The sequence below is a fragment of the Paenibacillus sp. FSL K6-3182 genome, from assembly GCF_037976325.1.
Lineage (GTDB): Bacteria > Bacillota > Bacilli > Paenibacillales > Paenibacillaceae > Pristimantibacillus.
On sequence record NZ_CP150265.1, the window covers coordinates 6,790,343 to 6,848,013 of the forward strand.

The following is a 57,671-nucleotide window of genomic DNA, read 5'->3' on the forward strand; positions in this document are numbered from 1 at the left end:
TTGCGATACCTTGATTTCATTACCACTAGCTTCGATAATGCCGCCTACGGCAACGACCTTCACCTTGCCCTCGCAAAACACACCACATTTTCCGTTGCTGTGCACATCTTCCGTCGCTTGGCCGCGGAACCCAATTGTATCGTTATCCGCAGCTGTCGTTGCAAAATCTCCGGTTCTACCTTGAATGCTCAGCGAGAAGGATATTGCCCCTTTTAGCTCACTCTTTATGCGCGATACAACAATGCCATCGGCATGCGTTGCGAACGTCTCACGTGTTATTTTGCCGCCAGAGCTTGTATAGGAAGTTTGTACGATTGCCTTTTCCAAGCTTAACTCACGAACCAGATCTTCCCCTTGCTGCTCGAAGCACAGATTGATATCGCACACAGAAAGGTTTGTGCCAAAGTTTTGCTTCTTCGGCTGCAGCCCTTGCTTAGCAAGCCGGTCTCCCTCGCTATAATTGCCCTTGAAAAACTGCTCTCTCATCTGCTCCAGATTGGCTTTCGGGTTTCCGTTTCCTTGAATGCGCTCCACCTGACCCGACCAGTAAGTAATTTCTGTCATGCTCCACGTTTCGCTTTCTATTCCACCGTGAATGACCGCGCCTATTCTTCCATTCCCTATCGGCAGTCCTTGCTTCCAATCGACTGCTGGCCCTGAATACCAAAGCTTTGAATGATTCATGCAGTCCCCATCCTTTAGTTATAAGATTCGTGTAACAAATGATTTGTCAATTTCCCTGCTATCTATCGAATACGGAATTCATTAAAATATTTAGGAATGATTTCAGTGGAAGCGCCCGGCAGCTCCGGCAGCACATATTGTCCATTCTTGACGGTTGCCGGTTCAACAAAGATCGTTCTGATCCAAGGGATATACTCAAGCATCATTGCCCCCGGCGTAGCCGCCACCAAATGCTGGTGAATTTGTCCCATATCGCCGACATGCGGGCATATTGGTATGTCGTACGAAGCGGCCAGCCCCGCGACCTGCAGCCACTCCGTAATACCCGCTACCCGCGTAACATCAACCTGACAATATTCGATAGCGCCTTGATGAATATAATCACGGAACGCATATTTCGAGTACACATGCTCACCGAGTGCAATCGGAACATTTAGTGCATCAGCCAGCTTCTTGTGACCTAAAATATCATCAGGATTAAGCGGCTCCTCCAGCCAAAATAAATCAAATTCCTCCAGCTTCTTGCCCCAAGTCATCGCCGTATTAATATTCCATTGCTGATTGACGTCGATCATAAAGATCACCTGATCGCCAATCGCTTTGCGCACCGCCTTCACTCGGTCATAATCTTCATGTGGATCGGACTTGCCAACTTTAATTTTCACCCCTGTAAACCCCTGCTCGATAATGTCCGTGACATCCTTCAGCAAACGCTCCTTCGACCAGTTCAACCAGCCGCCGTTCGTGTTATAGGCTTTAATGCCTTTTGATTTATGTCCGCCAAGGTACTGCCATAACGGCTTATTGGACGCCTTCGACATAATGTCCCATAACGCAATATCCACAGCAGCAAGCGCCATATGCGTAATGCCTGCCCGTCCGATCCAGTGCATTTTGCCATACCGCAGCGTTTCCCAAATCTCCTTTACCATAAAAGGGTCCTTGCCGATCAACTCCGGAGCGTAATAACGTTCAATCGTGTCGACGATCATATCATCGCCATGGGCGCAGGTTCCTGTGTAGCCGTATCCGACGTAACCTTCATCTGTAAAGATCCGAACGCCTGACAGTCCCCAGTGCGTCGCCACATTAATCGCATCCGTTATTGGCGGGTCGATGGGGACATGAAGAACGAATGTTTCCACTTTTGTGATTTTCATCATTTGTACTCCCTTCCTTTTGTTTAATAGCCTAGCGAAGCTCCACCCTCAACCGGAAGAGCTACACCCGTTATGAAAGCCGCTTGCTGGGAAGCCAAATACAGTACCGACTGCGCGATCTCCTCCGAGGTTGCTGATCGGCCAAGCGGATGCATCGCATTCAGCGCATCCAGCGCTGCTGCTTGATCAGGCTGCTGTCTCAGCCAATCTTCCAGTAAAGGCGTCATCACACCCGCCGGACACACACAGTTGACTCTTACACCATCCGCTGCAAAATCGAGCGCCAATGACTTCGTCAGCGCAATAACGGCACCTTTGGAAGCAGCATAAATCGGATTATTCCGCTGCCCGATAAGACCGTTCAGCGAAGCCATATTCACAATCGCGCCTTTGGTCTGCCGCAATAGCGGAATCGCGTGCTTGATCATCAAATACACGCCCTTCACATTTACCGCAAGAACATGGTCAAATGACTGCTCATCGATTTCCTCAAGCGGCTTTGGCAGTATAACCGCTGCATTGTTATACAGAACATCGAGCTTGCCGAATGTCTGAACCGTTTCTTTCATAAGCGCTTCAACCGCACTCTCACGCGATACATCCGTCTGCATTGCCCGCGCACTTCTATATGGAAGCCCTTTCAAGATTCCTTGTTGTTTATTGATTTCATCAGCCACGCGCTGCCCTTCATGCTCATTCCAATCCGCTATTACGACTTGTGCGCCCTCTGCCGCGAACAACCGTGCGCTTTCCTCGCCGATACCAGAACCGCCGCCGGTTATAAGCACAACCTTATCTTTAAATCTCAAAGGCATTCCTCCATGTACACGCAATCGTTAATGAAGCTAAAGAAAAGATTTATGTTGTTAATTGATCCACATCAGCTATTGCTGTTCATTCCCCAATATTTTTGTTATTGTATCATCTATACAGGAACGTGTATTTGATCAGACATCCATTAAGTTGACAATTCATCCGCTAAATTTTATATGAATATACCAAAGAAAAGGGTGTTCGCTTGAAGAAGCTGAACGAGATCACGCCTCATGTCGGAGATTCCATGTATTACCTTTACGATGGCAGCTCCAATGAGAAGCTGCGTATTTGCAGCGTTTATGCCTTTCATTTATTTACTGATGGTCCCGGAGAAATGGAGATTGACGGCAAGAAATACCCTATCAACAATCGAACGCTAATCTTTCTTAGGCCAGAGCAGCCTCACGCCTTCCATATTTCATCCGACCATCCGCTGTCCTCCTACAATTTGTATTGTGATCTCTGGAATCAGAGTGATCCCGTCTCTGCCAATCGAACGTTCATCTACGCCCCGGAGCCGTTCGAGCTGAATACCGTCGCCCCTTCCATGGCATGTGATGAACTCGACAGCCTGCCATGCGTATTTTCCTTGCAGCCTTATCCAGAGCTGTACGATTCCTTCTTAATGCTCGCTAAGCTGTATAATGATTCGCAATTTTACCGAACAGAGATGATGAACAGCTTGCTCTATGCTTGGATTCTGAACTGGTACAATACGATTCATACGCACCAGCCTACCGATTATCGCATCGTCCGCTTGCTCACGCATCTAAATGCTCATCCTGAGAAACGCGAGTCCGTCGAGACATGGTGGGAATTTTGCGGGCTGAAGCGAACCTACTTTCATGCTTTGTTTCTAAGAGAAACCGGACTCACGCCTAAAGCCTACCATCACAAGCTGCTCATGAGACGCGCTTCCCATCTCTTGCTCGAAAGCGAGTTGAGCGTTACCGCCATTGCCGAGAAGCTTGGTTATGCCTCTATCCATCCTTTTACTCGTCATTTCAGCGCCTTCTATGGCACCAGTCCAAAACATTACCGCATGCAGCCTCAGTCAGAGAAATGACCAGACCAGTAACGAAAAAGCTGGAAGCACACATATGTGCTTCCAGCCACAAAACAGTATATGTTGATCGTCCTTGAGCACACATTTGCGCTTACAGCCTCAATATAGCCTAGGTAGCTCGTCCGTAAGCACACATATGTGCTTATTACGCCAATTCGAAGTGTGCGCAACAATGAAAAATGGCTGTAAGCACACATTTGCGCTTACAGCCTCAATATAGCCTATATAGCTCGTCCGTAAGCACATATACGTGCTTATTACGCCAATTCGACGTGTGCGCAACAATGAAAAATGGCTGTAAGCACACATTTGCGCTTACAGCCTCAATATAGCCTAGGTAGCTCGTCCGTAAGCACACATACGTGCTTATTACGCCAATTCGACGTGTGCGCAACAACGAAAAATGGCTGTAAGCACACATTTGCGCTTACAGCCTCAAAATAGCCTATGTGGCTCGTCCGTAAGCACACATATGTGCTTATTACGCCAATTCGACGTGCGAGGAACATTGAAAAAGGCTGCTCCTCCTATTGATGGCAGTCAACAACGACTTTGCTTCCTCATGTTCTGGCTCCATCGCCAAAACTTGATGCGCATATTGCAATGCTTCTGGCTCTTCGCCCTCTTCATAGCAGCAAATCGCCAGCTTGTAGAGTGCATCCGCATTAGTCTTGCCAGCCTCCATCGAACGCTCCAAATATAGCCTCGCATCCGCATACAACTCCAGCTCATAAAGCAGACTTCCGCATGCCAAAGCCAAATGGTGCTGTTCATTCATCGGATAATAGCTCGCCCACATCATTTGCATGCCCCGCCGAAGATCATCGGCTTCTTCGTCGCTGCTATCTGGCAGCAGCGACTGTATGCGCTCAGCGCTTTGAATGAACAATTGCGCATCGTAGCGGCTGAGTCGCCAGAAAGGTAAAATAGAATAAAGCTCTAGCGACTCCAAATGCTCATCAAACCATAACTTCAAGCTAAAGAAATCATCCGGTCCAAAACGTTCAACAAAACGACGATAAGCTAAGCGTGTGTTCGCATAGGTCGCTGGCTTCTCCAGCATGATGATGCAGCCGACATTCAAATTTTTATAATGATGGTTAGTAAAATAGGACAATGCGCCTTTTTGTTCAAAAACATGCTGTATAGCATGATAATTGGCCGTGAGCGAAAAGCTGCCGTGATGAATCAGCTCGGGCGGCTCAGCAAATGCCCAGTTCTCCATTCGGTGATCGCCTTTATCGGCTGTAAGCAGCACAAATCCCGCTTGTGATAACCGTCCAAGCCGTTCAAGACAATCCATCCCAATCTCCGGGAAGAGGATATGCGAATCCTCAAGCTGCTGCTTATACAGCTCAATCACATTCCGATAAGGATACGATTGCTCTTCATACTCGGCTGCTCTTCGGTAATGATACTCGGGTTCTATGCTCACCAGCATGTCCGATACATCTCTGCCATCCTCCTCAGCAGCAGGTACCGCGAAGGACACTTTACATTCAAAAGTATGACCTTCATCCACATAAATGAGCTCCTGCGGAATGCTGTCAAAAAAATAATTGGCAACAAGCAGCAGCGGCTCCTTCAGGTCTGCCTGCTTTATCGTGACGCTCGATTCCGTCAATCGAAGCTCTGTATCACGTACCGCGTCAAACTTAGCGAAATCGAGTATTCCTTGCTGGACAAATGGCTGTAAGCGTTCATGCTGCTGCCAATAGGCAATATTTTTGACTGGCAAATCACTCATGATGTAACGAAACGGCGGAAGCTCCATACCTGCAAAATCTATCAACTCACATAATGCCGTCAACACTTGAAAGGCTAGTCTACCCGAGCCTGCTCCAAGCTCAAGGATCGTAATCGGTTCCTCCGATATGCCGCCTAACCTTGCTCTATCCTGTAAAAACCCAAATATGATCTCCGCATAAGCAGACGCGATCACAGGATTGTTCGTAATGTACTGCGGCACTTCATCATTTTGCCACGCCTCGATGCCCTGCTCTTCAAAATAAGCGCGCTGCAGCTCCCAAATCGGCGCTTCGCTAAATCGGTAAATCGGCTGATCGCTATTATTCATTCTTTTAAACCTACTTTGCTTAATATAATAAAAGAATTAATCTGGCCTTATCCAAATATCCTAGGTCAAATCCATCCGCTTTAAACCTAGCATCTGTATGCAGCCTTGTCTACTCTCGCCTTAATGAACCAGCGAAATGGTTTCACCTGCCCTACGCAAAAGAGGAGACGAGCCTGCAGGCTCGTCTCCTCTTTTTGGCTATATTAGACGAATTAAAATACCTTCGTCGTCCATGATTCACAGTTCCATGTATCGGTTACAACATCGCGGTAAAATTCTGGTTCGTGAGAGATAAGCAAAATGCTGCCTTTGTACGCCTTAAGCGCACGTTTCAGCTCATCCTTCGCATCGACATCCAAGTGATTGGTCGGCTCATCCAGGACTAACAGGTTTGTTTCGCTGTTGATCAGCTTGCAAAGGCGAACCTTCGCCTTCTCGCCGCCGCTAAGCACCGCAATTTTGCTTTCAATATGCTTGGTCGTCAGCCCGCATTTCGCGAGTGCCGCCCGTACTTCGAATTGGGAGAGTGAAGGGAACTCCTTCCACACTTCCTCAATACACGTATTGTAGTTTGCATCCTTAATTTCCTGTTGGAAATATCCGATTTGCTGATGCTCCCCGCGCTGTACCGTACCCGATATAGCTGGAATTTCGCCTAAAATACTGCGAAGCAGCGTCGTTTTACCAATACCGTTCGCCCCTACGAGAGCAATCTTCTGACCGCGTTCCATACGAAGATCAAGCGGTCTCGACAACGGACTGTCATATCCGATAACAAGCTCCTTCGTCTCAAATATGAGCTTGCCCGAGGTTCTTCCGTCCTTGAAGTTGAACTGCGGCTTCGGCTTTTCCTTCGCAATTTCAATGACTTCCATCTTATCGAGCTTCTTCTGTCTCGACATCGCCATGTTCCGCGTCGCTACGCTCGCTTTGTTGCGTGCTACGAAGTCCTTCAAATCAGCTATTTCCTGCTGCTGACGCTTATATGCCGATTCAAGCTGCTGCTTTTTCATTTCATGAACCTGTTGGAAGTATTCATAATCGCCCACATAGCGGTTCAGCTCTTGATTCTCCATATGATAAATGAGGTTAATTACACTGTTAAGGAACGGAATATCATGTGAAATGAGAATGAATGCATTCTCGTACTCTTGCAAGTAACGCTTCAGCCATTCGATATGCTGCTCATCGAGATAGTTCGTCGGCTCATCGAGAAGCAAAATGTCCGGCTTCTCCAGCAGCAGCTTCGCTAGAAGCACCTTCGTCCGCTGCCCTCCGCTCAAATCATTAACGTCCTTATCGAGACCAATATCCGTAAGGCCAAGACCACGAGCCGTTTCGTCAATTTTCGCGTCAATCAAATAGAAATCCTGATTCGTCAGCGTATCCTGAATCGTTCCAACATCCTCAAGCATTTGCTCGAGTTCCTCTGGCGTCACATCGCCCATTCTGCCGTACATATCGTTCATTTCTTGTTCCATATCGAGCAGGTACTGAAAAGCTCCCTTCAGCACGTCCCGCATCGTCATTCCTTTGCTGAGAACCGCATGCTGATCGAGATAACCTACGCGCATGCGCTTCGACCATTCAACCTTGCCGTCGTCAGGCTGCAGCTTGCCTGTAATAATGTTCATAAAAGTGGACTTGCCCTCGCCGTTAGCGCCGATCAGTCCAATATGCTCGCCTTTAAGCAGGCGGAAGGATACGTCGTTGAAGATCGCGCGATCTCCAAAGCCGTGGCTTAGTCGTTCTACGTTTAATATGCTCATGAATGACACCTTTTCTTTTGGAATATTATCGTTTTATTATAAACGTTATAGGCCCTACAACTCAATGTGGGATTAAATTGTTCATGAACTTCGACACGATTCGATAATTTTGATATAATTAACATGAAATTTTTAACATATTTCGGGTTAGGCGGTGCCATCATGAGTTGTCAAAATTGTGAGCTTGTCCCCCCTATTCAAGACCAAGGTAAGATAAAACTCGTTACCCCGCAGAAATCCGAACAGATACAATACACATCCAAAGAACAGCTTTTGGAGTATTTGAATAAGCTGTTGCAGCAATTGAGTCCGGAAGAGCAATCATCTGTTCAAATCGAATTTGGGAACGTAGGAGAGACAAGCTCTGCTTTGACTCCCTATCGTCTCCCTCTCAACCTATTTGCCGCACGCATTCATCACCATCACCTCGTCCATATGATAGCTGATAATCATTTTACAAGTTTTATGCAGCCCATTATGGATATCGATAGCCAAAACATTTTCGCCTATGAGTTTCTCATGCGCCCTGCCGAAGGGCAACCTGCCTTCCAACCTTATGAACTATTTCAGGTTGCACAGCAAACTGGCCTGCATTCTTTTCTTGATCGCTCTGCCCGTATTTCAGCGATTCAAGTCAGTGCTATGCACCTCAAAAAGGGAACAAAACGGTTCATAAACTTTTTACCTTCATCCATTTATAATCCTAATTATTGCTTAAGTCATACCTTTGAGGCGATTGAGCAATATGAGCAGGACCCGCAGGATTTTGTTTTTGAAGTCGTAGAAACGGAAAAGATTTCGGATGTGTTGCATTTAAAAAACATTTTTAATGTATACAAAGAGCACGGTATTCAAGTTGCACTGGATGATGTTGGATCTGGATTTTCTACGTTAGACGTTTTGGAAGAGCTCAAGCCCCATTTTGTAAAAATAGATCGTGAATTGGTAAGCCACTGCGATAGCAACGATAAGAAACAGAAGCTCATTGCAGACATCGTGCGAAGTGCGAGATCGTTTGGCGCTACGGTTTTAGCAGAAGGAGTGGAACGGAAAGAAGAGCTCGATTTCTGTAAAACGCAGCAGATCACTCTTGCTCAGGGTTATTTAATAGGCAAACCTGCCCCGCTGCCATTATCAAATAAACCAATTTTGATTTAATTAACTTCATCTGAACCCATCGTTGCCACGGTATCCTCCATGTGATTATCGTGGCCTTTTTTTATACATGTTCAACCCATTCCCTCTTTCTCTTAAACTCCAATAATCAAATGCAGCTCTCCAAAGCGCAGTTCGCGATTGACAATAGCAAGGCAAGTGGTTAATATTATCATATAAAACTATTCTAGTTTTTTTAGTTTTCTCAAGTCTAAAGTTTTCTCTCAGGGGGTCTGTTCTTGATAGATCGAATTATGAAAGCATTTATCGAAGAGATTCATGATAAAGGAATCAAATTTACAATGGACGATTTGGCCTCTCGGCTAGGGATTAGCAAACGGACATTGTACGAGCATTTCCCTTCTAAAGTAAGTATTTTGGAAGCACTCATTGCGCAAACTTTAGGTGAATTCGATGAGAAAACAGCTCTGATCACACAAGATGCAAGCTTATCGATTATTGAGAAAATCAGAGGTATTGTAACCCTTCTAACAAAACATTATGAATTATATGATATACGGATACTGGAGCAAATGAAGCGTTACTACCCAGAGCAATGGAAAAAAATTGATGATGCGCTGACCGATGACTGGGATGCATTGCGCAGCGTCATTGAACAAGGCATTCACGAAGGCATTATAGTTAACAAAAATATATCTGTCATTATGAAGCTAATGATCGACGCAGCAAACTCAACACTCGATCAACGCTTTTATCAAAAAAATGATATTACGCTTTCCGAAGCTTTATCCACCATTGTCGATATTATTCTATTTGGACTAGTACCTAGAGCTTCAAAGGGAGAATAAAAGCCAACGCTTTTATTCTTTTTTTAAACAGCTAGAAAACTACAAAAACAAAAATAGTTTCATGAGTATTGAAATTTACTGCAAAAGAAAGCGAGTGAACAGAATGAGTCTTCATTTTTGTAAAGTAACAACAGAAAACTGGCGCGCTGTAGCCGCATTATCGGTGTCCAAGGAGCAGCAACCATTTATCGAAAGCAACGCCTTTTCTTTAGCCGAATGTTTATTTGAGAAAAACGCAGCATCGCTTGCATTATATGATGGGGAAACCTTAGTCGGCTATGCGATGTACGGCTGGCAAAACAACGTGAACAAGAGTGTGTGGCTGGACCGCTTTATGATTGATCACCGCTTCCAAGGAAACGGATATGCCAAACGTTTTATCCCCATACTACTCGAATATTTACAGCACTTATATGAAAGCCGAACCATTTATTTGAGCCTCCATCAACATAATTCGCGTGCTCAACAGCTTTATGAACATTTTGGATTCCGCTTAAACGGTGAGATTGATGCAGACGGGCCGGTTGTCGGAATGGTCATGGAATTAAATTTATAGAAACATAATAGGTGAAACCATATGAAAACATTATTTAGTAATCGCGTTTATTTATTAGTTACCGCTTCTGATTTATTGCAAAATATAGGTACATGGATACGGAACATTGCTTTGCTCTTTTTTGTATTGGAAAAATCAAATAATGACCCGGTCGCTGTGTCGATGCTGACGGTTATCGAATATTTTCCTATCTTTGCTGTTGCCCTTGTAGGCGGGGCACTCGTTGATCGGTGGAATCCCAAAAAAACGATGATTATAGCTGACTTATTAAGTATCGTATCTATTTTGCTCATCATTGGCGTTTTGGATCTAGGCTTCTGGCCAGCTATTTATATAGCCACTTTCGTATCAACTATTATTACACAGTTCTCTCAGCCATCATCCATTAAGCTTATTAAACGTTATGTCGAACCGCAGCATGTTGGAGCAGCTGTTGGTTTAACGCAAAGCATGAACTCGATTTTCATGATTGTTGGGCCTGTCATCGGTACCGCTATTTACGTTAATTTTGGACTTAAGGTGTCCTTATACAGCTTATTGATCCTATTCGCCCTTTCTGCCTCCTTTCTTTCGTTTCTTCCTAAACAGACCCGTGAAGAGAAAAAAGAAAACAGCTCTGTTCTGAAAGAAATTAAAGAGGGCATGATCTACCTCCGTCAAAATAGAATATTGGTTGTTATAGCCGTATGGTTTGCTATTGATGGCCTGTCTTGGGGACTTATTCAACCACTTGATGTATTTATATTGACGGAAAGACTGCAATTGCCGAAAGAGAATTTGCAATGGTTCAGTATGTTATACGGAGTCGGGATGCTAGCTGGGGGATTAATAGCTGCTTCTATTGGCAATCGTTTCGAAACTCGGAAAATATTTACCGTTGTTATTATTGTAACGGCGACGGGAGTGCTCGTTCAGGCGCTTTCCACTTACGTTTGGTTAACCGCATCATTCCATCTGCTGGTCGGTTTATTTTATACCGTGCTGCAAGTACTGCTTAATATGCTATTTATCAAATCCGTACAGGATGAATACGTTGGCCGAGTTAACGGAGTAATGGTTCCTGTATTTATCGGATTTATGTTAATTGGTACGTTTTGCTCAGGGTTTCTGAAAGAAGCGACCTCTTTAATTTTCGTGTACGGGACTTCCAGCTTCGTATTGCTGCTGACGCTGCCTATCATCGCTAGATTAAAGCCAAAGCATTTGAGCAAAATGAAGCAATAGCAGTGAGCTAGGGATTAAATCAAAGAAAACACCCAACTATTCTCGCGAAAAAGCGAACTCGCAAGTTAGATGGGAGATTAAATTAAATCGCTATGATTAACCTTTTTTTATGGCTTTTAATAAAAGGATTGCTCTACGTTACTCTATCTGTTTTTTGTCGTGCGACGCGAAGTTGCGGCTGTCCGTGATTTTGCGTCGTATTTTTTATTTTTTATTCTTGCTGGTTTTCTGGATAGATTGCTGACGGTTGCCTTTGGTCCAAAAAATGAACCAACTACTTTGAAAGTAGGAGGGATCTGTTGAACGAAGCCAAACAACTGCTGCATTCTTCCCATCATGGACATGATTCCATCAATACCGCCGATTCGACTAAACATAGACCCTGCTCTTTCAAAACCAGGCTCAAAAGTAGAATCAACCGGTTGACTAAAGTCATTAAATGGTTCATCTACAGTAGGAAGAATTGCGCTTATACGAGCTCTTTTTCTTCTTTCCACTTCGAATCACATTCCTTTTCTTAGTAATGTTGATATAGGTCTACTTCAAACTATGCAAGTACACCTCTATCGGTATAGTTAGTCATCTATAAAGCTCAAATTTGTACCTTATCTTTTTAAAATATGTTCCCAGTTTGGCGGTAAATCACCCTTCTGCGGGCCTTTTATATGCTTCCAGCCTACTAGCCTTACATTATCAGGATTCATCGGAGATATATCAAACGTCAATCGCTCCTCTCCGACTGAAATGAGCGGACCAACTACAGGAATGGCTACCTCTCAACTTAAACGTGAACAAAACAGAATTATCATGAATAAAAATGATTGACAAAACCGAATAAAACCGAATAACATGGAATTGTAACTGGTTATAAAATCCAGAGGAGGCGATTCGATTTGTTTACCGATGAGCGTCGTGACAAGATTATTGAGCTGCTGCAAAAAAACGGCAGAGTACTCGCCAAGGAACTCGCGGATAGGTTTGAATTGTCGATTGATTCCATCCGAAGAGATCTATCGATTATGGAGGAGAAAGGGCTGCTCAAACGTACGCATGGCGGCGCAATACCAGCTTCTAAAGTCCGCAGCGCCCCGCTCCCGCCAGACCTTCGTTATAAAGAGGCTTCCCCGCATCAAGATGCCATATCGAAATTAGCAGCTTCTTTTATACAAGAAAAGGATACTGTATTTATAGGCAGTGCAGGCATCCATTACGGCATGTTAAAGTTTCTTCCTGAGGTACCTTTTACGGTGGTTACGAATGCAATCAGAGTTGCTGATGCGTTGAAGGATCGTGAAGCTATTGATGTTTATTTGATAGGCGGCAAAGTGAAGAGCTCCGGAAACATTTCCGATACACTCGCTAATCAGTTTCTTAGACAATTCACTTTAGATCTGTGCTTCGCTGCTGGGGGCGGAATTTCCAAAAACGGGGTAAGCACCTCCTCACCGGAAGTGGCTTCATTAGGACGAACGGCGGTCGAAATTTCTAGAAAACGAATTTGTCTAGCTCCTCATGAGAAGCTAGGGGTCGATTTTTTTGCCAAAGAAGGCCCCATTACCGATATGGATCTATTAATTACCGATAGTGAAGCCAGCATAACGGCTATTGAGGATATTGAGAACAAAGGTGTCAAAGTGTTAATTGCTCAGATTCCAGAGGTATCTTAATCATTCTTAAATCGGGGCTGCGGCTGCAGCTCCGTCTTGCTATATCGCGGTTGCTTGTATCCGAGCGTTAGCGGAAAACCGCGAATGCTTGCGCCTATACTAGGAGCTAAGACATCAATTAATCGTGATTACCACACTTTTGTTTCGCTTCCCGCTTGTCTCTCTTGACGGTAACGCTGCACCCACTGCTCTGCCACATCATCTGCTAACTTATCAAAAGCTGGCGGAGCAACCTCCACCGATTCGGACTGAATGTTCAGAAAATCCAGCACCCTCAGCACTGTTCCTTCATAATCGAGAATAAAATCTTCATAAACGATCGTAAGTGGAACGATCCCTTCTTCCGAGAAAAAATCCTCCATCGCCGCTTCCCGAAGCGAGCTTTCGATGAACAAATGGTTGATTGCATCAAAATTATACTTATCGGCAATATCATGCTCTTGCGGTTTTTGGCCATGCTGCCGATGCCACTCTCCGGATACGATGGCCCGCCACCAAGATACGGCTAAACGGACTTTATTTCTTCTCGTCATATAGATATGTTTATCGCAATTCGGAAAAGCTGCACGCCAGACGCTTGCTTTTGTCGCCGTTTCTGGCAATTGAAAGATGTTCCGAAATGCTGTGATCCATTCGCTATTCAAACTTGTTTTCAAGCCAAAAACACCATTTGACGAAGTACCTTCCCGCCACATCTGCTCCATTTTGTCCACCGTCATTGTCTTGGGATCATTGAAGAGCAGCCATTCCGCAGGATTTCCTGCTACGTCAGTTGATGAAAGAGCTTCATTCAGCAGGGTACTCCCTGTACGCTGTGAAAACCATATTGTATAACTTTTTTCCGGTCTCATTTATATATCCCCCTCTCTATTCTAGATATTGTTCAATCGGGATTCGATGTACGCAACAAGCGCATTTATAGCATCTGCTTCGCCATACATCTCCGTGTCTATGATCATATTAGGTTGTATCGGCGTCTCATAAGGGGAATCAATGCCCGTAAAATCCTTTATTTCTCCTGCTCTCGCTTTGCGATATAAGCCCTTGGGATCACGTTGTTCGCATTCCTCCAGAGAGCATTTCACATACACTTCTGCAAAATCTTCCGGCCCAAACCGCTGCTTGATCTGCTTTCGATACGATTCATAAGGGGAAATCATCGGTACAAGGACAACAAAACCTTTCTCTAGAAACATATCCGCAATCTCCATTGCACGGCGCATATTTTCCAGTCGTGCCTCTTCCGTAAACCCTAGATCCCGATTCAAGCCTTGCCGTAATCGATCGCCGTCAATGATGACGCATCTGTTCTCACGCCTCAGCAGCTCACTCTCCGCCCCGCAAGCAAGCGTCGTTTTTCCTGAACCGGACAACCCCGTTAACCAGAAAATAGAACCATTATGACCATTCCACTTTTCCCAACTCGTCCTTTGCATAGCCGCAGCCTCCTTTCGATATGGAGCCGAAGCTCACCACGTCATCTGTTTGTTTTTAGTATAGAAAATTAAGTTGGATGCGGGCAAGGTAATGATTTATTATAGCTGTTTGTGGGGAGAAGCTCTTGCACCATTTTTAAGCTTAACTGAAACAGCGCGCACCGATTGAGATCGGCACGCGCTGTCGGTAATAGAGCGGATAGAATAAGTTCGTTTATGGAAAGAGTCTTCCAGGTCAATTCTGACCACTGGAGAAAGTTCCTTTACTTAATTAAGGATTAAGTGCTCTCGCAATCGCATCCACATAGCTTTGGCTAGCTCGCTGGCTCACTTCTGCTTGTGGAACGATCATTTCAAAGCTGTGAAAACAGCCGGGATATAAATGAAACTCGACGTCTACGCCTGCTTGCGCTAAGCGTGTGACATATTCGATTGTTTCATCACGGAATACATCGAGCTGACCAATGCAGGTATAGGTGGGCGGCAACCCCGCCAGATTTTCCACCCTCGACGGAACTGCATGTGAAGATAGCTCGCTATCATCAAGGTATTCGCCTAAGTACATTTTCCAAGCTGTCAAATTGTTCGTTCGGTTCCAGGTTGCATTATCCGCTGTAATTTCATGACTTGATGCCGAAATATTACGGTTGTCGAGCATCGGGTACAGCGGCATTTGGAAGATGAGGGCTGGGCCGCCTTTGTCACGAGCCATGATAGCAAGCGCTGCGGTCAGACCCCCGCCCCCGCTTGCACCGGCAATGGCTATCCGATTCAAATCAATGCCCAGCGAATCTGCTTCGTCCGCCATCCACGTCAAGCCTGAATAACAGTCGTCGATAGCAGCTGGGTAAGGGTGCTCAGGAGCAAGTCGATAATCGACAGATACAACGACACAATTAGCTGCTTGCACGAAGCGTTCACACAAAGCATCGTCCATGTCCGGATGCCCCATTACATAACCTCCCCCGTGAATCCACAGCATCGCAGGAAGCTTAGCGATCGTTCGCACGGCAGGTTCGTAAATTTTGACCAGTATCTCACCTGCTGCGCCCGGGATCATACGACTTGTCGAACGTACATGCTCCGACTTTTCAATAGGAGAACTCGACAACAAACTCCGGCTCCACTCTAATTTTCCTTCCAGCTGAAATCCAGGAAACTGAGCCAATACCGGCCTTAATTCTGGCAATACGCGACTTTCAAAATTCATAATAATTGCTCCTATAATACAGTTTATTTGTTGATTACATTTTTTTTAATAACTACAGCAGAATCATGATTCTTTTTCCGTCTCCGCTTCCCACTTGGCAATTTCCTCTCGGACGCGTGGCGCAACCTCTGTTCCTAGCAGCTCAATGGCTCTCATCACTTGATCATGCGGCATAGTACTTAAAGGCACATACATCATAAAACGCGTAACGCCTACATTTTTCCGAAGATGAATAATTTTTTGGGCAACGGTTTCCGGATCACCCACATAAAGTGCTCCTTCAAAGCTGCGCGCGGCATCAAAGCTGGAACGGTCATAATGCGCCCAGCCCCGCTCTTTCCCCAGTTTATTCATGCCTGCTTGCGTGGAAGGGAAAAATGTATCTGCCGCTAGATCCGTATTTTCTGCAACAAAACCGATGGAATGAGACCCCACTTTAAGGTGCGATTCATCATGGCCGGCATGCGCAGCCGCTTTCTTATAAAGCTGTATAAGTGGTTCAAATTGCATCGGGCTTCCGCCAATGATCGCGAGCATCAATGGCAGTCCGAGCAGTCCAGCACGAATTGCAGAGTCCCGGTTGCCTCCGCTGCCTACCCATATCGGCAACGAATTTTGAACAGGCCGTGGATATACGCCTAAATCATGAATCGCAGGCCGGTGCCCGCCCTTCCAAGTTACTTTTTCGGACCCTCGTATTTTTAAGAGCAATTCCAGATGTTCCTCGAACAGCTCGTCATAGTCATTCAAATCATAGCCAAACAGTGGAAAAGATTCGATAAAGGAACCCCGACCAGCCATAATCTCCGCACGTCCATTTGAAATACCATCAAGCGTAGCAAAATCCTGAAAAACACGTACCGGGTCAGATGAAGAAAGTACCGTTACGGCACTCGTTAGCTGAATCCGTTTTGTCTGTGATGCAGCTGCAGCTAGCACAACTGCAGGTGAAGATGCTGCATAATCTTTCCGATGATGCTCACCTACGCCAAATACATCAAGTCCCACTTGATCGGCAAGGACAATTTCCTCGACAACCTCACGCAATCGCTGCGCATGACTTATTACTGCACCCGTATGAATATCCGGCTTTGTTTCTACAAACGAAGTTATACCTATTTCCATGATCAATCTCTCCTGTTTAAATTATTTATTTTCATGCTGTAGAGGCAGTACGCCTCGTCATTGCCCAAAACAGAAGAGCGAATGTACTAACCGATGCTCCAAGCAAACATACTCCGTCCCAGCCGTAATGGGCATAGGTAAGCGTCGATGAGATCGAACCAACGGCACCCCCAATGGAGTAAAAAACCATGTATCCCGCTGCAAGTCGGCTGCGAGCCTCCGCATGCAATGCGAAAATCATGCTCTGATTCGTGACATGTACAGCCTGCACAGCCAAATCAAGAAGAACAATGCCAATAACCAAGGCGAATAGCGACTGATCTGTATAGCTGATTAACAACCATGATAGGAGCAATAGAATCAAAGCTATGCCCGTCGTTTTCTGTCCATAACCTTGATCGGCAAGCTTTCCCGCCCTTGCAGCAGCTAACGCTCCAACAGCTCCCACGAGGCCAAATGCCCCTATGGCGGTGTGAGAAAGTGACCATGGCGATGCGCTAAGGGGCAGTACTAATGAAGTCCACAATATACTGAAAGCCGTAAAAATCAGCATAGCCAGAACCGCCCGGATACGTAAGATCCTCTCTTGAACGAACAACATAAACACCGACTTAAGCAGCTCAGGATAGGACAGAGATTTCACTTCCCGCTTCACATTTGGCAAAACCTTAAATAACGCAACAACCATAAGAAGCATCAATGCTGCAGAAAATAAATATACGGAACGCCAACCCGCTATATCTGTTAATACTCCTGCAATCGTTCGTGCAAGAAGGATGCCAATGACAATTCCACTTGTAACTACGCCAACGACACGTCCTCTTTCGGCAGGAGCAGCTATGTTCGTTGCGAATGCTACAAGCGTCTGGGTTACAACAGCAAGCAGTCCCACCAAGGCCATACCTGCGAAAAGCATCAGGCTGGAGGAGGCGAACCCAACGATAACTAGGGCGATAACGGAAAACAACATCTGACCGATAATGAGTCGGCGCTGGTTCAGTAAATCTCCAAGCGGTACCAACAATAACAATCCCAACCCATAAAAAATTTGGGTGATCGTAATCAGAATGCCAATGGTTGAATAGCCAATGCCAAATGCCATCGACAGATGATCGAGCAGCGGTTGTGCGAAATAGATATTTGCAACAGACATCCCGCAGGCAACCGCAAACAACAGTGTGACCAAGCGAGACATGGAGGAACCCTGAACGGAAACGCGATCGTTATTTGTTCCCTGTGATGAATTCATCCTTACCTTGTTATAAATTGCTGCTTTTTCTTTAAGCTCCTCCATTCCAAACTCACCTTTTCTTTATTCATTTTAAAAACTTTTTTGTGTACCGATCGGTACGTTATATTGCTCGGTAAATATAGCGCATAAAAACGATCTCTGTCAATGAAAAAATATTTGCACACGGTTTTAGGTTAAAAACCAAGCGAATATTGTGAAGAACAGATCTTTCATTTGACATTGCAAACCGCTAATTATAAAATAATACTATACCAAATGGTACGTAAATGAAGGCGATTATCTATTGCATTTGATTCATTCACTAGAAAATAAAGAATACCGAGAGGTTTTGACTATGGGAAGAACCCGCGAATTTGACGAAGAAAAAGCATTGGATGCAGCTATGCAGCTGTTTTGGGAGAAAGGCTACGAGGCTACCTCACTAAGCGATTTAACTTCCAGAATGGGTATTCAACGACCTAGCCTATACTCAGCTTTTGGTGACAAAAAAGAATTATTCGAAGCTGCACTGCGCAGATATACGATGTCGCGCGCTGCTCTCGTTCGAACCAAGCTTCAGAGCTATTCCTCTGTTAAGGAAGCCTTTCGCCATTATTTTGAAGGGGTTGTTGCTGAGGAATACGGAGAAAATCGCAACCGTGGATGCTTTAGCATCAATACGATAGTCGAGCTTGCACCGCATGATGAAAAATTCGAAATTCTCACAAGAGAACATCAAATGTACCTGTCCGTCATATTTCTAGAGACCATTGAAAGGGGCATACAATCGGGTGAGCTCGAAATTTCAGTAAACGCGAAAGCTTTATCGCAATCGCTAATCGTATCGTTAATTGGGTTAACGGTAATATTGAAAGCACGCCCCGAACAATCATTTATTGATAATACGATAGAGATCATACTTGCACAGCTTAAGGAAGCACCCGTTCATGGTCAGTAATTCAGTAGAAGAATGAATGTTATTGCCATCTATGCACCACATAAAAATAAAGCCCACTGACCAGTTGGTCGGCGGGCTTCATCCGTTTATCTCATGCTGTAAACAATAAATTTCGCCTTGCCTCAATGCTCATGAGAAAGAATGTTGATAAGCTTATCAAATGGGTCGCGTACATAGAAACGCCGAACACCCCAGGGCTCCACAGCAATGCCATATTCGATTGAAAACCCAGATTTTTTCATGCCATCAAATGCAGCTTGGATATCATCGACTTCAATCGACATATCAGGCACAGGCGTGTCAGATCCCCCTTGTGTGGCAAAACTAATTTGTATGCTCATCTCTTCGCTCGAACCGTAAGTTCTAATCCAACCATGATCCATCCATAACTCAAGACCGAGTACATCCTCGTAAAAACGTTTTGCAGCGGTAATATCCTGCGCTTCAATATTCGTGACGATCCGTTTGACCCGCATCTTAATCCTCCCATCATTATTCGATAATTAATAATGCTTCTTCCCGTAATAATTCGGTTAAATGCTAGTGACAACCTTTTCAATGACAGAGATAATAAAAATAGAAAACAAAATTCCATTTTTCTAGAGGTGAGCTAATGACGGAACGTCTGCCCTGCCAAACAGAAGGCTGCGTAGCAACTATTTTACCAGCTACCGCAGCCAAGACAGGCGGAATATGTATGCCCTGCCAACAAAAAAAGCTTCGATTGGAAAAGGAAGACTATATTGCCCGCAATCGTAGATTCGTCGATCCTTATAAAGATGTTACCGAACCCGTTGAAATACTTAAAATCATGCATACACCTAAAAAACATGATCCGCTCGAGGTTCTTCTCTCCTACCCAAAAAGCGAACAGGAACTCTATCATAACCTCACTCCAAAGGAAGTCGCTCAAATGGAGGCGTATGCTGTACAACTTATTGAAGAGGGGGAACTTGATCAGGCCGAAGAAATTTTGTTATCGCTCGTTTGCTTCGCTCAGGCAACCATCCATCTTGGCTTGGATGCGTTAATACAAAAAGAATGTTTTTATCCAGGGATTCTTTTCAAAGATGCTCTGCCTTCCATTAGAAACAAAATCATGGAACGGATTCATCACGATAAGGAGAATCGCAACCATCTACTGTCAGCCCTTGCTTGGATAGGAGATGAAGAGATTGTGCGTCAGTTTGACAGCTGGGCAAAATCAGCTCCACGCTGGGCTAGCGAACTTTATGTATCCCCTGAAAGCTTTACCCATGAGGCCGGTTGGGAGCTGGATGATGAGGGAAACAAGATTACATTATTCCATTCGGTTCGCTATGCATTTAAGGTTGAAGATCAATTTACTGAAAATAAAGCAGTGCTTGCGCTCAAGGACAGTAATCACACCTGCCCATGGTGCGACGGCCCAATAGAGGTGCTTTTTGATTGCAATCTCCTCGACCCGGTTCTGCAATTTCTGAATCTTGAAGGTGAACGTTTGCGATTGGCTGCATGTATGCGGTGCGCAGCTTATTATGGTGTGCAGTTTATGGAAATTGATTATCAGGGCCATATGAGCTGGAGTTCCTATAATCAGCTGCCGAAGCATTTTTCTCGAGAGATTTATGAGGATACAGAGCCTGTCCATTTGCTGCACATGTTAGACCAGCCTAGAGGTAGTTATGAAGCTTCTTACTGGGCCCTTGAAGTGCCTGCCACACAAATTGGAGGGCATCCGACTTGGATTCAAGATGCTGAATACCCGTCCTGCCCTAGCTGTGCGGAAACAATGGTATTCATTGCCCAGCTGGACATGGAGCAAGTCGGAAATAGTGAAGGTATTTACTACACCTTCCTTTGCCGTGGCTGCCAGCTGTCAGCGACAAGCTTCCAGCAGACATGATTTAAAATCGAAGAAGAGACCCACTTCGTGTGGGTCTGATTACCTCAAAGAGGAGGTCAGCTCTCCGCGCTTACGATTTGACGAATGTTTTCTTAATCGCCTCTAAATACCCGTACCCGTACAAATCGTCCGGCAATAAATAACTCGTCTCCGTCCACTCATTCCAGCTGTTCACCGTGATGAGCGGAGGTTGCTCTGGATGTGCGTCCGCATATTGCTTCGCTTGTTCAAACGCCTTCTGAACGTTGTCTGGCGTATTGTTCTGAACAACAAGCGGAACACGTTCCTTAAACCTCGGATTATTATCCCAGCCAACCGAGATGTGCGGATAATACGGAATGTCGTATGCTGCGTCAATGCGGGACCACTCTTGAACGACATCCACCATGATTTCGTTGTAATCACGGTCTACGTTCACGAAATGAACGTACTGATAGTGGGTCAAGCTGTCGAAGCCAAGCAGCTTTACGATCTCTTTCGCCGTTACCTTTTCCCCGCCGTCAACGCCGCTGAGATTAAAGTTCTGTTCACCCCACAAAGTGAGCTGCAGGTGTAAGCCGGGCAAGCCTTCTTCGAGGCATTTGGCTCTGAACCAACCGAACGCATCCTTCGTTTCCTCGGCACCGCCCAAACCTCTCATCAGATTGGCAAGATCATAAATATTGAAAATTGGTTTGTCATCAATCGTGTAGTAAGACGGATGCTTAAAATATTGATTAATTACGCGCTCGGCGATGATCTCGAATTCTTTGCGATCGACCGCACCATCCCAGATCATGGCGCCTTCCATATCATGCGACAAGCGGATATCCCACGTATTATTCACGCTATGGTTAGCCCACATCAAATAAAATTTCACTTTATCGTTGTTTCTTGCCTTTAGATAGCCGTCGTTGAGGCAATTTTCCAAAAAAGGGCGTTTGTCGTACCAGTACCAATCGTAAATGAATACATTGACGCCGTGGTCCGCCGCCGCGTTGATCTGCATCTCCATCACATAAGGGTCCGCTTCGTTGCAGTAGCCCCACAGCGGCTTGCGCGGCCAATTATGTTCGGGAAACTTCTTGACGGCGTTCTTGACCGATTGCCACTCCCCAATCCCCTCCGGCCAGAACATCCTAGTTCTTGGTTCGTCCCCTGTATAAGCTGGCCATATGTATGCCGCTACGTCATACTGTTTGCTCAAATGCATTCCTCTTTTCAACGATTTTTTAAATTGGAAGCCTTTACATAATACTCATTATAACCAATAGCCCGCATACGAACAGGGGTAATAAAGACATTAAATCCGGGTAAATACGACATAAGACTCCCTAACCGCCATCACATTACAACAAATAGAAGATGCCAATCAGAAATCTCTAGTTAGCTGCATATTCCGAAAAAAGTAACAACATCCCTTTTTTCTCAAAAAATGAAAGTCATTTCTCTTCCCTTAACATAAAAAAGCGGAAAACACCTAGTTTATCTAATAGGTATTTTCCGGCTTCTAATCGATAAAGAGGCTGCGGAATCCGCAGCCTCTTTATGTAATGCTTAAATGAATGTAGCTTTTTGAAGCAGCCTTTGGATAATGGCGGCTGTTTCAGCTCTAGTAATATTTTTCTGAGGCTGCAGCTCCCCATTATAACCGCCGATAACACCGAATTGAATCGTTAATGCCGCGGCTTGGCGAGCCCATGCCGCTAATTTGGTATTATCTTTAAAACCATGAAGCAGATTTTGCTGCTGTACATTGCCAAGCTCATTATACAAATCTGCCAGCTTCATTGCTCTCGATAAAATAACCATTGCTTCCTGTCTAGTAATCTTCTCGTTAGGCTTGAATGAACCATCGCTGTATCCATCAACCAATCCGTACGAATATGCGATTTGAGCTGCTGAATGATACCAGTCCTTTTCTGATATATCTGTAAAGCTTACAGATTTAGCAGCAGAACTTAAACCTAATGCCCTTATCATTATAGCTGTGAATTCTGCTCGAGTTATTTCGTTATCCGGTAAAAAACGCTGCTCGTCAGAACCATTAATGATAAGTCTTGATGCCAGATCATTGATACTTGTTTTGGCCCAATGTGTTGCAACATCGCTAAATGATTTTTGATGATAAATGAGACCGTACATGCTGTTAGTCATGCTGCTCAGGAAAGCGTAATAACGTCCGCCTTCTTCTATTACCTTAGTTGGAATATGAATGAGCGATCCGTCCGAAATTAGCTTTACTCCCGTCGTAATACGCTTAGGATCTAATCCTTCAGGCAAAGCAATACTTCTCTCTACAAAAGTATCAAATTGATTCAGCTCTATTTCCTTGCCCCCAAAGTACGCTTTCACTGAAAATTTCACAGGAGGAGCGAAAAGTGTAATTTGTCCGTTACCCCTATCCTTATAAACAAATTCTGAGTTAGGAGCATGAATGATTTCCATCTTGAGAGTTATATCCTTAAGTGAAACATTAGATCCGAATTGGTTAAGCCATTTATCAATATGAACTTGATCCAACGGAAAGCTATAAGACGCTTTTTCAGACATTAGTTGAATAACAGCGTTACTGCTTTCAAAGGCTGAAAGAAGCCCGGCATTTATTTCCCAATTCACGATATCAGATTGATTATGAACTGTAATCGTAATAACGGGATTATCACCTGCTCCATTCAAAAGCTCTTTAAGCTGAGCTTCCTCAAAGACCAACGTCGTAACTTTTTTACCTTCTATTGTCCTTACAGTTGCCTTAATCATTTGTACTGGCTTGTTTCCTATGCTAACTGTAATATCAGAATTCGTTTCTGTACTACCACCGCCATTGCTGGAACCGCTGCTTGCTTGGTATTCAATAGATGCTGCATGTGCCACACTGCTATTACCTGCTGCATCTCGGTATTGAACGTATAACTGCTTAGATCCATAATCTCCATCCAAAATCCAATTTTTGGTGAGCAGTACATTCTCCCAAGCTGACCAAGTCAACTTATCGGCAGAAAACCGCATTTCAGTAACACCACTACCATCGCCATCTGAAGAAGTTAGAGATAGTTTCACTTCCTTGCTACTCGTTACAGTAGCTCCGCTATTTATGGTAATCGTTCCTGTTGGTATCGTCTGGTCAAGTTTTATTTTATCTTGAATAACGGAATGACTTACATTGCCTGCCTTGTCTTTAAACTGTACGAATACTGATTTCTCCCCGTCGCCTGCTCCAAAGCTCCATGCCTTCGTTGCAGCGGATGGCTCCCAGCTACTCCAATCCGTCCCATTGCCCGAGAAGCGCATCTCGACAACGCCACTTCCTTTACTACTGTCATCGCTAGTAAGAGTTAGAGTTGTATCCGCAACATTCGTCCATTCCGAACCAGCTTGATCAATGGTTAATGTACCCGTTGGAGCAGTAGTATCCACTAGGAAAATAATCGTAGCAGCATTACCCGCTCCATCCGTTACAACAAGTGTATAGCTACCGTCTACAGTAATCTCCGTACCGCTTGTAAAAGCAGTTCCATTTAATTTTGCTGTGCCTTCATTGAAGTTGATCGTGACCTTATCCTTGTACATGCCGCCATCCGCAACACCTGTTACGATTGGTGCTACTGTATCAATCACAAAGTTCACCGTTGTTACATTTCCAGCTGCATCCGTTACGATGAGCTTATACGTGCCATCTTGATTAACTTCAGTCCCGCTCGTAAAAGCAGTTCCATTCAATGTTGCCGTTCCTTCACTGTAGCTAACTGTCACTTTATCCTTGTAGATCCCACCATCCACAACACCTGTTACGATCGGTGCTACTTTATCAATCACAAAGTTCACCGTTGTTGAATTTCCTGCTGCATCCGTTACGACGAGCTTATACGTGTCGTCTTGATTAACTTCCGTCCCACTTGTAAAAGCTGCTCCATTCAATGTTGCCGTTCCTTCATTGAAACTAACTGTCACTTTATCCTTGTACATGCCGCCATCCGCAACACCTGTTACGATTGGTGCTACCTTATCAATCACAAAGTTCACTGTTGTTGCATTTCCTGCTGCATCCGTTACGATGAGCTTATACGTGCCGTCCTGAATGACCTCCGTACCACTCGTAAAAGCAGTTCCATTCAATGCTGCCGTTCCTTCATTGTAGCTAACTGTTACTTTATCCTTGTACATTCCACCTTCGGCTACTCCAGTTACGATTGGTGCTACCTTATCAATCACAAAGTTCACCGTTGTTGCATTTCCTGCTGCGTCCGTTACGATGAGCTTATAAGTGCCATCTTGATTAACTTCAGTCCCACTTGTAAAAGCAGTTCCATTCAATGTTGCCGTTCCTTCATTGAAGCTAACTGTCACTTTATCCTTGTAGATTCCACCATCCGCAACACCCGTTACGATTGGTGCTACCTTATCAATCACAAAGTTTACTGTTGTTACATTTCCAGCTGTATCCGTTACGATGAGCTTGTACGTGCCGTCTTGATTAACTTCCGTACCACTCGTAAAAGCAGTTCCATTCAATGTTGCTGTTCCTTCATTGTAGCTGACCGTGACTTTATCCTTGTACATTCCACCATCAGCAACTCCTGCTACGATTGGTGCCACCTTATCAATCATAAAGTTCACCGTTGTTGAATTTCCAGCTGCATCCGTTACGATGAGCTTATACGTGCCATCTTGAGTAACTTCCGTACCACTCGTAAAAGCAGTTCCATTCAATGTTGCCGTTCCTTCATTGTAGCTAACTGTCACATTATCCTTGTACATGCCACCATCGGCAACACCCGTTACGATTGGTGCTACTTTATCAATCACAAAGTTCACTGTTGTTACATTTCCAGCTACATCCGTTACGACAAGTACATAGCTACCGTCTACAGTAATCTCTGTACCACTTGTAAAAGAAGCACCATTCAATGTTGATGTTCCTTCATTAAAACTAACTGTCACTTTATCCTTGTACATCCCGCCATCCGCAACTCCTGTTACGATTGGTGCTGCTCTATCAATCACAAAGCTCACCGTTGTTGTATTTCCAGCTGCATCCGTTACGATGAGCTTATATGTGCCGTCTTGATTAACTTCAGTCCCACTTGTAAAAGAAATACCATTCAATGTTGCCGTTCCTTCATTGTAGCTGACCGTGACTTTATCCTTGTACATTCCACCATCAGCAACTCCTGTTACGATTGGTGCTACTTTATCAATCACAAAGTTCACCGTTGTTGCATTTCCAGCTGCATCCGTTACGACAAGTGTATAGCTACCGTCTACAGTAATCTCCGTACCACTTGTAAAAGCAGCTCCATTCAATGTCGCTGTTCCTTCATTGTAGCTAACTGTCACTTTATCCTTGTACATGCCACCATCCACAACACCTGTTACGATTGGTGCTGCTCTATCAATCACAAAGCTCACCGTTGTTACATTTCCAGCTGCATCCTTTACGACAAGTGTATAGCTACCGTCTACAGTAATCTCCGTACCACTTATAAAAGGAATTCCATTCAATGTTGCTGTTCCTTCATTGAAGCTAACTGTCACTTTATCCTTGTAGATCCCACCATCCACAACACCTGTTACGATTGGTGCTGCTCTATCAATCACAAAGCTCACCGTTGTTGCATTTCCTGCTGCGTCCGTAACGACAAGTGTATAACTACCATCCGCGTCAATCCGCATTCCACTAGCCAATGCTGCTCCATTTAACGTCGCCGTTCCTTCGTTAAAAATTACCGTAACCGGAGCTTTGTAACTCCCACCATGTGTTACTCCACTTACAATTGGTGCAGTCTTATCTATCTCAAAGCCCACTGTTGTTACATTCCCTGCTTGATCCGTTACAACAAGCGTATAAGTGCCGTCCATTGTAACCGCTGTTCCACTAGTGAATGCTGCTCCATTTAATGTTGCCGTTCCTTTATTAAAGGTAACTGTCACATTCCCCTTATAGATTCCACCATTAGTTACACCTGTTACAACCGGTGGAGCCGTGTCTATTTTAAAGTTAACCGTTGTTGAATTCCCTGCCGAATCCGTTACGGTCAGCGTATAAGTACCATCCATAACAATCTCTGTCCCGCTATTAAAGGGGTTACCATTCAATAGCCCACTACCTTCATTAAATGTGGGGGCCATCACCTTGTTATATATTTTATTATTCTCTACATTTGATATAACTGGTGATATGGTATCTACAGTAATCGTGCTGCTTATAGTTCCCATACTCAAATTTCCGACCCTATCTTTATATTGAACATATATCGTTTTAGCACCTTCTCCTGCTGAGAGTACCCACGACCTCCCATTCAAATCAGAAATATTAAACCAACTCGTTTGCCAACTACCGCTAACATTCGATAGCCGAGCTTGCTCAACTCCCGAGCCACTCCCGTCGGAATAACTTCCGCTCAAAGTCACGGTGTAGTTTTTAGTAAATGCAGCATTATTATTAATGATAAGAGATCCTGTTGGAGATGTCTGATCTAATAGTATACTCTGGGAAGATGTATTCGAAATTCCATTTTTGGAATCCTTTAATTGCATATAGATCGTCTTAGCCCCGTCACCGCCAGCTAGACTAAATGTTGCTGAATTGCTAAAAGGCAACCAAGATGCTGCCGACAAACCCGCAGCACTATTCGAAAATCTCATATGCGTAACACTATCGCCTGCGTCAGCGTCAGATCCCGTTACAGATAGATTAACAATTGACGAGCTTGTAGCTGCGCCTTCAATTATCGCAAAAGAACCTGTCGGAATCGTATTTGCAGGTCCGGTCTCATAAGTAACCACTAGTTTAGGATGATACGCAGCATTTGCAGTTTCCATGGAATAAAATAGAAATCTACCGCTATCAGCATCTGACTCATTACCATTCAGAATTAAGGTTAGTTTACGATCAGAGCTGTCCGTAAATGCATCTACAGCTGATTTTACGTTAAGAGTAATCGTTTGATTCTGAAGATATGTACCCATAGGCACTTCACTAGTATTCTTTGCTGTAAATTTATCCGCATAAAGGGTGTTCGTATCCATTGGCGGAAAGCTTACAAGGTTCAAATCATTCGCTGTAGAACCCCTAACTTCCGTATACAAATTATGGCCAGGGACTCTAAGGACAGTAGCGACAGTCAAAACCAACTCTGCTGATACAATAGTTCCTTCGGGTACACCTAGATTAAACATCATTGCCATTCTATTTCGGACATTTACGAAGCCGTCATTATTACTCATACCAACATAAAGAAAACCATCCCCATCATTATCGTATATGCCGTTATATTCCGGCTGGCCTCTCAACTCCATCGTATCCGCAGAGGCAGTGTAACTTTTTGTAACTGTACCCCCAGCCGCATCCGCTCTATTAGATACTAGTCCAGGTGAAATAACTGATAATAAAATAGCGATGACCAACAAAAAAGATTGTTTCCTCATCCTTCATTCCTCCACTTCTTGTATGGAACCATAGTTAATCATTGAAATATCATGAAGTCTTTAGCTGCCTTCTTACCATGGCTTCAACATGATCCTTATAAAAAAATTCTCATCATTAACTACTATAATTAAAAGGGAGGTTGTCTTATAGTGACCGCTGTCATCAATTCTGTCATATGACAATTTTATTTTAATGTGGTTGTCCCCATATGAATAAGTTCACCACACCACCCAACCAATCCCGCTCCACCCTACTCCCACAGGGCTTTTCATATTCACGACACCCTCAAAAAAATCCGATTTTTTAATAAGTTTGACTGAAATGCAGAGAAAATCATGGGCGTGAGGGCTTAGGAAAAACACAAATCGAACCATAAAAGTTTGACGGCAGGTAGGAGTAAAAGCAGGAGAAAACATTGGGATTGGGTTTGAAAGGGAACAGATTAAAATAGGAATAAAACCAGAACAGGCAAGGGATCTCGAGGATATTGATTGGGAAAAAGATCGAGGAAGAGATTGAAATAGAAAAGAAAAAGCCGAGTGATTTCAGGTGGAAATGCCTGAAATCAGTTCGGCTTGTAATTACACTTTATATGTTTTGTGCATGGTTTTAATGGTGGGCTTTAGAGTTTGTTGGATGTTAACACTAGTCATCAACTTTAATGTCACCGGACATTATTGTGAGGTATATCTACAATTGGCACAAATAATACACCTAAACCTTCGGTTTATCTTCAACCAAATGACACTTTAGATAATTTATAATAGCATAAACCAGCATTCGTATAAATTAAAATGACATAAATCGCATCAATGATTTTTGTTTTTAACGATTCCGATTTTGTACCGAAGCTTAGCCTGATTTATTGCCTCAGTAACCTCCCCATATAGCTTAAGAATATCTCTGCTCACCCCAAGATGATTAGCAATATCGTCTAAATTCAGATGTGAAGATGTAGCGGCAATCTCCTCCACTGCGAGAAAAACGCCAGCAATTAAATCTTCTTTTTTTTCCTTTATACGATTTTCTTGATCCTTTTTCGCAACTAATGTTATCCACTTCCTGAGCCAAGGAAAATGTCTTTTCAGATGATTGACACCTCGACCAATATGAGCATATATCTCATAAGCAACAATGGGTTCGCCACTTTGCAGTTTAGAGTCTATGAATTCCCTCACTTTTTTTCGCAACTCATTCTTTTCCTTTTTGTGAAGAAGAAACTGTTGTTCTGACTGAGCTGCAATAACCATGTCCTCATACGGCTTCACATGAAGAATAATGGTTGGACAATTAAGAGCTTTTGCAAGTCCTTGAAATGTTATCCTTGTATCGGACATTTTCCATTGTTCGATAATTGTTTCTAGCCTCCGTGCTTCTTCCTCGGTTATGCTTCTTTTTCCCGCAGTCCTACGTCTTGGTGATACCTTTGATTCTTCGTCCATTGATAAGTAAGCCTGCACTTCGGACATGGCCATATAGTAATAGAAGTCTATTGTTTTCCACCCATACATTTTTTTTGCTTTGGCTTGCCCAATTTCCGATACAAATGGCCCGATATTCTTCACACATTCTAAAATATTGTTGGGCACTGATTGCGGTGTATACTGTTTCGCTACACTATTGTCTAGAAGTTGATGATACGCGAGGTATCCAACAATTCTAGAGAGCTGAGGATGTCGAATTTTAAGTTTCTTTGTAATTTGATTGTGGGATGCTCCTGTATTCAGTAGATCTTTTACCTTTTGAGCGAGTAATATACCGTCACAAAATGATACCGGGACGTTATACCATTGATTTTCTGAAATTCCGTACCTCATGTAGCATCCCTTGCAGACGCTGGGATATGCGTATCGTATTTTGTCCACCAAAAAGCAATGCTTCCAAGAGATTCTTTCCATTCCATTACTTGTACCATAGAACTTACACCATTGTGCTAAACATTGCCCGAACGAATATTTTGTAGGATACATGGATGAGATGTATGATTCAGGTATACAAATTGTTTGTATATCGGATGGCTTTAGATCTAACCTCCGTAGAATAGAAAGAGACTGGGGCACAGTTACCCTTTTCGGATCACTGTCATCCCTAACCATTCTAACAAGCCCTTGCGTCAATTTCCTCAATCGAGGTTGTAAATCCGATTCTGGATAATATGTTTCAGGCTTTCCTTGCAAGAGATAAACAATTGCAATTGCAAGAGATTTTAGCTTTGAATAATTCTGAACTCTTGGAACCAATGCTGAGAATGAAGGGTTCATTAGATAATGCCAGTCGGAATATACACGTAGCTGAGCAGTAATTAAGTCTGTCTCTTCTATTTTTGTTACGCCAAGTGATGCCAGTTTAGATCCACATGAAAAGCAACGAAGTACTGCTAAGGTATTTGATAGAAAAGGTTGGTCAGTCGTGCATTCTGGGCATTTCGATATTAGACGAACATGATGTTTGTCACAGATCTCGACTTCTTTCACCTGCCAAATCAATTTCAATACGCCATCCTCTTGCAAACACACCGGGCAAAATCGTCGTTGGATTTTATCTGTCACGTCACGCATTACAGCAGGGTAATCCTGAGATATATCAATATGATCAGTGTATTTCTCTACTACCGATTGGAAAGTCATTGCTCGTAATCGGGAAAGGGGAATACCGACAATTTGTGACAACGCTTCAAGGTTAATAACTCGCTCCGATAGAATATCGATCTGATGATCAGTGCGTCTCCTGCTACCGTTATGAACTGAAGTAAACAAACTATTCAAACTCACGAAGTTTCTGTGAGCAATTCGTATGAGATACCCAGTAAGGGATTCACCACATTTCGGCATAGGTCTAATAGTAAATCTTGATATCACTCTTGGTCCGCTCCAATTCACTCAACTACATCTTTAACACTCCGGTTGTGCCGGACAATTTGTTCATGGATATATGCCGTAAGCTCAGGGGCAGTTCGCCAGAGTACGGTGCGTTGTATTCCAAGCATACCATATACCGCACGAGATGTGACTGCATCGGTAGGATTGGATAACAAGTAGGTTTCCATTTTTTTATATATCTCATCTTTCATTGATTGGATCCTTTGCCCTCTTTGAAGCTGTTTTGCCTCAGCAATCAATTCATTGTATCTCCGATTTCGAATCGTTTCAGGACACACTCCTAAGAGGTCACACACTGCATCAATCGTAATATCCTCATCCCTTTCCAATAAGCCCTCCAGCGTTTCACGAACTTTTTCACACTTTACAATGCCACCTGATCGTTTTGACGGTCGGGGCCTCTTCAAATCAACAAGCGCACGCATAATATCCTGATGAAATCGATAAATGAGAAATTGCTGATAACTCTCCCAGCAATCCCAATGTTGAATGACCTTCAGTATCGTTCCTTTACGAACCTTGTGAAGAACTTGCTCGAGCAAGGCAGTGTCAAGCTCAATACGAGCAATATTCCACTCAGAAGAGTTTATCCGGGTGCAGAAATAAGCTAAACATCGGCGGGTTTTATCCTCTGTGAATCCAATACTTCTTGCTAACAGTTTTATCCCTGTCAGAGGTGTAGGTTCCTTTCGTAGCGCCTGATACGCTTCAATAAAGTAAGTTCGCTCTTGGAGCTCTCCATCCTCGCCGATTGCGTATTCACACCCACATTCGGTACAGGCCAAATAATACAGTAATATCTCACCGGATTTACGTTTTTTCATAGTCGTTCCCGTTTTCACGAGCGTTTCCGGCTGCTGAAATCCATTACACCATGGTGCTAGACAAGACAATTGATCTGCCTTACGAACCAAGCTTTGTCTTACTGACTCCACAAAACTGTCCGGAACAGTGAGTTCTAAGAATTCATTCATCGAGTGGTGATGTTCATACAGGGTTTTTAACAGAAATGAAAGGTGAAGGGTTCGCCTTTGAGACAGACTGTCTCTTGCATGCTGGAGTAGTGTAGGTAAAACCGATAGCACCGGTGCCTCTATGAGTTGCCGATCAAAATACTGCTGCCTTCCGCAATGCAGATACAAAAGACGCATAGCTGTTTCATCTGATTTAACGTGGTGGTGGCCTGGCTCAAACAAAACAAGTAGCGCCTCATTTATCCAATGTTGTTGCTCTCTAGCAAAGTCATCAATCGGTTGCGCTTGACTCCTTAAAAGGGAAAAACCACAGTGCGGACACACGCCAAGGAGTTCAACAACCCGAAAATGGAACTGCTTCTTACAACTAGGACATCCGTTGACTAGGTAAACGTCATGTAGAGTGCAAGCTGTGACAGGAGCCAGCTTCCATAAGAGTCTATAGTACAGCATCTCTTTCAAGCATTGAGGGCAGTACCGATAAGTATCTAATATCATCCCGGATACAAAACGTGCCCGCTGAATCTCTTGATTCACTCCAAACGTCCTCAATAGTGGAGCTAGAGTAGCATTCTGTAATCTCTCCATTGACTGTCCTGTCAAATTCGTAAGCTGTTCCATATTTAGGACACTTCCATATGAGATATCGAGGAGGTTGAGGTCAGCCCGTTGGACATACTTTCTATCCAATTGCTTAATACTATTTAGCATCGACAGAAATGGAACACCATTTTGGTTGGCTAGGCGAAGTAAATAACTCCACAATGACTCTCCAGTTCGTGGGTTCGGGCGAACTGTGAAGATGATATTTCCCATTCATAGAATCCTCCTAGACTTAACTAGGACTAGTTATATCCAACGAGTCATCCCCATAAACAAACACCCCCTGTATATACCGGTCTTTACGCTTCCCTAATAGCTGGTTCACCGGAAGAAGCATGGTTATACATCAAAATGAAGGAAAAGTTTAATGGATCATAATAGAAATGGAAATACTATTCCTATCGTGTTTAAGATGACATGACATTTTTACGGAATCTGTTATCCGAGAATATTAATTTTATATGGGACTTTTGAATATCTTATACCGAGGAGGGAAGTTTTCATGAGGGACATTCGGCTTAAGGTAGTTGATGAGTTCGATAAGAAGCTTTACTCTGTTTCTGCAATTGATTTTAGAAACAACAAAATATCCGTTCATTTTAGAGGAAATTTGGAAAATGTTTTTGATTTCGGAGACATTCATATAATTCAATCGACAGAACTACTTGATAACAATAAAAACGAGGTATACGAGTCAGATTTATTATCTAATGGGGTAAAAACTTTTTGCATCTGTTACGACAAAAGCAAAGCTCTCTACTACGGCGTAGAACTCGAGAGTAATGAACAAATTCCGTTGGAACAGTTATTAAACAAAAAATTTGTTGTTGTAGGTAATTTTTATATCGATACGGCTAGGCGAGGTGAATGATCCCACCTCGCCCTTTATTCACTCAAAATAACGAGTATTTTGATTGTCTGTTTGAAAAGGCTGGTTTTGTGCCTTCAAGAATATCTATAATATATTTATTTATTTCAATATTCTCGATAGCACCAGATTTATAACTCATGTAATTGTTATTTGTTTTATCCATTTGCGCATGGATAATCTGTTCTGCATCGCAAACAACAGCAAGATTAGGATTGTGCGTAACCATAATAATTTGTCTTCTTTTCTTTGCTTCTTTTATGCAGGGAACAAGCATTTTAAAGACTGATTGATTATCCAGATTTTCCTCAGGTTGATCAATTATTAAAGGTATTTCATCGTTATCTACCAGTAAATAAAAGATCAATAGTAATGCTCCTTTTTCACCTGGTGATAACATAGATATTTCTTTGTCTCCTAGCTTTAGGCTATAGTAAGGCTTTAAGTATTCGAGTGAGAACAGATATTGATAAAAATCCAGAACAGTAGCATTCTTTCTAAGTTGCATTTCGATATTGGACGAATCAGGAATTGAATTGTCACTAGCCATAGTTGTTAATAACTTGTCTACAAAACTAATAGTTGAATCCACCTCGTTAAAATCCGTTTCTTCAAGCAAGGAAGTAAGTAGTTTTCTACCTTCTTCTGTTCCGTAGAATCTTCCTCTAACACCTTGATTGATCTTTCCTAAAATTCCATCAAGCGCCGTGCTACCATCAATAGATACTTCAAATTTTAATTCATAATCAGAATCACTTAATGAATGCTTATCGATAAATTCTTGTACTGGTTTATACAAGCTTGAATAAATTTCGGATATCTTCAATATGTCAGCGAAAATTTCCTTTGTCTTTGCCACTCTAAGTTCCTTATGCTTGGTGATTTCTTTTTTCAGATCCGACTGTAGGTATAATGCGTTTTGCTGTAATCTTATGATTTCATTTGAAATTTCAACTCTTTTAGTTTCCCAATCGAAAAGTGATCTCTTGTATATATGGTATTTTTGTGTTGGCTCATCCAATCTGCTTTGCGTGCCTTTGATTTGGAACTCAAGTGCTTCACGCTGTTTAATCAAACTATTAGGGCTATTATCGCTAAGATCATTCGCAAGTTTTATGTCTTGCGTAAGTAAATCAGCTTGAACGTTTCTTAATGAGGAAACATCAACATTGAGTGTTATAATATTTTCAATTTGCAATCCAAGTGTATTAATTTCAATATCACAATTTGCAAGAAAACTAGAGTACTGCATCTCGAAATTTTTAACTCTTTCATCAAGTCGCTGAGCCGTAGCGATCTTATTTTTTACATCGATGTGCTCATTCTTTTTACTTTCAATCGTTTCATTCAAACTAATAAGTAATTTCTTATAATCATCAACAAGAGCAGAGAGTCCGAGTAACTCTCCGTTTAAATTAGCATTTGCAGCATCAGGGGGTAAAACCTCTTCAGGCTTTTGTTTTAAATGAGCTTCAAGTTCTTGTTCTTTGTTTTTAAGTAGCTCAAGGACATTCGAGATGTAATTTGGAGTTGCCTTATTTTCCAGATTCATTAACTGCTCGTTAATAATCAGGAGTTGATCGGATAGAATCCGAATAGACTCTTTAATTGTCTCACTTTTATATTGAATTAAGTCGTTCAAAGACGTCTTCTGATGTCTATCTTTTTCATCTACGTGTGAAAAGATTACCTTTTTCAGCTCGTTTTCAAACTTATCATCTTCATTATTGCACAATGTTTCTAAATAACGCTGGGGAAGATATTTGACTTTTTCAAGTGCATGTTCTTTGGGGTTTTCGTCTAGCGAAATACTTTCAACAACACCGTTTTCCCATGTAAGCACAGCTTCGAAATTTTTAGCTAAACTCCCTTGTCTAAATCGGACTTTTGTAAGAAAAGAAAACTCTCCCGCATTTTTAGTCCCCCCAGCCAGGCCTATGATGTCTGCCAGAGCGCTTTTACCATTTCCTTTATTACCGATAACTGCAACTAAATCGTGATTTAATTGCACAGACACATTATCAAACCAACCGGTGCCTTCATTCTTCTTGCTTACAGCGATTGATGAAATAAACTTCCCCTTTTTATTATTTACTGATACAAGTTTGGGGGGCAGTTCACCTACATAGACTCTTTCATCCCATTCGTTTAAAACCTGCTTTAGCCCTTCAAAGGTAGTATCTGCTTTAAGCCAAGTATAGCATTTACCAAGCTTATCTTTCTCTGATGATGAGGGGCTGTAATGTGCATCGCTACAATCAAGTAATTTATTATTGACACCAGCCTCACTAAGAGAAACAACAGCCTTAAAATAATCTTCAGCAGAATACGATGATACAAAGACTAAATCTACACTATTGATTATGTTTTTCTTTTCCGCAATGGATCCATCCATCCATTTAATATCTGCCCACTCTGTTTTACCAACAGCTGTTAAGTATTTTCCAACAAAGTGATGTTGATCAAGTATTTTAAGTATTTGTTTCTTATCAAGATTTAGATTATTAAACCCTTCTTCCAGATCACTTTTGTACTGTCCTCTTTGTTCCTCAGGAATGGATGATTTGATCATCTGCCCTAATTGTGTAAGCGTCATTCTATTAACAATAGAATTCCATGTGACTTGGTTTTCCTTTGCAAGAGGGGAAAGTTCGTATTTGCTAGTAAGAGCATTGAGAAAACATTGCTCAATTATATCCGCATCAATTTGATCAGAAAAGATGACATGAAAATTGACTCGACTCAACTTGTTCTTTGCTCCACCAAATTTGTCAAGTCTGAGTTCTACAACTGGTAACAATAAGTCAATGTTAGCCAGACGACCGTTGTCCTTGTATTGCTTGACCTTACGATATCCATCAATAAAGATGTAATCGTTAATACCAAGTACTTTAATCTCAGATGGCAGATTTTCTAAATCTCTTATGTAATTTTCCCAAACTTCGTCTTCGGTTGCTCCAACAAAGTGATGTATTATTGAATATGGGGTATGCACGTGCAAATCCCATTTTTTCCATAGTGATCCTTTCTCGTAATTCATATTAAAGCTCTCCTCCCACAAAAAAATTATGGACAGTAAATTCGACGAAAAAGAACGAATTTCCTTCTTTTGGTCTATTTTCTCAGAGTTTTCTATCAAAAACAAGGAGTTATGTCCTACCTTGTCGAATAAAATTCTGTTCTTATATACTCAACCAATCAACCTGTCGAATAAAAATTAGTAGTTTATTTGATTACAGCATTATGGGCTAACTGGATCTGGTATGACGACCATGCAGAGGTACTATACAAAATAGTTTAGAATAAGGGGCGTTAAAAATGAATAATCTTTATTCTGCCAAAGATATTGTAGAGTTTTGGGTAATTACGAGAAAGAGACAAGTTCAATCATGCAATTTCATTTCCATTTGGATAATGAATCGGATAGAGGTTGCGCTTTAATGACATCGTCTTTTTTAGACCAGCTATTAAAAAATTTGCTTAAGGCATTTATGATAGATGATCCTGATTCATTTGATAAGTTATTTACAGGCACGGCAGGCATGGCGACATTTTCCTCGAGGATAGAAATGAGTTATCACTTATTTAATTGATTTGATTTATGTTAATAAGATTATTGAAGGAGTGTGGGTGTTCGTATGCTGCGTTCTCGGAGTATTCATGGTCATGATCTTTATTCCTACAGTTGTGATGAAGAATCTGCTAGACAACTTTCTAAATCAAACGAATTGTTGTGCCCTAGCTGTAATAATCCGGTTCATTATAAAAGAGGAGAGAAGGTATCCGCTCACTTCGCTCATAAAAGGATGGAATGCGTTGTTAATACGTATGAGCCCGAAACAGAAGCACACATAAAAGGGAAACAACTACTGTTTAGTTGGCTGAAGCTGGAATTTCCGGATGCACACATTGAGTTAGAGGTCTACATCCCTGAAACTCAACAAATTGCAGATATATTGGTCGATCATCTTAATGATGATCTTGCCTGCCAAAAGTGGGTATTTGAATTCCAACATAGCCCTTTATCAGACGCGAGTTGGAGTGAACGACACCAGCTATATCGGCAGGCAGGTATTCATGATATTTGGATTATGGATGCGGATATTTACTTAAAATACTCTAAGGTCGTTGAACATGCGCGTATATTCCGGGAGCCATTAGAAGTCGCCTATAATAATGCTGGTTTTTGCTACTACCTGGACATTAACAGTTTATTGCTCACCATCGATTGTAACTTTATGAGTTCTAGCTATCGGTATCCAGGTAAACCACGCGCAAAACCATGGAACTACAAGTATCATAGCCCTATGGTACATTCAACACCTTTAGAAAACGCTGAATTTATTATGCTAAGAGACTTCCCTTTTGCTGCGCTGAGCTTTCCTGAGATCGAGGACAAAGTTAATGAACGTGTCGACTGGAAACTTCAGAAATTCAGGTATGAGGAGTATATGAAACTAAAGAAAATGATTAACGATCGACTGAAGTTGATCGAAGAATATTCAAGGGATAATCGAGACGGTAGTTATTCACGCTTGCTGATGGGAGTGTTGGCTAAGAACCGATCAGCGGTGGAGGAGGATATCCTTTCATTGAATCCCGCAGTAGTCGTTGATAAATATGAGTCGATTGTCTTAAAAGTAAACGCGTGCCTTTTAGAGTATAAATCGATCCGGGAGCAATCGGATTTACAATCGAAAGTCATCGCTGAAATATCTCCAGTATACAGTGAATACCCTCAACTAGATCCTGATTATGTCGATGCTCATTCAATGGAGTTATACGACATTGCCTTCTTAAATGATATCGAGGGTAGCTTCACAGAGTTCTTGGTAGATCGTTATAGTGATAAGCTAATGATTGCATGGACTGTGATTGCCAATTACGACTTTGAGTTGTCAAAGCTTACAGGATACAATCCAAAGTATGTAGCGAAGCAACTAAGTAATGTGAAGTACTTTTTGAAACCGCGTGGCGAAGTGACAAAAGAGGAACTTGCATCACGATTTGTACAATGTAAATCCGTAGAAGAGGCTAACGAGTTGATGCTTCGAATAAAAACTGAAGTGATTGAAGAGTTAGAGAATCCCTCATGGTTAAGGGAGTTGGAAGACGATGATTAGTGATCTATGTCAGGCGTAAAAAACGGGAGACTCTGCACAACATGATGTAAGACAGGTGTAAAACTTTGTGTATTACAGTGTATTACACTTGCCCTCGGCAGATGCCGCGGGCGATTTTTTGTGTAGAAATAGCCAAGCATTTGCTCATTGCCGAGCATCCACTTTCCCTTACAAACCCACTACAGGTTATAAGGGGTTGTGCGGAAGTATAGCAAAAACTTGCATTAAAAATCACTAGCAAGTACAAAAGGAAAATGTTACAAAAAGATTCAAAGATACATATACATTATGCTAGATCTTCCCAGCTATTGAAGATCAAACAACTAAAATGTCAGACTTTCTATATAGACGGTAGTCCCAGTATTTGCTAAATTAGAGCTACCGGATAAATTTATCAAAGGGGACGTTGTAGATGATTGGAGATTATGATCAACCATATCCATTACTTGAATCACTAAGTCAAACAATACTATTCGCGGACAAACTTCTAGAAGAAGCTGCTAATAAAGGTGGGTATACCGATACTGAAGTTATCACATTTTCGCTTTTCAGGCAGTTAATTGAACAAGTAGATGGGATTTTTATCGGAGTAGATCATAATAATTATGATCTTGCTAGAACGTCTCTACGTAATGCGTTTGAAACTAATTTAGCTATTGAATATATCTATAAAGATCCGGCGCTTTTAAATGATCGTGCTTTAGCTTATAAAGTAGGATCAAAATACCAAAATATCGCTTGGTTTGATATGGCCATTCAGGAGAAGATTCTAGAACCTGAAGTCCAAGAGGCCGAACTAATTAGTAAGAAATCTGCGTTAGAGACCGAACTTAATTTACCGGCTTTATCAAGGATTTCAACTGAATGGATTCGAACAAAAGCAGGATTAAGAAGAGATGGTACACCTAAATGGTATTCACTGTATAATGGGCCATCATCAATTTACGCTCTGGCAAAACACTTAGACATGGAAAGTGAATATAAAAGGATTTATGGCTCGCTCTCTGCTACAATTCATGGTACAACAGCACTTGATAGAGTAGCATTAGAGTCAGGAACGGGGAAAGTCCTTATTTGGCCATTAAGGGATGAGGAGAGAGAGAAGGCTGAAACACCAATATATCTTGGACGGGCATTCCTTCTAAATATGATCGGAATCTTAGTTCGTAATTACGAACCGACAAAAGCCATCGAGTTTGGACCGTTCTTAGAAGAACATATTGAACCCACGAGAGCTTGAACTATTTGGACAATAAAAGCAGCGGTAGACTAAGGCTTCAAGTGCCTGCTGCTTTTTTTAGGCTATTTGCATTCTAGGGTTGGAAACATCTATTTCTAACCCTAGATCGTCAATCTGAAAGAAACCTGTACTTGGTTGGATTTTAGTTGTTTTCACCAGTACATACCAAGGTTGTTTGGGTTGAATTTTCTGATCCCTAATCCAGCTCACTACTCTCAGCTTGTTTCAGTAGCGTTGGAATATGTGGCCCATACTCAACCTTCTCACGACCTGAGCGAAAACCACTACCAACCTTGCGTGCCTCCACCGAATACAACGTCTTTGCGCGAATAATCTCATAGCTGTTCCCACGCCCTAAACGATTAGACATTTTGATCAAACCACTCAAACCTTCCGTGAAAGCATTGGTAATTGTGAATGGGGCATCCCAATATGCAAAAATTTCGTCATAGTGATTGTGAACCATTTTGACCAACTTTTTGAATGGTTCCATTCCTTCATGCGGCAACCTATTTTTCCATGCTTCAAAAGCGTTCTGAGCCAGCTGCTTTTCTGGTTCGTCATAGATTGTAAAGAAGCTTTCCTTAAGGTCATAAGCAATGGCTAACTCTGGAATTTGTTCACGAACAATAGCAAGGGCTTTGTGCTCGGCAGGTGTCAGATTCTCATGTCGTTTAAGTATCAGCCATTGAATGGACCTTTTTACATTAATTAGATTATCCTTGCTGAGTTGTACTTGATATTTCCTCCGCTCTTCTTCCAGTGCTTCCAATGCCATTTTGACAACATGAAACTTATCAATAATCAACTTGGCATTAGGCAAAAACGCTGCAAAGGAGCGTTTGAAAGGCCGCCACAAGTCGGTACAAACCCACTCAACTTTTTCACGGTCTGGCAGATCATTAAAGAATGTCTTCAGATGGTCTTGTGTGCGTTCCTCCAGCATTTCAAACACGTTATTGGTTGTTAGATTAGTAATAATGCAACGATAACCACCAGCTAGATTCACTTCATCAATTCCCATGATGACTGGTGTTTCATAGCGAACGGTTTGCTCAAGCTCTTGAATCAAGTCATGGGCAATATTTTTAACCGTATTAACGGCAACGCCTGTTTCGTCTGCCAAGGCGCGGAATGTGGCGCTAAAGCATTGCTGTCGGATGACATCAACTAAGCGTTTTGTTGCGCGGCGCTTATCGTCCAAGAAGCTCAGCTTAGACATCGCCATTTTTCCGCAGCTTTCACAGCGAAAACGCGGCCTTTGCACTTCAAGACGAACAGGCTCCATATACAGCGGCGTATCAGAAAACTTATTCTTGCGTGTCCCATGCTTGTGCATTGGGATCTTGCAATCTGGGCATATGAACGTCTCCGCAACATCCGCCACTGCAACAATGATGAGTGCCTTGCTTTCTTTATACATATCTACTGGTTTAATGCCCGGCAAATTCAATAAATCAAGCATGGGCGCTAGTCCAAGTCTATAGTCTTGCCGTCGCGCAGCATTTCATAAATCATATCAACTAGTGCGGACATACCCTGACGGTCGGATTTAAGTACCAGTGTGGCAAGCTTTTGATGGCTCGAAAGCGCCCGAACTACGGCTTGTTGCACAGCACCAGGCAGATTTCCTTTCATCGCCTGTTCGCGGGTGTTGCTCTCGACTTGCGCCATAACCACATCGCTTTCTCCGGCAATCGACTTGATTTGATTAACAAAGGCAACCTGATCCTGAACCGGTGTTGCTTCACCAAACAGGCTATTAAGCTTTTCAATGATTTCTTTCACGAACTTGGGCTTATCACCTGCGCCACCGCCACTGCCTGGGCCAATAGGTTGTAAAACAGGGTTATCTTCCTCTATAGAAGGATCCTCAATACGACCTTTAATATCAAAGCCTGTGAGTACTAAACCCTTAAGATCTACATTTTCTGGCGTTTCATTGTGAAGGCGCTTTTGCAATAACTTGGCAAAGGCGGCGAAGTTCTCAAGCTCTGGATCACCAAAATCAATGAGTTGAGCAACATAAGAGTAGGTGCGACAAAAGCGCCCCAAGTCTGACTTAAAGCCAAGTAGCGACTTTATTTGCTCTGCGTATTCATCTTGATGATGATCAGCAGATTTCATCCCCGCTTCATCACCTTTAGCATGCGCCTTTTCAAATGCAGATTCCCACGTTGCCATTGCATCACGGAGCATTTTCATCTTGTCGTTGTAAAGACGGGTAGCGCTTTCTGTTGCTGCATACAGCGCTTTGTGTTGCGGTGCTTGCGCGTGAGTAATATCACGTATAGTTTTGAAACGAGCCTCTTTGAAGACGGCTAAATCATTTTCGGTATATAGTCCATGCTCCTCTAAGCGTTCTTTAATTTCATAGACCACGTTCAAGTCTTGAACATCGTCAATTTGCGCTCCATCGTCATATATTGAAAAAGCGTAGCGAACGTTAGCAGGGTCATTCACAAAGTCGATAATGAACACCTCATCCTTACCCGGGGCCATGCGATTCAATCGCGAAAAAGTCTGCACAATTTCAACCTGGTTAGCGATTTTCTTGTCCACGTACATCGCCACCAGTTTTGGTTGGTCAAATCCCGTTTGGAATTTGTCCGCAACCAGCATAACGCGATATTCAGGGCGATCAAATGCAAAACGCAAATCCTGGCCTTGCAACTCAGGGTTCATGCTTTGTTCTGTAAACTCCTCGTTTTCGTCGACAATAAACACATCATCTTTGAATGCCTCATCATCATTGTGCATCACCTGCTTTCCGGTCATCTTACCTGAGAAAGCGACCAGCGAATGAATAAAGCTGTATTCACTGTGTTGCTCTATATAGCGGTCAAAAGCTTTTTTATAACGAATTGCAGCAGCACGAGAACTGGTGACAACCATAGCCTTTGCTTTGCCATCTAAACGATGAGCTACGTTTTTCGAGAAGTGTTCAATAATGAATTGCACCTTTTGAGTCACATTGGTGGGGTGCAGTGCCATCCATTGGGCTAAAGCGCGTTTAGCTGCCTTGCCACTCACTCGTTTGCTGTCTTCAAGCTGTTTAGAAAGATTAAAGGCGGTTTGATAAGGTACATAGCCTTTAAGTACGTCCAGAATAAAGCCTTCTTCGATAGCCTGGCGCATAGTGTATTTATGAAAGGCTTTCGGCGGGTTCTCTTTGGATGGTGGCTTTGTCATGTCGTCAGGGCGGCCAAACAACATCATAGTTGCATGTTTAGGGGTACCCGTGAAGGCAAAATAGCTGATGTTGTCAGGGCGAACTCGAGACTTTTGCAATAGTTCTAACAGCTCATCCACCGTCATAGTGGACATTTTACCCTGACCACTCATACCCAATGCGGTTTGCAATTTGGCAGCCGTAGAACCCGTCTGAGAGTTATGCGCTTCATCAATAATAACCGCAAAGTTTTTCCCCTTGAGGTTTTTATCGGTAATGATGGCCTCCATCGCATAAGGAAACGTCTGGATAGTCACAACAATAATAGGGGTTCCAGCCAACAGTGCTTCAGACAACTGCTTGCTTTTGGATTTAGAAGACTTCTGGCGGTCAATCGCGGCAATAACACCAAATTGGTGGTCTATTTGCTTAACCGCGTCCTGTAGCTGTCCATCAAGTACATTGCGATCAGTCACAATAATGACGCTGTTAAAAACAGCATCACCATTTTCTTCACGCAGTTTCACCAAATTATGAGCAGTCCAGGAAATGGTGCTGGTTTTGCCGGAACCCGCACTATGGTCAGCCAGATAGGCCATTCCTGCGCCATTCTTACGAGCATCAGCAAGCACGGCATTGACCGCTGTCCATTGATGGAAACGTGGAAATATCAGCGTCTCTTTCTTCGACCAATTACCCTGAATATCAACGACATTCTTTTTCTCCACGTAAACGAAGCTGTGGAATATGCGTAGCCACGCATCGGGTTGACACACATCCTCCCAGAAGTAGGCCACAGGGTATTCAATGCTGCCATCAGTCTTTTTCTCACCCGATGGGTTGCCAGCGCGCCCATCATTCCCCTTATTGAACGGCAGGAAGAATGTATTCACGCCATCTAGTTTGGTTGCCATCATGATTTCAGAATCAGACATGGCAAAATGCACGACTGCACCACGCTTGAAGGTCAATAGAGGCTCTTTACGCTTGGTTTTTGGATCAAATGGCAAACGATCTTGGCGGTATTGCTCCATCGCTGCCTCTGCCGATTGCGTGAAGTCCGTCTTTAGCTCAACCGTAGCCACAGGTAAACCGTTGATAAAGAACACTAGGTCAATGGCAAAATCACGAGCGGGGTGATACCTCAACTCGGGGACAACACGCAATATATTCGCTTTATAACGCTCTATCACTGCTTCGTTACGCTTATCTTCAGGTGCGGTTTCTGTCATTTCAATCAGACCGCAACCGGCAATCGAGAAGCCCTGGCGCAATACTTGTACTGAGCCTTGCTGCTCCAGCGCTTTTGTCAATCGCTCCATAACAACTTCAAGGGTTTTTGAGCTGTTTAATCGTTCCAGCTTATCCCATTTATCCTTCTGGCCACTGTTCTTAATCCAGCTTTCAAGGTCCTCTGGGAACAGCGCACGTTCAGTATCGTAACGTTTGGGGTCACCCAGCTTCCAACCTTGCTCTACCAACCGGTCAATGATGTAAGCTTGGAAGTGCTTTTCCTGATGGGCAGATGAATTCATCCCTATTCTCCTCGCAAGTCTATTTGTCCAGTCACAGCCGCTGTGATAAATGCTGAACGACGTTCTTTGAGCAAGTCTATGCTTTTTTGTGTTTTTGTAACGAGCATATCAATTGATTTAATGGCTTTGTCCAAAAAATCCGCAATCTGAGCTTGTTCTGACACACTCGGGCAGGGTACTTTTACCTGACGAAAGTTGTTATAGCTTAGGTCTTGCCCGTCCCTAATAAACATAGAGGTCGCCTGTAGGCCTTGAATGTAGGTTATTGATTTGAATAAATAAGTGAAATAACCTACATGTGAAGCAGGGGTTGGTTTTAAGACGACATATGACGAACGAACACAACCGTTCGCTTTGACTCGTTCAATTCCCCCTTGAAAGCTTCTCATGCTAATAACAAAATCGTTAATTCTTGCATGTTTTCTCTTTTCCAGATTTTTCACTGCCTGAGTTACTCTTCTGCCCTCAAGCTCCTGGAACTCTTCAAGGGGAATTACTCCATATTTTTGTGTAGCTGAAAGATGTTGATCATCTTCAAAAGCGAGTTGCTTACTTTCACTAAATAACCGATTCCCAGAAATGACTTCCCAGTGTTCCGGCACTTCCCCAATCCACTCAACACCAGAATCTTTCATTTTTACTTGAGGGTTTAGCCCTTTGGTGACAGCATGAGTAATCAGTGCCTGTCGCTTTTCTTTGAGCAAGTCAATAAAGCGGGTTTTCTTGGTTATTAGGGTGTCAATTCGAGCAATTTCAGCTTGAATGCTTTTACGGATTGCAATTTGCTCTTCGAGTGGTGGCAAAGGCATAGGAATATTGCCAATACCTTGCCAGTCTGCCCGAGGCATTTTCGCACCTTCGCATGTCGATTCAATCTGCTGTGTTACATCAGAAGTTAAAAGCCAACTTTGAAGCAATTCTGGCAATACTTTTTCAGGCTGCAGCACAAGAAATTCTGTAGAACAAATTCCGTCAAAGCCAGCAATGATTGCTTTGCGTAGGTAAGGCCTGAGCTTTCCATATAAAATTTGGCCTTCAGAAAAAGCTCCTACAGTAGAAGTATCGGTTTGCCTAGAATTACCCTCTGTTGGTGAGTATTTTCCTGAGCCCGATTCAACATCTTCAAGACCTATATAGGTAATGTTTTCGCCAATGTCGGAAGTTCTCGCGGTACTTAATTTTGTAAATCTTTTGATCGGGATGATATCCCAATGTTTTGGCACTGACTCAATCCATTTAATTCCGGATTCTTTATACTCTGGATACGGTTTGTAGTGACTCATACCTTTGCCACCTCTGACAATAGTGTGGCTATCTCGCTTTCAACCTCTTTCAAATCATAATCAATGTCATTCAGCTTGCGCGGCGGTTGGTATTCATAGAAAAAGCGGTTGAAGTTGATTTCATAACCCACGCGACCAAGCTGCTTGTCTTTGTCATCGGTAAAGCTGTTGTCGATAAACGCATCCGGTACATACGGTAGAACTTCACGCTCAAAGTAATCCTCAATGGATTCCGGGTACGGCACGTTTTCGTAATCGGTTAAGTCGGTATCCGGTACGATTTTGCCTTGCGCATCTGTACTAGGTTCAGCTTCTGGATCTTTGTGTCCAAATGCGTTCAGTAGTGCTGTAACAAAGGCCTTGTTAGCCTTCACCTTTAGCGACTTAGCTTCAGAGCTATTCACTGCTTCTTTAGCGAAGGTTTCAGCCCAACTGTACTTTTTGGTTTCACCCAAAAACGGGTTAATGGAAGCGAGCCAGAAAGATTGATGCTCAGGGGATAGTTGTTGCCAAATATCATAAGACTCAAGCCTAGATAGTCCTTGCTCATTCAGTAACAGTTTCATGCGTAACGGGCGGAGAACTTTAATTCGTCGATACCCAAATACACGGTAATTGAACATTTTTGAAAGTTCATCATTCTCAGCTGCTGCATAGATATCCAAAATCTGACGGCGCTGATCATCACTCACGATACGGCGTTTATTACCTTCGTTTTTAATGGGCGACCAAAGACTTGATGCGTTGATGAGTTGAACTTTACCTTTGCGATGTTCGGTTTTTTTGTTTGATAGAATCCACAGGTAAGTGGCGATATTGGTTCTGAAGAAAATGTCCGTAGGCAGTGCAATAATGGCTTCAATAAGGTCATTTTCAAGCAACCAGCGACGTATTTCAGACTCACCAGAACCGGCACCACCATTGAATAGTGGGGAACCAGACAATACTATAGCAGCGCGACCACCGCCATTCTGTGGTAGTTCTAATTTGCTTGCCAAGTGCATTAGGAACAGCATTGAGCCATCGCTAATCTTAGGTAGTCCTGGCCCGAAACGGCCTGAGTCACCCTGCTTGTGCTCTTTTTCAACGTCAGTTTTATCTTTTTCCCATTTCTTGCCAAAAGGAGGGTTAGAAAGGCAGTAATGAAATCGTTCACCAGCAAATTTATCATTTGAGAGCGTACTGCCCTGAAGTATGTTTTTGGATAGATCACGACCTGGATCTGATTCCAGGCGGCGAATCAGCATACCTGCTACACAAACCGCATGAGTCTCAGGTTCAAGTTCTTGCCCGTGTGGAACCAATACTGGTGGAATTTTATAGTGGCTTCCATAATCAGCAACATGGTTCATGGCATCGGTCAAAAATCCACCAGTCCCACAGGTAGGATCATACAGGGTTCTGATAAGACCAGGATTCTCTTCAAACAACGCATCATCGGGATCAAGCAATAGAGCAGTAGCTAAATGTACGATGTCGCGGGGCGTCATGAAATCCTCAGCGCCTTCATTAACCTCAGCACCAAAGCGCCGGATCAGATGCTCGTAGATATTACTCATCACTCGATCAGGCACTGTGTCAGGGTGTAAATCAATGCCAGCGAAGTTCTTACAGATAGTGTATAGCAGACCAGCTTTCTCAAGCCGGATTATCGTATTTCCGAATTCAAACTCTTCAAAAATGGCTCTAGCATTATCGGAAAATTGAGCAATGTAATCTTCTAAATTGCGGCGTGTTTTAGTGCTGCCAAGCGTCGAAAGCGAATACTCAGAGATATTGTAAAATGGGTAGCCAGCTGTTTGGCGTAAAATCGGATCAAGCTCAATTTCAGCATCCTTGAAGTTGTCGTAAGCTTCTCTTACAGCGTCTCTCGTAGATTCAAGAGCACATTCCAAACGACGTAACAAAGTGAATGGTAGTATAATCTTACCGAAATCAGTATGCTTAAAATCACCCCAAAGATCTTCTGCGTTCTTCCAAATAAAATCAGCATGCGATGCTGCCGAACCTGCGAATTCTGTCATTTTGTCCTCCAACCAACTTTTGCACAAACATTACAATATACAAGTGATAGTTGTCAACTAAGTATTGCACAAAAGAGAGGTTTTACAATTTTATATTTTTTTTTGCGATACAACCTCAGTATGCGTTTTTCAAGACTCGTAAGTCTCCGCTTTATTGAGTAGAATCAGGAACTTCTCTTCGGATTCGCCCAATACATATTTTTTAGCAGTGAGAAGAGCACTTACAAAAAGTCCATGGTCAGCTAGGTCCTCTAATTCATGCTCATTCAGCAAAATAGTGTATGCTCGTTGCAAAACTGGCGTTAGAGACCCCAATACCCCCTGGCTCATCTGAAAAAGCAGTTCTGGGATATGCAAGCCAGTGTCCCCGAGCCCCAATGGCACTGGTGGATTGATATATTCCTCAATTTTGGTCAACAAGTCGCAGAATTCCTTGTCGCACTTATCAAATCTGAGTAGCTTCACTGCTGGAAACCTACGGAAATATTGAAAATTGAGTTCGCTCAACTGTTTGGTTGCGGTTGTTCCAGAACAGACTACAGAGATATTGCCGATATTGGTCAAACTCTTGATTGATTCCATCGCTTCTATCGGTTTGACACTTCTAGAGGTTAGAATGTAATCCATCTCATCGAGGATTAGCATTTCAACGCGTTGTTGCTCGATAAGAGACAAGGCCTGGCGCTTTACGTCGCCTACCCTCACACCGGCCAATTGTGGTGCACCCAAGGCTCTTACGATTTGCTGATAGAACTCGCTCATCGTAAAAGGTTGAGGTAAGTCAGTATAGACTACGGGACGAATGTCGTACTCTGTCCCATCTTCATCCACATCCACATATCCCGGATTTGCCTTTACATATCTACGTAATAGAGTCGATTTTCCAACCCCAGACTCTCCGTAGAGAAATAAATGCCTTGGGGAAAACAACTCACGATCCATATCTTTTTCCGGCCGGAGCGAATCTAACTCTGTCCAGATCTCTTTATACCTGAGATGCTCAATATTTAGACTCATCACTCTTTGTAACAACGCATTTTTGACATCGGTATCATTCATGCTCCACTACTCCTTGCTTCCGTACTTTTGCTGCCATTTTTACTGCGTCTGCTAGCTGCTCCAAGGACGGTGCATGTTTCGATAGTGTCACTGGTTGTGGTTGTCCAACCGTAATCTCCATGTTGGCACGCTGCGCCAGTTGTCGGACCTTTCGGCCGGATTTAATCTTCTCTTGAACGCGTTGTTGCAGCTTTACTTTCGCATGCCGGACCATTTTTGTACCTGGAATCTTATTTGCCTTATCTGCTGCTTCCTCTTTTGAAATTTCACGGATAAGCTTATAGGTATACGCGTTCATTCCTTCTAACTCTTCAGCAGGGGGCAACACAGCAGGAATCTCGATATATTCAGTCGAATTCGGTGGCTGAATGAAGATCCGTGAAATGTCATCAATATCGTACTTGGCTTTATATTTAGTAGTTCTTGGACCAATCAGGTGAGAAAGCTTGTCCAATTTATACAATCGGTTATCAATCCTTATACCGTCACGTGTATAAGGTTTCATCGCGACGGGCAAGAGCTCAATAGCATAAGTTTCTTCGTCCTCAGGACTTATGAAATCCGGATATCCAACCTTTTTGAGCCCATCAACAAACCTTGTGATTGGTCGGTTTGCATTAATGGGAAGTCCTCGATGAGGTTCCATGTGATAGTGATCAACAATATACATTGTCAGAAGCTCACGAATGTCTTCGAGTGTAAAAACAGCCTCTTCTTCCGGTTTGTATTCGCCCAGGTCCGTTACACTACTCTTTCGTGTTCCATCCAGCCTATGTATTAATTTAGAATTCAAGGTACCGAAAAGCCTCTCAATGGCTGCGCCGTACTCTGGAGTTTTTCTCGGACGATATCGAACATTGGATTTGAGGGTTTCGTTTATCATACGTCTCACGGCTACACTGCGGAATTCTGGGCCATTATCCAGCAAAAAGACAGTAGGGATCCCAAATATCTCCCACTCGTTGAACAAATCATACTTTTCTTTGACTTTTTTAAAGAAAATGCCTTGTTGGATAGCCTTACGTACGACGTTCGCTGATGGGGGCTCGAAAGAGACATACATGCACCAAACCATGCGACTATATACGTCTATCCCCAACGTGATCCAAGGGCGACCGATCACCAGGCCAGAATTCCTGTCAATAACATCTATGTCAAGTTCAGTATGATCAATTTCAATAATGTGAAGTGGATATTGGGCTTCTTCATTGGAAAAACCTCTAATCAGGTCATCAAATTTCTTTGTAGCTTTACTGCCATCACGCATTCTGACTTTGATTTGCGAGTCAATGCGATCCAATAGCTTCAACATTGTGATGCGCTTCGGTTCCTCAATTCCTTGTCGAGTACATCGAAGTGCAACAGATTCGTAGAATGCCTGTTTCGTCATCCGTTTCAGGTTAAGAAATTCCTTTTCGATCACTTCTTTAATAATGGGCACATACTTCTGATCTATTCTTATATCGAGCACCTGAAGAACCTCATCGGGCTTCTTGGGGTGACAGATGACAAGTTGTTTGTTGTCAGTCCGTGATACATAGCCACCGCCAGCTCGGCTAATTAAACCTTCCTCGCCTCTCTTTTCGTCTTCGCCTTCCGCCTGTCTGTACGCTGACAACAACCGTTTGATGGTTCTTACAGACGTCCCCTTTGTCCGCTCTCCATTTTCATCAACAGTTGAATATTTATGCGAAATTTTGAGAATCAGCTCCTCTTGGGTTAACTCGTTGAGAGTCTGTCCATCGGATAGATATTCACTATGGTTCATCATAAATTCGTACATGGCTCGGATATCATGGCGCTTAACTCGTTCTAAAACAAGCAGCGCTCTAATCATATAATATCGTTCCGACACCTTCTTCCGATGCGGCTCGGATAGACTATCCAGCTGGGAAATGTACTTGGTGTTATCTTTTTCGATTTCCTTTAACATGGTTTTACCAGCTTTAAACGAGGGATTGGTTACCAACTCTACAAAGTTAATCTCAATAGACTCTCCATCCCCTTCAATCCGTTTAATCACAATGATCGGTGGAGAAATAGAGAGAACCACATACTTTCTTCCGAAATATAAGAGTTCTGCATTTAATTTGAGCTCGTTAAAGGTCATTCTTATTCTCCTTTCAGATTTATAAAAGAAACAGATTTTTTTCTGTCGGGATTCGAACTATTGAGTATTCGTTGATTGGTTCATTGATATTTATCCACAAATTTCCCTTGGCAATGAGATGATAAATAACTGGCAAAACAAGAAGGGGGTCATATTGCGGTATAAAACTCTGGGATAATTCTGCTATGGAGGTTTGTCCAATTAAGCGTAGTCTAGACATAACTACTGGTGCATAGCTGTCGAACCATTTACGGGTCTTTGTAAAACCAGCCAAAAATTCTATATTTCTTGACACGAGCTTCGGTAGTGATTTCGGATAAATGACTGAATATTCCCAGCTACGAGAATTTGCATACACCTCACAGGCTTTGTTGATGATTTTAAGCTTTTCACTTGAGTCATTCGGAGAATGCTTAATCTGATAAAGATGGGGTACAAAACCATCACGAAAAACAAGTACATCCGGTACATGTAACCAACTTTTGAGATTTCCATTGTTATCACTGTAGGGTATATGGATACGTACAGGTTGAACGTAATATCGTGCCACATTTATTTCTAGTTCGAGAAGAGAGTAAAATGCCCATTCAGTGAGCGAATCGTATTCAGCTACGATACTCATCCTGTGACTATAGAATGCACCAATCACATGAGGACGTTGCTTACTGTCCTTATTGTCCACTCTTCTTTTAGGAGCAAATTCTACATCTTCTTCTTCCCAATTATTCTTTCCAAACCATTTCATAGCTGGCCCCCTAGTTGAATTGTAACGATTTGTGCCATTTGTAATGACGCATTTCGCTCAACTTCAAGCCATTATCTACTGCATTAAGGTGAATTATACCTTGGCACAGGAATCAAGCTTAAGTATAGAAAAATCCCGCCATGGTAATGATTGTACCATAGCGGGATTTAAAATTCAGTGTCATTTGTAGTTACACACGCGTGTCATTATCAAATAGTTTTTATGCCATTTGAAAGTATAACTCACAATTATCAATAATCGAAAACCAATCCCTACTCCACCGTAACACTCTTAGCCAAATTCCGCGGTTTATCCACGTCATGCTCAAGCGCTAGTGAAGCATAATAAGAAATCAGTTGAAGCGGAATAACTGAAAGCGCTGGTGACAAGATCGGAAGTGTCTTCGGAATCGCGAATAGCTCGTCGACAGATTTCGCAACTTCTTCCTCTGCCCCTTGGTTCGCTATGCCTATAACGTGAGCGCCGCGCGCTTTTACTTCTTTAATGTTGCTAAGTGTTTTCTCGTACAGCTCTTCTTGCGTAACAAGAGCGATAACCGGAATACCTTCCTCTATGAGAGCCAAGGTACCGTGCTTGAGCTCACCAGCTGCATAAGCCTCGGAGTGAATATACGAGATCTCCTTCAGCTTCAGCGAGCCTTCTTGCGCTACAGCATAGTCAACGCCGCGGCCGATGAAGAACAGGTGTTTGTGATGCGAGAACGACTCTGCAACTTGTTTAAGCACATACGCTTGCTCAAGGATGCGCTCAACCTGAGTTGGAAGCTGATGCATAGCCTCAAGAACTTCTGCAATGTAAGAAGCTTCTTTGGTCTCAAGCGTACCTGCCATGTGTAGACCAAGCAGATAAAAAGCAATCAATTGCGAGCTGTATGCTTTTGTCGAAGCAACCGCAATTTCAAGACCTGCCCAAGTAATAAGCACATGATCTGCTTCGCGGGCAACCGAGCTGCCTACTACGTTAGTAATCGCAAGCACACGAGCGCCGTTGCGCTGTGCTTCACGCAAAGCTGCAAGCGTATCAGCTGTTTCGCCAGATTGGCTTACAACGATAACGAGTGTATCCGGAGTAATGATCGGCGAGCGGTAACGGTACTCGGATGCTACATCCGTCTCAACCGGAATGCGAGCAAGCGACTCAATGACCGTTTTGCCGACAAGACCTGCGTGATATGCCGTTCCACATGCTACGATGTGTACTTTGCGGATCGATTTAATATATTCAGCTGTCATACCCAGCTCTTTTAAGTCGACAGATTTACCGTCTTCTGAAACGCGGCTCATCATAGTATCACGGTAAGCTTTTGGCTGTTCGTGAATTTCTTTCAGCATGAAGTGATCAAATCCAGCTTTCTCTGCCGTTACTAGATCCCAATCGACATGAAATATTTCCTTGGAAATACTTTCGCCTTCAGTCGTCATTACTTCGACAGCATCGCGTGTCAGGATTGCCATTTCGCCGTCGTTCAAAATATAAACGTTGCGCGTATGCTCCAAAATAGCCGGAATATCCGAGCCAATGAAGTTTTCGCCTTCACCTACACCGATAACAAGCGGGCTTGCATAACGAACCGCAACCAGGCGATCCGGTTCAAACTCAGTCAAAACTCCAAGCGCGAACGCTCCACGCATACGTTTAACCGCACGCTGTACAGCTTCCACGATGTTGCCGTTATATTCATCAGCAATCAAATGGGAAATGACTTCCGTATCTGTCTCCGATACAAAAACATGCCCTTTTGTCACTAATTCTTCCTTAAGATTCAAGTAATTCTCAATAATCCCGTTGTGAACAACCGAAAATTTAGCCGTGTTGTCCGTATGCGGATGCGAGTTCACATCAGATGGTTTACCATGAGTAGCCCAGCGTGTATGACCAATGCCAACAGAACCTTCAAGCGGTTCTTCACGCAGCAAGCCTTCAAGATTCGCGAGACGTCCTTTGGACTTTGTAATTTCGAGCCCGTTTTTCGTGAAGACAGCGATACCAGCGGAATCATAACCCCGGTACTCCAGCTTCTTCAATCCTTCGAGCAAAATGTCCTGCGAGTCGCGTTTACCAATATATCCTACAATTCCACACATAATTTAATAGGCCTCCGATAGGTTATTTTCCCGTCCTTATCGGATGCCGCCAATGCGTGGCACAGGCACTATGAAGTTGTCACAAAATAATCCGAATGATTGCGGAAAATGTAACCCCTCTGCCCATGCCCACCCTGCTGGTGGCATCTTGGACATACGGGAGTAATATTATAATCGAAGCCTGCCGCACGATTGTATGACCGGTCGCCCGGCCGTTTTACGTAACGGCTTTCGGTTGGCTTGTAATACCGGAAGGTCCCCGCCGAATGTTTCGAACACCTTCACCTCGTCAGCTTCCCGTATGAATACCCGCTTCAAGCTGATCTATCTTAGCTCTACCACCGATCATTCATCACGCAAGCTCTGGCGCTTATGTTGCTTAAATAACCTCTATCCTCGCTTTCCTTCTTGAATCACACTACCTATCATATTCATTTTCCAGCCGCTGTGCAACCTTTCATGGAAAATATACTCGTCCATTTTCCAAAATAATGCTAAAAAAGCCCGCCAGCTACAAGAACCGACAGGCCTTCGACACCATTATTCTCTATGATTAACCTAGTTCACTTTTAACGACATTTGCAATTTGATCAACGTAAGCCTCGACCTGTTCCTTCTCTGGTCCTTCCGCCATAACGCGAATCAAAGATTCCGTACCCGATGGACGAACAAGCACGCGGCCGTTGTCGCCAAGCTCTAACTCTACACGTTTAACCGCTTCTTCTATCGCTGCATTGCCTTGATACAAGCTCTTGTCCGCTACGCGTACGTTAACAAGCTTTTGCGGGTATTTCCGCATAAGGCCTTTAAGTTCGCTTAGCTTCTTGCCGGAGGCTGCAATCGTATCAACGAGCTGAAGCGCAGTAAGAATACCGTCGCCAGTCGTAATATGGTCAAGGAAAATAACATGGCCGGATTGCTCGCCGCCTAGATTGAAGCCGCCGCGACGCATTTCTTCCATGACGTAACGATCGCCAACTGCCGTTTGCGCTGTCTTCAAGCCAATGCGCTCTGCTCCCTTGAAAAAGCCGATATTGGCCATAACCGTCGTTACAATGGTATCCTCTTTCAGCTTGCCTTCACGCTTCATCGCATCGCCAATAATACAAAGAATAAAGTCGCCGTCTACCTCTTCGCCATTTTCGTCAATTGCAATCAAACGGTCAGCGTCCCCGTCAAAAGAAAGCCCAAGGTCTGCGCCATGCGCCAGTACCTGCTCACGCAAATATTCTGGATGCGTCGAACCAACGCCAGCATTAATATTCAAACCATCCGGCTCAGCGCCTACTGTTATAATGTCCGCTCCAAGCTCGCGGAATACCGAAGGAGCCAGCTCATAAGCGGAACCATTCGCGCAGTCCAGTACGATTTTCAGGCCTTTGAATTCGCCTTTAATCGTTGTTTTCAAATAATCCAAATAACGCTGCTTAGCGCCTTTATCGCTTGATACCGCTCCGATATCTCCGCCCTCAGGCCGCGGTAATTCATCTGTAAGAGCATCAATTAATTGTTCGATTTCGAGTTCGGTATCATCCGACAATTTAAAACCGTCGCCAGCAAAAAATTTAATGCCGTTATCCTCTACAGGATTGTGTGATGCGGAAATCATAACGCCAGCGTCAGCGTTAAGCTCACGCGTAATATAAGCAACTGCCGGTGTGGATACGACGCCAAGACGCACAACGCTTGCACCAATCGACAATAGACCCGCAATCAGTGCAGATTCCAGCATTGGGCCAGAAATCCGTGTATCAAGGCCAATAACCACCTTCGGCTTTTGCGCCTTGTGTGTTAGAACATAGCCGCCGCAGCGACCGATTTTGTATGCTAGCTCAGGTGTAAGCTCACGATTGGCTACGCCGCGAACACCGTCTGTACCGAAATATTTCCCCATGTTTAAAAAGCTCCTTTGTAATATATTGCTTTCGTTGTTATATACTTATTCCGCTCTGATGATTATGGATTCGTAGTTGAACCGCCTGCTGCGTTTCCGCCACCATTGCCAGTCTCCTCACTGGTGTCTGGAGGCGGTGTCGTAGCAGGGGGAGGAGACTCCTCTGTCGGAGTGCCTCCGACCTCCTCGGAGTTGTCTCCGCCTGATCCTGATCCTGGTACGGAGTTGTCCGTTATTTCTATCGTTACCGTTAAAGTTTGCCCATCAGCCAGTACGGTCTGAATATACGCAGGCACATCGACCTGAAGCGTTACGACATGCGTGCCTACACCTAGACCTTCTACATTGGCAATAATGCTAATATCCGATGCCTTAAGCGTAGACAACACCGGATCTGCTCCGCTGACGGTTAAATCAAACTTACCGTTTGCCGGCGTCCGTATAACCGCTGACAGCCCGTTTGCGATACCTTCTATAGCTACATCTAGTCCTGTAAGTGTTCTATTCTTAACGGGAGCTACAACGACATTGAGCTCCACCTCTGCTGGATCAATTGCCTTTATTCCATCAATCAATTCCGTCTTCACACGAATGGTTCCTGTTTGCTTCACCTTCGAGAGATCAAGCACGACCCCATCGTAAACCTGCAGCTCGTCTAACTGCTTCTGCTCGCCGTATACGGTCACCTTGTCAATTGCCGGCTTCACCGATACTAAGCTCAGTCCCTCAGGCAGAGTGCCCGTATAGCGCACCTGTAGAGGCAGTACCTTCAGCGGAGGCGTTACCTTGACCTCGACATGCAGCGTTTCTGGTGAAACAATCGCATTTGTCATTTCAATACCGTCTACATCGTATACGATTACTTTTGCTTTTTTGTTAACAACCGTTTTATCTGCACCCTCAATATTGATCTCCGTCGTAACAGCACCGATTCTGCTCATATCATCCTTAGGCAGTGTAACCTGTACACCTGTTGTCGGTGCTACAATCGTCGATGCTCCAACAATATAACCATCTGCCGGCTTGCCTTCCACAATGACTTGCGGCTCAAAAGGCTTTGTTACAATTTCTTCGATCTGAACCGTAACGGTGCGCGGCGACATCTCCACAAGCGTAATCCCTTTAGGCAGTTTTACCGTTAAAGGTAACTCCTGTATGCCGGGTTTTACGCCTTTCAAGTCCACTTGAACCTTATAATCATCTTTCGAAGAAGCATTGAACAAAACAGTTAACCTGCCCTGCACATCAAGCCGCACGACGGTAGGTTCCATCGCCGTAAGCACGTACTTATCTGTATCTAGGCCATCTGCCGTAATAACCGATGCTTCTATCGTTTTGGTATCAATATTTGATGTCGCCGTCTGCGGTGAGGTGTCCGGATCAATATGTACAATAGCCCAGAGCAGCAATCCGACTATGACGGATATTACTTTGAGAGAGGTGGGGTGACTTAGCCATTTATCCATCACTGCCTCCTTTCCGCTTCCAAAGAGACGATATGGTTACACGTTCCTTCGTACGACCTGTCGTCTTCGGAGTCAGCTCATCAAAGAGCTTCGAAATCAGCGATTCCTCGTTAATATCTCGTACGATCATGCCTCCTAGAGACAATGACACTTGCCCCGTTTCTTCCGAGACGGTTACGGACACAGCATCCGTTACTTCACTTACTCCAATAGCGGCACGGTGGCGAGTTCCAAGCTCCTTGCTTATAAAAGGATTTTCCGATAGGGGCAAGTAGCAGCCCGCCGCCATAATCTGATTAGCGCGTATAATGACAGCTCCATCATGCAGCGGTGTATTCGGTGTAAAGATGTTAAT

Annotated in this window: 39 protein-coding genes (2 of these 39 running past the window's edge); 11 read left to right on the top strand and 28 right to left on the bottom strand. The window is 43.4% G+C overall.

The genetic code is table 11. The annotated features are described in order from the left end of the window. The 3 genes from MHH56_RS29720 to MHH56_RS29730 all read right to left on the bottom strand — a co-directional run. Positions 1-684, bottom strand: the 5' portion of a protein-coding gene (locus MHH56_RS29720; protein ID WP_339205219.1) for a glycoside hydrolase family 95 protein. It extends 1,638 nt beyond the left edge of the window; 684 of the gene's 2,322 nt are visible here — the first part of the coding sequence; the start codon lies at positions 682-684; its stop codon lies off the left edge, out of view. 62 nt (positions 685-746) lie between these two features. Then, the gene (locus MHH56_RS29725) at positions 747-1,847 is read right to left on the bottom strand and encodes a mandelate racemase/muconate lactonizing enzyme family protein (RefSeq protein ID WP_339205220.1); all 1,101 of its coding nucleotides are present in this window, start codon (positions 1,845-1,847) and stop codon (positions 747-749) included. A 20-nt stretch (positions 1,848-1,867) separates the two neighbouring features. Continuing rightward, entirely contained in the window at positions 1,868-2,653 is a 786-nt protein-coding gene (locus tag MHH56_RS29730) for a glucose 1-dehydrogenase (RefSeq protein ID WP_339205221.1), read from the bottom strand. Between the two features lie 209 nt (positions 2,654-2,862). On the opposite strand from MHH56_RS29730, the gene MHH56_RS29735 reads away from it, so the two are divergent. Beyond that, a complete protein-coding gene (locus MHH56_RS29735; RefSeq protein WP_339205222.1) occupies positions 2,863-3,726 on the top strand; it encodes an AraC family transcriptional regulator in 864 nt (287 codons plus the stop codon). Between the two features lie 481 nt (positions 3,727-4,207). Here the strand turns inward: MHH56_RS29735 and MHH56_RS29740 are convergent, their stop codons facing one another. Further along, positions 4,208-5,803 carry an SAM-dependent methyltransferase gene (locus MHH56_RS29740; RefSeq protein WP_339205223.1) on the bottom strand — a complete coding sequence of 532 codons (1,596 nt, stop codon included), beginning with the start codon at positions 5,801-5,803 and terminating at the stop codon, positions 4,208-4,210. Positions 5,804-6,015: 212 nt separating this feature from the next. Further along, a complete protein-coding gene (locus MHH56_RS29745) occupies positions 6,016-7,572 on the bottom strand; it encodes an ABC-F family ATP-binding cassette domain-containing protein (protein WP_339205224.1) in 1,557 nt (518 codons plus the stop codon). A gap of 123 nt (positions 7,573-7,695) precedes the next feature. On the opposite strand from MHH56_RS29745, the gene MHH56_RS29750 reads away from it, so the two are divergent. From MHH56_RS29750 to MHH56_RS29765, 4 genes are all read left to right on the top strand, one after another. Further along, positions 7,696-8,730: an EAL domain-containing protein gene (locus MHH56_RS29750; RefSeq protein WP_339205226.1), complete on the top strand. Its 1,035-nt coding sequence runs from the start codon at positions 7,696-7,698 to the stop codon at positions 8,728-8,730. Between the two features lie 236 nt (positions 8,731-8,966). Next, a complete protein-coding gene (locus MHH56_RS29755) occupies positions 8,967-9,536 on the top strand; it encodes a TetR/AcrR family transcriptional regulator (RefSeq protein WP_339205227.1) in 570 nt (189 codons plus the stop codon). Between the two features lie 103 nt (positions 9,537-9,639). Further along, positions 9,640-10,092, top strand: coding sequence for a GNAT family N-acetyltransferase (locus MHH56_RS29760; protein WP_339209772.1), 453 nt, complete (start codon positions 9,640-9,642; stop codon positions 10,090-10,092). A 21-nt stretch (positions 10,093-10,113) separates the two neighbouring features. Beyond that, positions 10,114-11,316 (top strand): MFS transporter, encoded by a 1,203-nt coding sequence (locus MHH56_RS29765; RefSeq protein WP_339205228.1) that lies wholly within the window; start codon positions 10,114-10,116, stop codon positions 11,314-11,316. Between the two features lie 143 nt (positions 11,317-11,459). Here MHH56_RS29765 and MHH56_RS29770 read toward each other — a convergent pair whose 3' ends face one another. Beyond that, positions 11,460-11,813, bottom strand: coding sequence for a hypothetical protein (locus tag MHH56_RS29770; RefSeq protein WP_076270337.1), 354 nt, complete (start codon positions 11,811-11,813; stop codon positions 11,460-11,462). Positions 11,814-12,209: 396 nt separating this feature from the next. Between MHH56_RS29770 and MHH56_RS29775 the strand changes: the two genes are divergently transcribed. After that, positions 12,210-12,983, top strand: coding sequence for a DeoR/GlpR family DNA-binding transcription regulator (locus MHH56_RS29775; protein WP_339205229.1), 774 nt, complete (start codon positions 12,210-12,212; stop codon positions 12,981-12,983). A gap of 128 nt (positions 12,984-13,111) precedes the next feature. On the opposite strand, the gene MHH56_RS29780 is transcribed toward MHH56_RS29775, so the two are convergent. The 5 genes from MHH56_RS29780 to MHH56_RS29800 form a co-directional block, all read right to left on the bottom strand. Next, a complete protein-coding gene (locus tag MHH56_RS29780; protein ID WP_339205230.1) occupies positions 13,112-13,834 on the bottom strand; it encodes a Stf0 family sulfotransferase in 723 nt (240 codons plus the stop codon). A gap of 21 nt (positions 13,835-13,855) precedes the next feature. After that, the gene (gene cysC / locus MHH56_RS29785; RefSeq protein ID WP_339205231.1) at positions 13,856-14,419 is read right to left on the bottom strand and encodes an adenylyl-sulfate kinase; all 564 of its coding nucleotides are present in this window, start codon (positions 14,417-14,419) and stop codon (positions 13,856-13,858) included. 271 nt (positions 14,420-14,690) lie between these two features. Beyond that, a complete protein-coding gene (locus MHH56_RS29790; RefSeq protein ID WP_339205233.1) occupies positions 14,691-15,629 on the bottom strand; it encodes an alpha/beta hydrolase in 939 nt (312 codons plus the stop codon). Between the two features lie 63 nt (positions 15,630-15,692). Further along, the gene (locus MHH56_RS29795) at positions 15,693-16,754 is read right to left on the bottom strand and encodes an LLM class flavin-dependent oxidoreductase (RefSeq protein WP_339205234.1); all 1,062 of its coding nucleotides are present in this window, start codon (positions 16,752-16,754) and stop codon (positions 15,693-15,695) included. 31 nt (positions 16,755-16,785) lie between these two features. Continuing rightward, complete coding sequence (locus MHH56_RS29800; RefSeq protein WP_339209773.1) at positions 16,786-18,003, bottom strand: MFS transporter; 1,218 nt, start codon at positions 18,001-18,003, stop codon at positions 16,786-16,788. Between the two features lie 337 nt (positions 18,004-18,340). Here MHH56_RS29800 and MHH56_RS29805 point away from each other — a divergent pair, with 337 nt between their 5' ends. Continuing rightward, on the top strand, positions 18,341-18,943 hold the full coding sequence (locus MHH56_RS29805) for a TetR/AcrR family transcriptional regulator (RefSeq protein ID WP_339205235.1): 603 nt from the start codon (positions 18,341-18,343) through the stop codon (positions 18,941-18,943). A gap of 122 nt (positions 18,944-19,065) precedes the next feature. Here MHH56_RS29805 and MHH56_RS29810 read toward each other — a convergent pair whose 3' ends face one another. Then, entirely contained in the window at positions 19,066-19,419 is a 354-nt protein-coding gene (locus MHH56_RS29810) for a VOC family protein (RefSeq protein ID WP_339205236.1), read from the bottom strand. A gap of 137 nt (positions 19,420-19,556) precedes the next feature. Between MHH56_RS29810 and MHH56_RS29815 the strand changes: the two genes are divergently transcribed. Continuing rightward, positions 19,557-20,828, top strand: coding sequence for a DUF1963 domain-containing protein (locus MHH56_RS29815; protein ID WP_339205237.1), 1,272 nt, complete (start codon positions 19,557-19,559; stop codon positions 20,826-20,828). A gap of 70 nt (positions 20,829-20,898) precedes the next feature. On the opposite strand, the gene MHH56_RS29820 is transcribed toward MHH56_RS29815, so the two are convergent. From MHH56_RS29820 to MHH56_RS29835, 4 genes are all read right to left on the bottom strand, one after another. Then, positions 20,899-22,014 (bottom strand): glycoside hydrolase family 99-like domain-containing protein, encoded by a 1,116-nt coding sequence (locus tag MHH56_RS29820; protein WP_339205238.1) that lies wholly within the window; start codon positions 22,012-22,014, stop codon positions 20,899-20,901. Between the two features lie 350 nt (positions 22,015-22,364). Next, positions 22,365-28,235 carry an S-layer homology domain-containing protein gene (locus tag MHH56_RS29825; RefSeq protein ID WP_339205240.1) on the bottom strand — a complete coding sequence of 1,957 codons (5,871 nt, stop codon included), beginning with the start codon at positions 28,233-28,235 and terminating at the stop codon, positions 22,365-22,367. Positions 28,236-29,045: 810 nt separating this feature from the next. Then, positions 29,046-31,067 (bottom strand): TniQ family protein, encoded by a 2,022-nt coding sequence (locus MHH56_RS29830; RefSeq protein ID WP_339209774.1) that lies wholly within the window; start codon positions 31,065-31,067, stop codon positions 29,046-29,048. A gap of 44 nt (positions 31,068-31,111) precedes the next feature. Further along, on the bottom strand, positions 31,112-32,905 hold the full coding sequence (locus MHH56_RS29835) for a TniQ family protein (RefSeq protein ID WP_339205241.1): 1,794 nt from the start codon (positions 32,903-32,905) through the stop codon (positions 31,112-31,114). 289 nt (positions 32,906-33,194) lie between these two features. Here MHH56_RS29835 and MHH56_RS29840 point away from each other — a divergent pair, with 289 nt between their 5' ends. Then, positions 33,195-33,563: a YopX family protein gene (locus MHH56_RS29840; protein ID WP_339205243.1), complete on the top strand. Its 369-nt coding sequence runs from the start codon at positions 33,195-33,197 to the stop codon at positions 33,561-33,563. A gap of 22 nt (positions 33,564-33,585) precedes the next feature. On the opposite strand, the gene MHH56_RS29845 is transcribed toward MHH56_RS29840, so the two are convergent. After that, on the bottom strand, positions 33,586-36,600 hold the full coding sequence (locus MHH56_RS29845) for a TrlF family AAA-like ATPase (RefSeq protein WP_339205244.1): 3,015 nt from the start codon (positions 36,598-36,600) through the stop codon (positions 33,586-33,588). 598 nt (positions 36,601-37,198) lie between these two features. Here MHH56_RS29845 and MHH56_RS29850 point away from each other — a divergent pair. Beyond that, positions 37,199-38,683 (top strand): competence protein CoiA family protein, encoded by a 1,485-nt coding sequence (locus tag MHH56_RS29850; protein WP_339205245.1) that lies wholly within the window; start codon positions 37,199-37,201, stop codon positions 38,681-38,683. Positions 38,684-39,095: 412 nt separating this feature from the next. Further along, positions 39,096-39,923, top strand: coding sequence for a DUF5677 domain-containing protein (locus MHH56_RS29855; RefSeq protein WP_339205247.1), 828 nt, complete (start codon positions 39,096-39,098; stop codon positions 39,921-39,923). A gap of 196 nt (positions 39,924-40,119) precedes the next feature. On the opposite strand, the gene MHH56_RS29860 is transcribed toward MHH56_RS29855, so the two are convergent. From MHH56_RS29860 to cdaA, 11 genes are all read right to left on the bottom strand, one after another. After that, positions 40,120-41,388 carry an ISL3 family transposase gene (locus tag MHH56_RS29860; protein ID WP_339205248.1) on the bottom strand — a complete coding sequence of 423 codons (1,269 nt, stop codon included), beginning with the start codon at positions 41,386-41,388 and terminating at the stop codon, positions 40,120-40,122. Between the two features lie 5 nt (positions 41,389-41,393). Continuing rightward, complete coding sequence (locus tag MHH56_RS29865) at positions 41,394-44,630, bottom strand: DEAD/DEAH box helicase family protein (RefSeq protein ID WP_339205249.1); 3,237 nt, start codon at positions 44,628-44,630, stop codon at positions 41,394-41,396. A gap of 2 nt (positions 44,631-44,632) precedes the next feature. Continuing rightward, the gene (locus MHH56_RS29870; RefSeq protein ID WP_339205251.1) at positions 44,633-45,913 is read right to left on the bottom strand and encodes a restriction endonuclease subunit S; all 1,281 of its coding nucleotides are present in this window, start codon (positions 45,911-45,913) and stop codon (positions 44,633-44,635) included. Continuing rightward, positions 45,910-47,937, bottom strand: a complete 2,028-nt coding sequence (locus MHH56_RS29875) for a class I SAM-dependent DNA methyltransferase (protein ID WP_339205252.1) — start codon at positions 47,935-47,937, stop codon at positions 45,910-45,912. Before MHH56_RS29875 ends, MHH56_RS29870 begins: the two co-directional genes overlap by 4 nt. A 129-nt stretch (positions 47,938-48,066) precedes the next feature. After that, positions 48,067-48,996, bottom strand: a complete 930-nt coding sequence (locus MHH56_RS29880; protein ID WP_339205253.1) for a TniB family NTP-binding protein — start codon at positions 48,994-48,996, stop codon at positions 48,067-48,069. Then, on the bottom strand, positions 48,989-51,106 hold the full coding sequence (locus MHH56_RS29885) for a Mu transposase C-terminal domain-containing protein (protein ID WP_339205255.1): 2,118 nt from the start codon (positions 51,104-51,106) through the stop codon (positions 48,989-48,991). Before MHH56_RS29885 ends, MHH56_RS29880 begins: the two co-directional genes overlap by 8 nt. A gap of 19 nt (positions 51,107-51,125) precedes the next feature. Further along, positions 51,126-51,851, bottom strand: a complete 726-nt coding sequence (locus tag MHH56_RS29890; protein ID WP_339205256.1) for a hypothetical protein — start codon at positions 51,849-51,851, stop codon at positions 51,126-51,128. A 272-nt stretch (positions 51,852-52,123) separates the two neighbouring features. Continuing rightward, complete coding sequence (gene glmS, locus MHH56_RS29895) at positions 52,124-53,956, bottom strand: glutamine--fructose-6-phosphate transaminase (isomerizing) (RefSeq protein WP_339205257.1); 1,833 nt, start codon at positions 53,954-53,956, stop codon at positions 52,124-52,126. A gap of 553 nt (positions 53,957-54,509) precedes the next feature. Next, entirely contained in the window at positions 54,510-55,850 is a 1,341-nt protein-coding gene (gene glmM, locus MHH56_RS29900; protein WP_076271680.1) for a phosphoglucosamine mutase, read from the bottom strand. A gap of 62 nt (positions 55,851-55,912) precedes the next feature. Continuing rightward, the gene (locus MHH56_RS29905; RefSeq protein WP_339205258.1) at positions 55,913-57,316 is read right to left on the bottom strand and encodes a CdaR family protein; all 1,404 of its coding nucleotides are present in this window, start codon (positions 57,314-57,316) and stop codon (positions 55,913-55,915) included. After that, positions 57,309-57,671: the 3' portion of a diadenylate cyclase CdaA gene (gene cdaA / locus MHH56_RS29910; protein WP_076271682.1), read on the bottom strand. 480 nt of this gene lie beyond the right edge of the window; 363 of the gene's 843 nt are visible here — the last part of the coding sequence; the start codon falls outside the window, past its right edge; its stop codon occupies positions 57,309-57,311. The genes MHH56_RS29905 and cdaA overlap by 8 nt, the downstream gene beginning before the upstream one ends.

Coding starts and splice junctions, on each gene's coding strand:
- MHH56_RS29725 (WP_339205220.1), bottom strand. CDS start 1,847: ATGATGAAAATCACAAAAGTGGAAACATTCGTTCTTCATGTCCCCATC.
- MHH56_RS29740 (WP_339205223.1), bottom strand. CDS start 5,803: ATGAATAATAGCGATCAGCCGATTTACCGATTTAGCGAAGCGCCGATT.
- MHH56_RS29745 (WP_339205224.1), bottom strand. CDS start 7,572: ATGAGCATATTAAACGTAGAACGACTAAGCCACGGCTTTGGAGATCGC.
- MHH56_RS29750 (WP_339205226.1), top strand. CDS start 7,696: ATGAAATTTTTAACATATTTCGGGTTAGGCGGTGCCATCATGAGTTGT.
- MHH56_RS29760 (WP_339209772.1), top strand. CDS start 9,640: ATGAGTCTTCATTTTTGTAAAGTAACAACAGAAAACTGGCGCGCTGTA.
- MHH56_RS29765 (WP_339205228.1), top strand. CDS start 10,114: ATGAAAACATTATTTAGTAATCGCGTTTATTTATTAGTTACCGCTTCT.
- MHH56_RS29780 (WP_339205230.1), bottom strand. CDS start 13,834: ATGAGACCGGAAAAAAGTTATACAATATGGTTTTCACAGCGTACAGGG.
- cysC (WP_339205231.1), bottom strand. CDS start 14,419: ATGCAAAGGACGAGTTGGGAAAAGTGGAATGGTCATAATGGTTCTATT.
- MHH56_RS29790 (WP_339205233.1), bottom strand. CDS start 15,629: ATGAATTTTGAAAGTCGCGTATTGCCAGAATTAAGGCCGGTATTGGCT.
- MHH56_RS29795 (WP_339205234.1), bottom strand. CDS start 16,754: ATGGAAATAGGTATAACTTCGTTTGTAGAAACAAAGCCGGATATTCAT.
- MHH56_RS29800 (WP_339209773.1), bottom strand. CDS start 18,003: ATGAATTCATCACAGGGAACAAATAACGATCGCGTTTCCGTTCAGGGT.
- MHH56_RS29805 (WP_339205235.1), top strand. CDS start 18,341: ATGGGAAGAACCCGCGAATTTGACGAAGAAAAAGCATTGGATGCAGCT.
- MHH56_RS29810 (WP_339205236.1), bottom strand. CDS start 19,419: ATGCGGGTCAAACGGATCGTCACGAATATTGAAGCGCAGGATATTACC.
- MHH56_RS29815 (WP_339205237.1), top strand. CDS start 19,557: ATGACGGAACGTCTGCCCTGCCAAACAGAAGGCTGCGTAGCAACTATT.
- MHH56_RS29825 (WP_339205240.1), bottom strand. CDS start 28,235: ATGAGGAAACAATCTTTTTTGTTGGTCATCGCTATTTTATTATCAGTT.
- MHH56_RS29830 (WP_339209774.1), bottom strand. CDS start 31,067: ATGCCGAAATGTGGTGAATCCCTTACTGGGTATCTCATACGAATTGCT.
- MHH56_RS29835 (WP_339205241.1), bottom strand. CDS start 32,905: ATGGGAAATATCATCTTCACAGTTCGCCCGAACCCACGAACTGGAGAG.
- MHH56_RS29840 (WP_339205243.1), top strand. CDS start 33,195: ATGAGGGACATTCGGCTTAAGGTAGTTGATGAGTTCGATAAGAAGCTT.
- MHH56_RS29845 (WP_339205244.1), bottom strand. CDS start 36,600: ATGAATTACGAGAAAGGATCACTATGGAAAAAATGGGATTTGCACGTG.
- MHH56_RS29850 (WP_339205245.1), top strand. CDS start 37,199: ATGCTGCGTTCTCGGAGTATTCATGGTCATGATCTTTATTCCTACAGT.
- MHH56_RS29855 (WP_339205247.1), top strand. CDS start 39,096: ATGATTGGAGATTATGATCAACCATATCCATTACTTGAATCACTAAGT.
- MHH56_RS29860 (WP_339205248.1), bottom strand. CDS start 41,388: ATGCTTGATTTATTGAATTTGCCGGGCATTAAACCAGTAGATATGTAT.
- MHH56_RS29865 (WP_339205249.1), bottom strand. CDS start 44,630: ATGAATTCATCTGCCCATCAGGAAAAGCACTTCCAAGCTTACATCATT.
- MHH56_RS29870 (WP_339205251.1), bottom strand. CDS start 45,913: ATGAGTCACTACAAACCGTATCCAGAGTATAAAGAATCCGGAATTAAA.
- MHH56_RS29875 (WP_339205252.1), bottom strand. CDS start 47,937: ATGACAGAATTCGCAGGTTCGGCAGCATCGCATGCTGATTTTATTTGG.
- MHH56_RS29880 (WP_339205253.1), bottom strand. CDS start 48,996: ATGAATGATACCGATGTCAAAAATGCGTTGTTACAAAGAGTGATGAGT.
- MHH56_RS29885 (WP_339205255.1), bottom strand. CDS start 51,106: ATGACCTTTAACGAGCTCAAATTAAATGCAGAACTCTTATATTTCGGA.
- MHH56_RS29890 (WP_339205256.1), bottom strand. CDS start 51,851: ATGAAATGGTTTGGAAAGAATAATTGGGAAGAAGAAGATGTAGAATTT.
- glmS (WP_339205257.1), bottom strand. CDS start 53,956: ATGTGTGGAATTGTAGGATATATTGGTAAACGCGACTCGCAGGACATT.
- glmM (WP_076271680.1), bottom strand. CDS start 55,850: ATGGGGAAATATTTCGGTACAGACGGTGTTCGCGGCGTAGCCAATCGT.
- MHH56_RS29905 (WP_339205258.1), bottom strand. CDS start 57,316: ATGGATAAATGGCTAAGTCACCCCACCTCTCTCAAAGTAATATCCGTC.